The organism is Paraburkholderia franconis (assembly GCF_009362735.1).
GTDB classification, from domain to species: Bacteria; Pseudomonadota; Gammaproteobacteria; order Burkholderiales; family Burkholderiaceae; genus Paraburkholderia; species Paraburkholderia franconis.
Genome location: NZ_WHNP01000001.1, coordinates 228,355 through 282,440, shown reverse-complemented (window position 1 = coordinate 282,440; position 54,086 = coordinate 228,355). Strand labels below are relative to the sequence as shown.

The 54,086-nt window shown below is 64.2% G+C and carries 62 protein-coding genes and 2 pseudogenes (2 of these 64 only partly in view); 25 read left to right on the top strand and 39 right to left on the bottom strand.

Annotated features, from left to right (window positions below; all coding sequences use genetic code 11):
* From GCT13_RS01375 to GCT13_RS01355, 5 genes are all read left to right on the top strand, one after another.
* Positions 1-190: the final stretch of a RidA family protein gene (locus tag GCT13_RS01375; RefSeq protein WP_152754968.1), read on the top strand. The gene continues 209 nt to the left of window position 1, outside the view; only the last 190 of its 399 coding nucleotides appear in the window; its start codon lies off the left edge, out of view; it ends in the stop codon at positions 188-190.
* 78 nt (positions 191-268) lie between these two features.
* On the top strand, positions 269-1,906 hold the full coding sequence (locus GCT13_RS01370; RefSeq protein ID WP_152755069.1) for an AMP-binding protein: 1,638 nt from the start codon (positions 269-271) through the stop codon (positions 1,904-1,906).
* 82 nt (positions 1,907-1,988) lie between these two features.
* Positions 1,989-3,212 (top strand): dienelactone hydrolase family protein, encoded by a 1,224-nt coding sequence (locus GCT13_RS01365; RefSeq protein ID WP_321574134.1) that lies wholly within the window; start codon positions 1,989-1,991, stop codon positions 3,210-3,212.
* Between the two features lie 231 nt (positions 3,213-3,443).
* Positions 3,444-4,898 carry a DHA2 family efflux MFS transporter permease subunit gene (locus GCT13_RS01360; protein ID WP_152754966.1) on the top strand — a complete coding sequence of 485 codons (1,455 nt, stop codon included), beginning with the start codon at positions 3,444-3,446 and terminating at the stop codon, positions 4,896-4,898.
* 76 nt (positions 4,899-4,974) lie between these two features.
* The gene (locus tag GCT13_RS01355) at positions 4,975-5,820 is read left to right on the top strand and encodes an AraC family transcriptional regulator (RefSeq protein WP_152754965.1); all 846 of its coding nucleotides are present in this window, start codon (positions 4,975-4,977) and stop codon (positions 5,818-5,820) included.
* Here GCT13_RS01355 and GCT13_RS01350 read toward each other — a convergent pair.
* From GCT13_RS01350 to GCT13_RS01340, 3 genes and pseudogenes are all read right to left on the bottom strand, one after another.
* Positions 5,810-6,407: pseudogene (locus tag GCT13_RS01350) on the bottom strand (flavin reductase family protein). The gene GCT13_RS01355 and the pseudogene GCT13_RS01350 sit on opposite strands and share 11 nt — an antisense overlap.
* A gap of 139 nt (positions 6,408-6,546) precedes the next feature.
* Positions 6,547-6,876, bottom strand: a complete 330-nt coding sequence (locus GCT13_RS01345) for a hypothetical protein (protein WP_152754964.1) — start codon at positions 6,874-6,876, stop codon at positions 6,547-6,549.
* Positions 6,877-7,234: 358 nt separating this feature from the next.
* On the bottom strand, positions 7,235-8,449 hold the full coding sequence (locus GCT13_RS01340) for a DUF2252 domain-containing protein (protein WP_152755067.1): 1,215 nt from the start codon (positions 8,447-8,449) through the stop codon (positions 7,235-7,237).
* Positions 8,450-8,721: 272 nt separating this feature from the next.
* On the opposite strand from GCT13_RS01340, the gene GCT13_RS01335 reads away from it, so the two are divergent.
* Positions 8,722-9,441 carry a GNAT family N-acetyltransferase gene (locus tag GCT13_RS01335; RefSeq protein WP_321574132.1) on the top strand — a complete coding sequence of 240 codons (720 nt, stop codon included), beginning with the start codon at positions 8,722-8,724 and terminating at the stop codon, positions 9,439-9,441.
* 140 nt (positions 9,442-9,581) lie between these two features.
* On the opposite strand, the gene GCT13_RS01330 is transcribed toward GCT13_RS01335, so the two are convergent.
* The 12 genes and pseudogenes from GCT13_RS01330 to GCT13_RS01275 form a co-directional block, all read right to left on the bottom strand.
* A complete protein-coding gene (locus tag GCT13_RS01330) occupies positions 9,582-9,926 on the bottom strand; it encodes a type II toxin-antitoxin system PemK/MazF family toxin (RefSeq protein WP_152754963.1) in 345 nt (114 codons plus the stop codon).
* A gap of 8 nt (positions 9,927-9,934) precedes the next feature.
* The gene (locus GCT13_RS01325) at positions 9,935-10,240 is read right to left on the bottom strand and encodes an AbrB/MazE/SpoVT family DNA-binding domain-containing protein (RefSeq protein ID WP_321574131.1); all 306 of its coding nucleotides are present in this window, start codon (positions 10,238-10,240) and stop codon (positions 9,935-9,937) included.
* Between the two features lie 218 nt (positions 10,241-10,458).
* Positions 10,459-11,010 carry a GNAT family N-acetyltransferase gene (locus GCT13_RS01320; RefSeq protein ID WP_152754962.1) on the bottom strand — a complete coding sequence of 184 codons (552 nt, stop codon included), beginning with the start codon at positions 11,008-11,010 and terminating at the stop codon, positions 10,459-10,461.
* 221 nt (positions 11,011-11,231) lie between these two features.
* On the bottom strand, positions 11,232-11,708 hold the full coding sequence (locus GCT13_RS01315) for a VOC family protein (protein ID WP_152754961.1): 477 nt from the start codon (positions 11,706-11,708) through the stop codon (positions 11,232-11,234).
* A 230-nt stretch (positions 11,709-11,938) separates the two neighbouring features.
* Positions 11,939-12,424 carry a VOC family protein gene (locus GCT13_RS01310; RefSeq protein ID WP_152754960.1) on the bottom strand — a complete coding sequence of 162 codons (486 nt, stop codon included), beginning with the start codon at positions 12,422-12,424 and terminating at the stop codon, positions 11,939-11,941.
* Between the two features lie 282 nt (positions 12,425-12,706).
* The gene (locus tag GCT13_RS01305) at positions 12,707-12,925 is read right to left on the bottom strand and encodes a YXWGXW repeat-containing protein (protein ID WP_152755064.1); all 219 of its coding nucleotides are present in this window, start codon (positions 12,923-12,925) and stop codon (positions 12,707-12,709) included.
* An 84-nt stretch (positions 12,926-13,009) separates the two neighbouring features.
* Complete coding sequence (locus tag GCT13_RS01300) at positions 13,010-14,182, bottom strand: DUF1501 domain-containing protein (protein WP_152754959.1); 1,173 nt, start codon at positions 14,180-14,182, stop codon at positions 13,010-13,012.
* A gap of 2 nt (positions 14,183-14,184) precedes the next feature.
* Positions 14,185-15,711: a DUF1800 domain-containing protein gene (locus GCT13_RS01295; RefSeq protein WP_152754958.1), complete on the bottom strand. Its 1,527-nt coding sequence runs from the start codon at positions 15,709-15,711 to the stop codon at positions 14,185-14,187.
* A gap of 115 nt (positions 15,712-15,826) precedes the next feature.
* Positions 15,827-16,369 (bottom strand): periplasmic heavy metal sensor, encoded by a 543-nt coding sequence (locus tag GCT13_RS01290; RefSeq protein WP_152754957.1) that lies wholly within the window; start codon positions 16,367-16,369, stop codon positions 15,827-15,829.
* Positions 16,366-16,836, bottom strand: coding sequence for a hypothetical protein (locus GCT13_RS01285; RefSeq protein WP_152754956.1), 471 nt, complete (start codon positions 16,834-16,836; stop codon positions 16,366-16,368). The genes GCT13_RS01290 and GCT13_RS01285 overlap by 4 nt, the downstream gene beginning before the upstream one ends.
* Positions 16,833-17,432: pseudogene (locus tag GCT13_RS01280) on the bottom strand (RNA polymerase sigma factor); the annotation flags it as partial. The gene GCT13_RS01285 and the pseudogene GCT13_RS01280, both read right to left, overlap by 4 nt.
* Positions 17,433-17,723: 291 nt before the next feature.
* Entirely contained in the window at positions 17,724-18,023 is a 300-nt protein-coding gene (locus GCT13_RS01275) for a YXWGXW repeat-containing protein (RefSeq protein WP_152754954.1), read from the bottom strand.
* A gap of 225 nt (positions 18,024-18,248) precedes the next feature.
* Between GCT13_RS01275 and GCT13_RS01270 the strand changes: the two genes are divergently transcribed.
* The 3 genes from GCT13_RS01270 (at position 18,249) to GCT13_RS01260 (ending at position 19,937) form a co-directional block, all read left to right on the top strand.
* Entirely contained in the window at positions 18,249-18,683 is a 435-nt protein-coding gene (locus tag GCT13_RS01270; protein ID WP_152755063.1) for a low affinity iron permease family protein, read from the top strand.
* A gap of 3 nt (positions 18,684-18,686) precedes the next feature.
* Positions 18,687-19,490 carry an AraC family transcriptional regulator gene (locus GCT13_RS01265; RefSeq protein ID WP_152754953.1) on the top strand — a complete coding sequence of 268 codons (804 nt, stop codon included), beginning with the start codon at positions 18,687-18,689 and terminating at the stop codon, positions 19,488-19,490.
* Between the two features lie 153 nt (positions 19,491-19,643).
* A complete protein-coding gene (locus GCT13_RS01260; protein WP_090863878.1) occupies positions 19,644-19,937 on the top strand; it encodes a DUF1330 domain-containing protein in 294 nt (97 codons plus the stop codon).
* A 79-nt stretch (positions 19,938-20,016) separates the two neighbouring features.
* Here the strand turns inward: GCT13_RS01260 and GCT13_RS01255 are convergent, their stop codons facing one another.
* Positions 20,017-20,757, bottom strand: coding sequence for a DUF429 domain-containing protein (locus tag GCT13_RS01255; RefSeq protein ID WP_152754952.1), 741 nt, complete (start codon positions 20,755-20,757; stop codon positions 20,017-20,019).
* A 196-nt stretch (positions 20,758-20,953) separates the two neighbouring features.
* On the opposite strand from GCT13_RS01255, the gene GCT13_RS01250 reads away from it, so the two are divergent.
* Positions 20,954-21,910 carry a quinone oxidoreductase family protein gene (locus tag GCT13_RS01250; protein WP_152754951.1) on the top strand — a complete coding sequence of 319 codons (957 nt, stop codon included), beginning with the start codon at positions 20,954-20,956 and terminating at the stop codon, positions 21,908-21,910.
* 28 nt (positions 21,911-21,938) lie between these two features.
* Positions 21,939-22,115 (top strand): DUF1427 family protein, encoded by a 177-nt coding sequence (locus tag GCT13_RS01245; RefSeq protein ID WP_152754950.1) that lies wholly within the window; start codon positions 21,939-21,941, stop codon positions 22,113-22,115.
* Positions 22,116-22,250: 135 nt separating this feature from the next.
* Here GCT13_RS01245 and GCT13_RS01240 read toward each other — a convergent pair whose 3' ends face one another.
* The 4 genes from GCT13_RS01240 to GCT13_RS01225 all read right to left on the bottom strand — a co-directional run bounded on the left by GCT13_RS01240 (position 22,251) and on the right by GCT13_RS01225 (position 24,954).
* Entirely contained in the window at positions 22,251-23,543 is a 1,293-nt protein-coding gene (locus tag GCT13_RS01240; RefSeq protein WP_321574129.1) for an RNA polymerase sigma factor, read from the bottom strand.
* 8 nt (positions 23,544-23,551) lie between these two features.
* On the bottom strand, positions 23,552-23,971 hold the full coding sequence (locus tag GCT13_RS01235; protein WP_152754949.1) for a VOC family protein: 420 nt from the start codon (positions 23,969-23,971) through the stop codon (positions 23,552-23,554).
* A gap of 71 nt (positions 23,972-24,042) precedes the next feature.
* A complete protein-coding gene (locus GCT13_RS01230) occupies positions 24,043-24,456 on the bottom strand; it encodes a YciI family protein (protein WP_152754948.1) in 414 nt (137 codons plus the stop codon).
* 141 nt (positions 24,457-24,597) lie between these two features.
* On the bottom strand, positions 24,598-24,954 hold the full coding sequence (locus GCT13_RS01225) for a YciI family protein (protein ID WP_087736631.1): 357 nt from the start codon (positions 24,952-24,954) through the stop codon (positions 24,598-24,600).
* Positions 24,955-25,185: 231 nt separating this feature from the next.
* Between GCT13_RS01225 and GCT13_RS01220 the strand changes: the two genes are divergently transcribed.
* Complete coding sequence (locus GCT13_RS01220; RefSeq protein ID WP_152754947.1) at positions 25,186-25,377, top strand: glycine zipper 2TM domain-containing protein; 192 nt, start codon at positions 25,186-25,188, stop codon at positions 25,375-25,377.
* Positions 25,378-26,079: 702 nt separating this feature from the next.
* Positions 26,080-27,228, top strand: coding sequence for a porin (locus GCT13_RS01215; RefSeq protein ID WP_152754946.1), 1,149 nt, complete (start codon positions 26,080-26,082; stop codon positions 27,226-27,228).
* A gap of 195 nt (positions 27,229-27,423) precedes the next feature.
* Here GCT13_RS01215 and GCT13_RS01210 read toward each other — a convergent pair whose 3' ends face one another.
* The 5 genes from GCT13_RS01210 to GCT13_RS01190 form a co-directional block, all read right to left on the bottom strand.
* The gene (locus GCT13_RS01210; protein WP_152754945.1) at positions 27,424-27,888 is read right to left on the bottom strand and encodes an SRPBCC family protein; all 465 of its coding nucleotides are present in this window, start codon (positions 27,886-27,888) and stop codon (positions 27,424-27,426) included.
* 189 nt (positions 27,889-28,077) lie between these two features.
* On the bottom strand, positions 28,078-29,199 hold the full coding sequence (locus GCT13_RS01205; RefSeq protein WP_152754944.1) for an aromatic ring-hydroxylating oxygenase subunit alpha: 1,122 nt from the start codon (positions 29,197-29,199) through the stop codon (positions 28,078-28,080).
* Between the two features lie 297 nt (positions 29,200-29,496).
* Positions 29,497-31,035: a glycosyltransferase family 2 protein gene (locus GCT13_RS01200; RefSeq protein WP_152755061.1), complete on the bottom strand. Its 1,539-nt coding sequence runs from the start codon at positions 31,033-31,035 to the stop codon at positions 29,497-29,499.
* The gene (locus GCT13_RS01195) at positions 31,035-31,655 is read right to left on the bottom strand and encodes a cytochrome b (protein ID WP_152754943.1); all 621 of its coding nucleotides are present in this window, start codon (positions 31,653-31,655) and stop codon (positions 31,035-31,037) included. The genes GCT13_RS01200 and GCT13_RS01195 overlap by 1 nt, the downstream gene beginning before the upstream one ends.
* A 208-nt stretch (positions 31,656-31,863) precedes the next feature.
* Positions 31,864-32,778, bottom strand: a complete 915-nt coding sequence (locus tag GCT13_RS01190; protein ID WP_152754942.1) for a LysR family transcriptional regulator — start codon at positions 32,776-32,778, stop codon at positions 31,864-31,866.
* 179 nt (positions 32,779-32,957) lie between these two features.
* Here GCT13_RS01190 and GCT13_RS01185 point away from each other — a divergent pair, with 179 nt between their 5' ends.
* Positions 32,958-33,938 (top strand): glutathione S-transferase family protein, encoded by a 981-nt coding sequence (locus tag GCT13_RS01185; RefSeq protein WP_152754941.1) that lies wholly within the window; start codon positions 32,958-32,960, stop codon positions 33,936-33,938.
* Between the two features lie 164 nt (positions 33,939-34,102).
* Positions 34,103-34,387 carry a hypothetical protein gene (locus GCT13_RS01180; RefSeq protein ID WP_152754940.1) on the top strand — a complete coding sequence of 95 codons (285 nt, stop codon included), beginning with the start codon at positions 34,103-34,105 and terminating at the stop codon, positions 34,385-34,387.
* A gap of 16 nt (positions 34,388-34,403) precedes the next feature.
* Here GCT13_RS01180 and GCT13_RS01175 read toward each other — a convergent pair whose 3' ends face one another.
* The 6 genes from GCT13_RS01175 to pdxR all read right to left on the bottom strand — a co-directional run bounded on the left by GCT13_RS01175 (position 34,404) and on the right by pdxR (position 38,748).
* Positions 34,404-34,727, bottom strand: a complete 324-nt coding sequence (locus tag GCT13_RS01175; protein WP_152754939.1) for a thioredoxin family protein — start codon at positions 34,725-34,727, stop codon at positions 34,404-34,406.
* Positions 34,728-34,867: 140 nt separating this feature from the next.
* Positions 34,868-35,992 (bottom strand): 3-deoxy-7-phosphoheptulonate synthase, encoded by a 1,125-nt coding sequence (locus GCT13_RS01170; RefSeq protein ID WP_321574128.1) that lies wholly within the window; start codon positions 35,990-35,992, stop codon positions 34,868-34,870.
* Between the two features lie 92 nt (positions 35,993-36,084).
* Positions 36,085-36,225 (bottom strand): hypothetical protein, encoded by a 141-nt coding sequence (locus GCT13_RS01165; protein ID WP_227746690.1) that lies wholly within the window; start codon positions 36,223-36,225, stop codon positions 36,085-36,087.
* 94 nt (positions 36,226-36,319) lie between these two features.
* Positions 36,320-36,856: an SRPBCC family protein gene (locus GCT13_RS01160; RefSeq protein WP_152754938.1), complete on the bottom strand. Its 537-nt coding sequence runs from the start codon at positions 36,854-36,856 to the stop codon at positions 36,320-36,322.
* A 29-nt stretch (positions 36,857-36,885) separates the two neighbouring features.
* The gene (locus GCT13_RS01155) at positions 36,886-37,206 is read right to left on the bottom strand and encodes an ArsR/SmtB family transcription factor (RefSeq protein WP_152754937.1); all 321 of its coding nucleotides are present in this window, start codon (positions 37,204-37,206) and stop codon (positions 36,886-36,888) included.
* 45 nt (positions 37,207-37,251) lie between these two features.
* Positions 37,252-38,748 (bottom strand): MocR-like pyridoxine biosynthesis transcription factor PdxR, encoded by a 1,497-nt coding sequence (gene pdxR, locus GCT13_RS01150; RefSeq protein ID WP_152754936.1) that lies wholly within the window; start codon positions 38,746-38,748, stop codon positions 37,252-37,254.
* A 98-nt stretch (positions 38,749-38,846) separates the two neighbouring features.
* On the opposite strand from pdxR, the gene GCT13_RS01145 reads away from it, so the two are divergent.
* On the top strand, positions 38,847-39,311 hold the full coding sequence (locus tag GCT13_RS01145) for a GNAT family N-acetyltransferase (protein WP_321574127.1): 465 nt from the start codon (positions 38,847-38,849) through the stop codon (positions 39,309-39,311).
* Here the strand turns inward: GCT13_RS01145 and GCT13_RS01140 are convergent.
* The 3 genes from GCT13_RS01140 to GCT13_RS01130 form a co-directional block, all read right to left on the bottom strand.
* Positions 39,308-39,889 (bottom strand): DUF3501 family protein, encoded by a 582-nt coding sequence (locus tag GCT13_RS01140; RefSeq protein WP_152754934.1) that lies wholly within the window; start codon positions 39,887-39,889, stop codon positions 39,308-39,310. The two genes, GCT13_RS01145 and GCT13_RS01140, sit on opposite strands and share 4 nt — an antisense overlap.
* A 22-nt stretch (positions 39,890-39,911) precedes the next feature.
* Positions 39,912-41,249 carry a heterodisulfide reductase-related iron-sulfur binding cluster gene (locus GCT13_RS01135; protein WP_152754933.1) on the bottom strand — a complete coding sequence of 446 codons (1,338 nt, stop codon included), beginning with the start codon at positions 41,247-41,249 and terminating at the stop codon, positions 39,912-39,914.
* Between the two features lie 440 nt (positions 41,250-41,689).
* The gene (locus GCT13_RS01130) at positions 41,690-42,112 is read right to left on the bottom strand and encodes a rubrerythrin family protein (protein WP_090863836.1); all 423 of its coding nucleotides are present in this window, start codon (positions 42,110-42,112) and stop codon (positions 41,690-41,692) included.
* Between the two features lie 219 nt (positions 42,113-42,331).
* On the opposite strand from GCT13_RS01130, the gene GCT13_RS01125 reads away from it, so the two are divergent.
* From GCT13_RS01125 to GCT13_RS01115, 3 genes are all read left to right on the top strand, one after another.
* Positions 42,332-42,691: a DUF3564 domain-containing protein gene (locus GCT13_RS01125; RefSeq protein ID WP_087736615.1), complete on the top strand. Its 360-nt coding sequence runs from the start codon at positions 42,332-42,334 to the stop codon at positions 42,689-42,691.
* Positions 42,692-42,966: 275 nt separating this feature from the next.
* Positions 42,967-43,716: a DNA/RNA non-specific endonuclease gene (locus GCT13_RS01120; protein WP_152754932.1), complete on the top strand. Its 750-nt coding sequence runs from the start codon at positions 42,967-42,969 to the stop codon at positions 43,714-43,716.
* Positions 43,709-43,966, top strand: a complete 258-nt coding sequence (locus tag GCT13_RS01115; RefSeq protein WP_321574126.1) for a hypothetical protein — start codon at positions 43,709-43,711, stop codon at positions 43,964-43,966. The genes GCT13_RS01120 and GCT13_RS01115 overlap by 8 nt, the downstream gene beginning before the upstream one ends.
* A 48-nt stretch (positions 43,967-44,014) precedes the next feature.
* Here GCT13_RS01115 and GCT13_RS01110 read toward each other — a convergent pair whose 3' ends face one another.
* Positions 44,015-44,743: a Crp/Fnr family transcriptional regulator gene (locus tag GCT13_RS01110; RefSeq protein WP_152754931.1), complete on the bottom strand. Its 729-nt coding sequence runs from the start codon at positions 44,741-44,743 to the stop codon at positions 44,015-44,017.
* A gap of 118 nt (positions 44,744-44,861) precedes the next feature.
* Between GCT13_RS01110 and GCT13_RS01105 the strand changes: the two genes are divergently transcribed.
* The gene (locus GCT13_RS01105; protein ID WP_152754930.1) at positions 44,862-45,395 is read left to right on the top strand and encodes an Mpo1 family 2-hydroxy fatty acid dioxygenase; all 534 of its coding nucleotides are present in this window, start codon (positions 44,862-44,864) and stop codon (positions 45,393-45,395) included.
* A 62-nt stretch (positions 45,396-45,457) separates the two neighbouring features.
* On the opposite strand, the gene rarD is transcribed toward GCT13_RS01105, so the two are convergent.
* Entirely contained in the window at positions 45,458-46,348 is an 891-nt protein-coding gene (rarD, locus tag GCT13_RS01100; protein WP_152754929.1) for an EamA family transporter RarD, read from the bottom strand.
* Between the two features lie 519 nt (positions 46,349-46,867).
* Between rarD and egtD the strand changes: the two genes are divergently transcribed.
* Entirely contained in the window at positions 46,868-47,848 is a 981-nt protein-coding gene (egtD, locus tag GCT13_RS01095; protein WP_152754928.1) for an L-histidine N(alpha)-methyltransferase, read from the top strand.
* 82 nt (positions 47,849-47,930) lie between these two features.
* Here the strand turns inward: egtD and GCT13_RS01090 are convergent, their stop codons facing one another.
* Positions 47,931-48,227, bottom strand: a complete 297-nt coding sequence (locus GCT13_RS01090; protein ID WP_152754927.1) for an acylphosphatase — start codon at positions 48,225-48,227, stop codon at positions 47,931-47,933.
* Positions 48,228-48,422: 195 nt separating this feature from the next.
* On the opposite strand from GCT13_RS01090, the gene hpnA reads away from it, so the two are divergent.
* Positions 48,423-49,433, top strand: a complete 1,011-nt coding sequence (gene hpnA / locus GCT13_RS01085; RefSeq protein ID WP_152754926.1) for a hopanoid-associated sugar epimerase — start codon at positions 48,423-48,425, stop codon at positions 49,431-49,433.
* Positions 49,434-49,541: 108 nt separating this feature from the next.
* On the top strand, positions 49,542-50,072 hold the full coding sequence (locus tag GCT13_RS01080; protein WP_152754925.1) for a hypothetical protein: 531 nt from the start codon (positions 49,542-49,544) through the stop codon (positions 50,070-50,072).
* Between the two features lie 48 nt (positions 50,073-50,120).
* On the opposite strand, the gene GCT13_RS01075 is transcribed toward GCT13_RS01080, so the two are convergent.
* A complete protein-coding gene (locus GCT13_RS01075) occupies positions 50,121-50,792 on the bottom strand; it encodes a lytic transglycosylase domain-containing protein (RefSeq protein WP_152754924.1) in 672 nt (223 codons plus the stop codon).
* Entirely contained in the window at positions 50,789-51,967 is a 1,179-nt protein-coding gene (locus GCT13_RS01070; RefSeq protein WP_152754923.1) for a glycosyltransferase, read from the bottom strand. Before GCT13_RS01070 ends, GCT13_RS01075 begins: the two co-directional genes overlap by 4 nt.
* A gap of 457 nt (positions 51,968-52,424) precedes the next feature.
* Between GCT13_RS01070 and ispH the strand changes: the two genes are divergently transcribed.
* Together ispH and hpnH are read left to right on the top strand one after the other, a co-directional pair.
* On the top strand, positions 52,425-53,369 hold the full coding sequence (gene ispH / locus GCT13_RS01065; protein ID WP_152754922.1) for a 4-hydroxy-3-methylbut-2-enyl diphosphate reductase: 945 nt from the start codon (positions 52,425-52,427) through the stop codon (positions 53,367-53,369).
* A gap of 11 nt (positions 53,370-53,380) precedes the next feature.
* Positions 53,381-54,086: the 5' portion of an adenosyl-hopene transferase HpnH gene (gene hpnH, locus GCT13_RS01060; protein WP_152754921.1), read on the top strand. 452 nt of this gene lie beyond the right edge of the window; only the first 706 of its 1,158 coding nucleotides appear in the window; its start codon is at positions 53,381-53,383; its stop codon lies beyond the right edge, outside the window.

The window sequence follows — 54,086 nt, the reverse complement described above, 5'->3', positions numbered from 1 at the left end:
GCATCTCGTGCGGATGACGTGGTACGTCACCGACAAGCGCGAGTATCTGGCATCGCTTAGGCAGATCGGCCAGACGTTTCGCGAGCTGATCGGCGATTACGACATTGCGATGAGCGCGGTGCAGGTCGTCGCGCTGATCGAGGATGAAGCCAAGGTCGAGATCGAAGCGACAGCCGTGATTACCGACTAGGCCCGCTTCGCATCCGCGCAGACCAACCCGTTCAGCACGGCTTGCACCGATTAGCACGTATAGCAGGGGAGTTTCATGATGGAACCGTCAGCTCACGTCGATACCTTCGCGCGCGATCACTTGCCGCCCGAGGATCAATGGCCCGTATTTCTGCTCGACAATCCGGACGTCGCGTATCCGGCGCGCTTCAATTGCGCGACTGAACTGCTCGATCGGGCCGTCGAAAGCGGGCATCGCGACCGGCCTGCCATCTGGTCCGATGTCGACGGCAAACCGCAAGCGACCACGTATGGCGAACTGCTCGCGATGGTCAATCGCAACGCGCACGTGCTCGTCGATGAAATGCGCTTGCAGCCGGGCAATCGCGTGCTGCTGCGCGGCCCGAATACCTTGCAGATGGCCGCTGCGTTTCTCGGCGCATTGAAAGCGGGTCTCGTCGTCGTGCCGACGATGCCGTTGCTGCGCGCGAAAGAACTCAAGCAGATCATCGACAAGGCGCAGATCAACGCGGCGCTGTGCGACACGCGGTTGACGGAAGAACTCGCGCGCTGCACGACGCAAGGCGACGAGTTCTTTTGCGAAGGACTCAAGCAGACGCTCGTCTTTCATGACGACGCGCCCGGTTCGCTCGAAGCGCTGGCTGCGTCGAAGCCCGCGCAATTCAAAGCGTGCGACACGGCCGCCGACGATGTCTGCCTGATCGCCTTCACGAGCGGCACGACGGGCGCGCCCAAGGGCTGCATGCACTTTCATCGCGACGTGCTCGCGATGTGCGACCTGTTCCCGCGCCACGTGCTCAAGCCCACCGCCGACGACGTCTTCTGCGGCACGCCGCCGCTCGCGTTCACGTTCGGTCTCGGCGGCCTGTTGTGCTTTCCGTTGCGCGCGGGCGCATCGACGGTGCTGATCGAAAAGCAGACGCCCGACACGCTGCTGCAAAACGTCGAGCGCTTTCGCGCGACCGTGATGTTCACCGCGCCGACGTTCTATCGGCAGATGGCGCCGCTGATTTCGCGCTTCGACGTTTCGTCGCTGAAGAAGACCGTTTCCGCAGGCGAAGCGTTGCCCGATTCGACGCGCGCGCTATGGCGAGAAGCGAGCGGCATCGAGATGATCGACGGCATCGGCGGCACCGAGCTGATCCATATTTTCATCTCGGCGGCCGGCGGCGACGTGCGGCCGCATGCGATCGGCAAGGCCGTGCCGGGCTACATCGTGCAAGCCGTCGACGACGACATGCGCCCCGTGCCCGCAGGCACGATCGGCAAGCTCGCGGTGCGCGGGCCGACGGGCTGCCGCTATCTCGCCGACGACCGCCAGCGCAAATTCGTGCGCGACGGCTGGAATCTGCCCGGCGACTCGGTGTATATCGACGAAGACGGCTACGTGTTCTATCAGGCCCGCGCCGACGACATGATCGTTTCGGCGGGCTACAACATCTCCGGCCCCGAAGTGGAAAGCGTGCTGATGCAACACAAGGCTGTCGCCGAATGCGGCGTGATCGGCGTGCCCGACGAAACTCGCGGGCAGATCGTGAAGGCGTTTGTCGTGCTCAATCCGGGCTATAGCGGCGACGAAAAACTGATCGCGGAGTTGCAGGAATTCGTGAAGAATACCGTTGCGCCGTACAAATACCCGCGCGTCGTCGCCTTCATCGACGCGCTGCCTCGCACGGAAACCGGCAAGATCAAACGGTTCGCATTGCGTGCGATGTAGCGTGCCCGCACCTCGCCGTTGAGACGAATGGGCGAATGAGGACGCGCGCAGTCCCCGTCGTCCAACAATGGAGGAGCATCCTGTGGCCGGTTCCTTTATCAAAGTCGCCGCTCGCGATGGCGGCCGTTTCAACGCATACGTTGCGCGTCCGGCGCAGGGGTCCGGTCCGGGCCTCGTGCTGCTGCAAGAGATCTTCGGCATCAACGGCTATCTGAAGACGACGGCCGACCGCTACGCGGAAGAAGGCTACGTCGTGCTCGTGCCCGATCTGTTCTGGCGCATCGAACCGAATGTCGTGCTCGGCTACGAAGGCGAGGACATGAAACGCGCACTCGACTTCCACGCGAAGTTCGATGTCGATCGCGCAATCGACGACATCGCCGCCACCATCGACGCGTTGCGCGCGCTGCCCGAGCACGTGGGCAAAGTGGGCACGATCGGCTATTGCCTCGGCGGCAAGCTCGCGATGCTTGCGGCTGCGCGAACGGACGTCGATTGCGCGGTGAGCTATTACGGCGTCGGGCTCGAAGCGTACCTGGATGAAGCGAAGCACATTCGCTGCCCGATGGTCTTTCACTTCCCCGAAAACGATTCGTACTGTCCGCCGCCCGTGCGCGAGCAGATCACAGCCGCGCTTCGCACGCATCCAAACGTCGAGCAGTATGTCTATCCCGGCTGCGATCATGCGTTCGCATCGCCCGCGCGCCCGCAATACGACAAACCCGCCGCGATGATGGCGTACTCGCGCACGCTCGCGCTGCTGCGCAAGGTGCTCGGCCCCGTCTACGATCTGAACACATTGTGGGAACAGCATTGCTACTTCGAGTTCGCGACGCGCGATGTCGAAGCGGTCATGCCGACGATGGTCGCGCAGCCCTACGTCAACCATGTGCCGACGATGACGGGCGGCGTCGGTTATGACAATTTGAAGCGCTTCTACACGAATCACTTCGTCAATTCGAATCCGCCCGACACGAAGCTGATTCCGATTTCGCGGACCATCGGTTCCGATCGTATCGTCGACGAATTCATCTTTGCGTGCACGCATAGCTGCGAGATCGACTGGCTGCTGCCCGGCGTCGCGCCGACGGGCAAATACTTCGAGGTGCCGATGCTCGCCGTCGTCTGCTTTCGCGGCGACAAGCTGTATAACGAGCACATCTATTGGGACCAGGCTTGCGTACTCGTGCAGGTCGGGCTGCTCGATCCGAAGGGCTTGCCCGTCGCGGGTATCGAAAGCGCGCGCAAGCTGCTCGACGAAACGCTGCCTTCCAATGAGCTGATGGGCAGCAAGTGGTCGGCGTGATTCGCGCTCCAGCGTTGTGATGAATAGAGGCCGCCCTCCTGCGCCGCCTCGTATGGCGTTTCCTGCGGCCGGTGGCGGCAAATATGAACTATTGAATTGAGGCGTGTCGATTTCCGCCGCCTTCGATCGTCGTCTGTAGAAGAACGGTGCGCAAACGGGATCTCCAGTTGCAGTCTGAAACGGACCCTGACTAGACTGCAAGCGCATCGACAGACATGGAGGAACGCGCGCATGACGCATAACATCGAAGGTCAAAAACGCTGGCTGGCACTCATCGTGCTTTGCATGGGCGTGCTGATGATCGTGCTCGATACGACCATCGTGAACGTCGCCTTGCCGTCGATCGCGGCCGATCTGGGCTTTTCCGAAACCGCGCTCGTATGGGTCGTCAACGCCTACATGCTGACGTTCGGCGGGTTTCTGCTGCTGGGCGGCCGGCTCGGCGACCTGTACGGCCATCGCAAGCTCTTTCTCGCCGGCATAACGCTGTTCACGCTGGCGTCGCTTGCATGCGGGCTCGGAAATTCGCAAGTCATGCTGGTTTGCGCGCGCGCGATTCAGGGGCTGGGCGGCGCGGTAGTGTCGGCCGTATCGCTGTCGCTGATCATGAATCTCTTCACCGAAGACGGCGAGCGGGCGAAAGCGATGGGCGTATATGGTTTCGTATGCGCGGGCGGCGGCAGCATCGGCGTGCTGCTGGGCGGTCTGCTGACCAATCTGCTGAGCTGGCACTGGATCTTTCTCGTCAATCTGCCGATCGGCATCGCCGTGTACGCGGCTTGCATCGCGCTGCTGCCCGCAGGCCGCGGACACGCACACGGCGGGCGGCTCGACGTCGCGGGCGCCGCGACCGTCACTGCATCGCTGATGCTCGCCGTCTATGCGATCGTCAACGGCAACGAGGCCGGCTGGCTGTCGGCGCAAACAGTCGGACTGCTCGTCGTCGCGCTCGCGCTGCTCGGTGCGTTTCTCGCGATCGAAGCACGCGTCGTGCATCCGCTGATGCCACTCGAGCTCCTCACGTTGCGCAATGTCGCGACGGCCAACATCGTCGGCGTGTTGTGGGCCGCCGCGATGTTCGCGTGGTTCTTCATTTCGGCGCTCTATTTGCAGCGCGTGCTCGGCTATGCGCCGTTCCAGGTCGGCCTCGCGTTCCTGCCCGCGAATCTGATCATGGGCTTCTTCTCGCTCGGCCTGTCGGCGCGCATGGTGATGCGCTTCGGCATCCGGCGTCCATTGGCCATCGGTCTGCTGCTGGCCGCGCTCGGCTTGCTGCTGTTCGCACGCGCGCCCGTCGACGGGCACTTTGTCACGGACGTGCTGCCCGGCATGGTGCTGCTCGGCATCGGCGCGGGCGTCGCGTTCAATCCGCTGCTGCTCGCGGCAATGAGCGATGTCGATCCCGCCGATTCGGGCCTCGCGTCGGGCATCGTCAATACGTCGTTCATGATGGGCGGCGCGTTGGGACTCGCGGTGCTCGCGAGTCTCGCAGCCGCGCAATCGGCGAGCGGCGGCGCGCAGCACGCCGATACGCCCGCCGCGCTCACGAGCGGCTATCACGTCGCGTTTCTCGTCGGCGCGATCTTTGCCGCGACGGCCGCGGCGCTCGGCGGCGCGTTGTTGCGGCAAGGCGCGCAATCCGCCGTGCGACAGCAACGCGGCGCGTTGAAGGAATCGATGGAGTAGCGACGAAGCGCAAGCGCAATCAAATGAACGCTGCCTTCAATCGATATGCTGGGTTCATGCCGAAACGAGAGTCTCTATGAGCCCAGCCGCGAACCCCGCCGGAAGAGCGCTCTGGTTTATCGAAAGCCACTTCGCGGGCGAGCTGTCGCTCGACGATATCGCCAGTCGCGGCTGCGTATCGCGCTTTCATCTGTCGCGTGCATTCGAAGCGGCAACGGGTTATTCGGTGATGCGCTACGTGCGCGCGCGGCGTCTGACGGAAGCGGCGCGGCGTCTTGCGCGGGGCGCGCCGGATATTCTCGCCGTCGCGGTCGATGCGGGTTACGGCTCTCACGAGGCATTCACGCGCGCGTTTCGCGAGCAGTTCGGGCTCACGCCCGAAGCGTTGCGCGCGCAAGGTCATCTCGACAACATCGCACTCGTGGAGCCGATCAAAATGGAAGAATCCCTGTTAGCCCATCTCGAACCGCCGCGCTTCGTCGACGGCACTCCGCTGCTCGTCGCGGGATTGAGCGAACGCTACAACTGCGAGAGCAGTTCCGGCATTCCCGTGCAATGGCAGCGCTTCAACGCGATCAACGGCCAGGTGCCGGGACAGATCGGACAGGTTGCGTACGGCGTCAGCTATAACCCCGACGACTCAGGCAATTTCGACTACATGTGCGGCGTCGAAGTGGCGGATTTCTCGGGCTTGCCCGATGAACTGGGGCGCGTGCGCATCGGCGCGCAGCGCTACGCGGTGTTCACGCATCGCGAGCACATCTCGACGATACGCCGCACGTGCAACACGATCTGGAACAAGTGGCTGCCCGAGTCCGGCCACACACCCGCCGATGCGCCCAACTTCGAGCGCTACAGCGAGCAGTTCAATCCCGCGACGGGGATAGGCGGCGTCGAGATCTGGGTGCCGCTCAAGACGTGAATCCGCTTTTGCCGCTATCGACAGGCGCGGCCTCGACTTCGAACGTGTCGCCGGTTTCGAAGAACGTGCCGCCCGCTACGTAGTGGCACGTGCGCATGTCGTGATCGTCGCCGAAGTGCCAGCGGTTGTTTGAGTAGACGCGGCTGTCCGCATAGCACGCGACCACTTCGGCAAGGATCAGATCGTGGCGCTGGCTGTCGTCGGGAATCACCTTGCACTCGAACCATGCGACGCAGCCTTCCAGCATCGGCACGTCGATCTTTTGCGCGGCGAACGTTTCGAGTTGCAGCGCCGCGAGCTTGTCGATCTCGACGCCCGCATTCGATCCGACCGCGAGCGTATGGCGCGCGAAGCCGCGCGTCGGCAATTGCAGGCCGAACACGCCGCTCGCTTCGGCGAGTTGCCGCGTCAGCGTCTTTGCGTCGATCACGACGACGACTTTCGGCGGAACGAAATCGAGCGGCATCGCCCACGACGCCGCCATCACGTTCGTACGGCCTCCATGCGCGCTGGTGATGAGCGTGACGGGGCCGTGGTTCAGAAGGCGCGTGGCGCGCCAGATCGACGGGTTGGCGGAAATCTTGCATGGAAGGCCTTCGCGATATCGATCGCTGCATTCTAGCGAAGCGGGAAAAAACACGAGGGCCGCGTAACAGAGAGGCGTTTGACGCTGAAACGAGCGGCGGCGCCGACGCGCCGTCCGCAGGTCCGCGTGGATGCGAGAAGTCAGTGCGTGATGGGTGGCGGCTTGCCGTGCGAGACGTCGTGCGGCTTGTGCGCCTCGCCGTTCGCGCCGGGGAAGAATGCATTCCACGCAGCGCGTACGCCTTCTGCTGCCGTGGCTTCCGCGTCGATGGTTCCCGGTTCGTCCACGCGCGCGGGATCTTCGCTCAGCCCGCGCCAGTGTGTGAACACGAGGAGCGGCTTTTCGGTCCACCCGCCTTCAGCGAATTTGGCGAATGCCGTCTCTCCGCTCACAAGCTGGACTTCGTACCACCCGTCCCTTACGGGCGCATAGTCGTCCAGCGGGAACCATGCGGTCGCTTCGATTTCCATAGTGCCGTCTCCTGTTGTGGAAGTGACTCATAGGAAGGCATTGTTCATGCCTCACGGGCAGCACGCCCGTGCGCGGCGTCGGGTAGAGATCTGGTTCGGGAAATGCAGGGCGAACGAGCCCCAAAAACAACGCGCATTCCGCCACGACGCCATCGCCAGATTTACATACTCCCTCGCTGGCGTCCAGCCCGCTAACATATTCGTATTTTTCGAATGCGGCGAAGGGATATGTTCGACGCCGCGGGCGGCTGCGGTTGCAGTTGCGGTCTGCTCTCTCGACCGGTCGCGCAAATAGCGCGCTTCAACACGTAGCGGTTGATTTCCGGGCGCGTTCGCGAGCGGAGGACTCGCCGCGCCCTCAGCTTTTCGCGGTCAGATCAAAAGCCCCGGCATCGAAAGCCGCGCAGTACGCGTGCCAGTCGCTGACGACTTGCGCTTCGCACTGCGTCGCCAGATCGATCAGTGGGAGTTGCCATTTGCTCTTTTCGCCGAACGCGATCAGGTCATCGGCAATGGCGGAAGTCTGCCGTCCGCTACTGCGAAAGTGCGCCCACGCGACCAGTTCCGCCATGTTGCGCACGACGCTTTCCAGCCGTGGCAGCTTGCCGTTCCAGTTCTCCAGCGTGACGCGGTCCTCGGAGGGCTGAAGGCCGCGCAGCACATACGGGCGCTTTTCGAATTCGACGGCATGCAGGAATGCCTGCGACACCACCTGATTGCGCCGCTGTATCTCTACGACGCGTTCCGCCTCGCTCGCCCATCGAGGTTGCGGCGTATTGACGTTCGGCGCGGTCGCGGACGGCAGCGCGAGCTTCATGTCGAGCAGATAGTTGCCGTCGGGCGAACCCTTGCCTTCGACCAGAATCACGTAGCGGTCGACGCCCAGACTGCCCGTGCCCGCGATACGGCGCGCGACATCGATGATCTCGTAGAAAGCCGGATTCGGCTCGCGCTTCGCAAAGTCGTTCATGAACGCCGTGACTTTCTCGCGCGTTTTGTCGGTAACGGGCAACGCCTTCTTGCCGTCGACGCGCAGCGTCCGCTTCTTGCCCTTTAGTTCGGTGCGCCGGTTCAGGTGATCGACGCGCGAGCGCTGATGCAGCGCAGCGAAAAGCTCGGCGACCATCCCTTCGGCCGTTTCCTCTTCGATCCAGCGCGCCTTGCCGAAACGCAGCGCGGCCGCGTACGAATCGACGGCGATGTGGCATAGCGCGAGCGCTTCGGCGCGGCTGAGCTTCAGATCGTCGGCGGCGACGAGCACGCTCGTCAGCAGACGGATCATCTCGAACAGGCACGGCGCGAGGCAGGCCTCGTCGAAATCGTTGATGTCGAAGTAGATGAGCCGGTTGTCGCCCTTGTAGCTGCCGAAATTTTCGAGGTGCATGTCGCCGCAAATCCACGCATGCGGCGAGCTTTGCAGCACGCTGCCGTTGGACAAACGCTGGTAGAACAGATGACAGGTGCCGCGCAGAAACACGAACGGCGACGTGCGCATGCGCGCGTACTTCATCGCAAGGCGTTCGGGGTCGCGCCCGGCATTGAAGCGAGAGATTTCATCGACGACATCGAGCATGCGAGCCTCCCGAGGATAGGGTTCGATCACTTTCATTCTGTATCGACAGCCTTTCAGTTCCAAACGTTCGCGGGCGAGACTCCGGGGCGCCTCGACGCGTACAGCTCGCACGTCGGTATGCGGACGGCCAGCAACCGTCGTTCCGTGCCCGCTTGCCGTGGTCGGCGTTGGCTCCATCGAATCCGGCCAGGCTGGTTCTTACGGACGCACGGTGTTTGCCGTATCTTGCCCGCTTGGCATACTTCAAAACGCACACACGACGGGAGAGCAACGTGGGGCAGCGAGTCAATGAATACGGCCAGCCGATCGGCGAACCGATGCCGAACTGGCGGCCAGCCAAAGCGCCGGGCGATCAGTCGATGACGGGGCGCTATTGCCGGCTCGAACGCGTGAACGTCGAGCGTCATCTCGACGATCTGTACGACGCCTATAGCGCCGCGCCCGACGCCCGCGACTGGACGTACCTTTCCGTCGGCCCCTTCGATACGCGCGAAGCGTACCGCGACTGCCTCACGGCCCTCGCTGCTTCGCATGATCCGTTGCATTACGCCGTCATCGATCTGGCGACGGGCAAGGCCGTCGGCACGCTTTCGCTGATGCGCATCGACAAGACGAACGGCGTGATCGAAGTCGGTTTCGTCGTGTTTTCGCAGCGCCTGCAAAAAACGCGCATGGCGACGGAGGCGATCTTTCTGCTGATGCAGCGCGTGTTCGACGACCTGGGCTACCGGCGCTTCGAGTGGAAATGCGATGCGCTGAACGCGCCTTCGCGCGCAGCGGCGGCCCGCTTCGGCTTCACCTTCGAAGGCATCTTCCGCCAGGCCGTGACGTACAAGGGTCGCAATCGCAACACCGCGTGGTTCTCGATCATCGACAGCGAATGGCCGGCGCTGCGCGCGGGCTTCGCGGAATGGCTCGATGAAGCGAACTTCGACGCGCAAGGCACGCAGCGGCGAACGTTGCAGGCGTGCATGGCGGGCCGGCGCAAGTAGCGAGCGCGCGGCTGCAAGCGACGAATGCCGGCCGCCGGGCTGTTGGCAACGCGTCTTGTCCCGCGTCCCCGGCGGCTCGGGACAAGACGCGCGCCGCTGCACGCCAATTTCCGGCGATATGCGAGGCGGACGTCCTGTCGTCACATCATCAGGAATGCCTTCAGGCTACGGCGAATCGCGTCGAGTTCGCCTTGCGCGACGCGCTCTTCCCGGTACTCGCCACGCCGCGCGACCCAATCGAGCGTAGTGATCTGGTCGATCAACGCGACACATGGCTTCGGCAACGCGGAAACCGGAATCTCCGTCGAAAATCCACGCGCCTTTGTCGTGCAAGGCACAGTCACGACACGGTGGGTGGGACCGTTGTGCGCCTCATGTGACAGCACGACGACGGGCCGCGGATAGCCGCCGCCCCGCTCGTGCCCGATCACGGGTTCGAGCCTGATCCACAACACATCGCCGATCTCAGGAACGCCGTTTTTCATGTTGCTCCTTACCAGTCGTCCTGGTCCGTTGGGTCGGCAAGTTCGGAACCCACCGCAACGCCAGGATCGATGGTCGGATGCACGTCGTTCGGCCTCGCAGCGAGTTGCTCGCGATACTCGTCCCAACTGAACGTCTTGACGGCAGGCGTTGCGACCAGCGCGCCGTCCGCCACCACCATGTCGACTTCCTGATCTTCGCGCAGGTGCAATTCCTCAGCCAGGCTTGCGGGAATTCTCACCGCAAGACTGTTTCCCCACCGCTTGATTGTCTGAATAGTCATAGCACCACCTTCGCCCGAGAAATTCAGATACACGACTTCCTCCTTGACAAGGCCCACGGGGGACCAGAAGCGCCGCGTGTATCTACTATGTCGATACTGCGATGCTACGCGACGCGGGTTAATGTGTCAACATCGTATCTACGTGCGATATCTATATGCGATTGGGTGGTTCGTATGACCGGTGCAGTCGCGTAGTGAATGTCGCATCAATGGCGGCACGGCACCATTCGGCCGGAAGGCATAGGAGCGTCTTAAGAACCGATGGGATGAAGGCGGCCTGACACCCGGCGAAAGATTCCGGTCGCGTGGCCTTTGTACGTTGTCTGTCGCTCTTCGGCGTAGCCGCATTTTTGCGCAAGCCGCCGCGACGCCGCGTTGTCCGGCGCGATGATGCAGACGGTGTCGCCGCCCGGCCACTTCGCATCGGCCCACGCCAGCGCGCCGCGCACCGCTTCCGTCGCATAGCCTTGCCCGTGCGCGGACGGCCTCAGGACCCAGCCGATTTCCGGCGCGCCATCGAGCGGCGGATCGATCTCGCGCCGATAGTCCGCAAAGCCGACCTCGCCGACGAATCGTCCGCTGTGCTTCTCGCGGATCGTCCAGTAGCCGTATCCCAGCGCGGCCCAATGTCCGACGTAACGCAAAAGCCGCGACCACACTTCTTCGCGGTTAAACGGCTTGCCGCCGATAAAGCGCGTGACGATCTCGTCGGACCACAACGTAAAGCTCTCGTCGAAATCCTCGACGACGTGAGGACGCAAGATCAGTCGATCGGTTTCAAGCTCAAGGGAGGATGGGGACATGGCGCGCTTTCGATCCGGCAAACAGGAAAGCGCCGATCATCGCAGAAACGCGCGCTAAAGTGCGTCGGCCGCGGTGGCCCGAGGCCCGCGCCAGAGTTGATGCGCATAAACTCGGACGCTCCGCGCTGGCGTCAGGACGCGCGAAGTAGCGCCGCTCAACCCATGCACAGACGAGCGACGCGCCACGGTTCGCACAAGTGCTCGCCGCGCCTCCAACAATTTCACCGCTGCGCGTATGCCGCTTCGAGCGCGCTCACGTCTAGCTTCACCATTTGCATCATTGCTTGCATCACGCGCCTGGCCTTCACCGGGTCCTTGTCCTTCAGCATCTTGCCAAGCGCGGTCGGCACAATCTGCCATGAGATGCCGTAGCGGTCCGTGAGCCACCCGCATTGCTGTGGCGCGCCGCCGCCTTCGAGCAGCTTGTCCCACAGCGCGTCGACTTCCGCTTGCGATTCGCACTTCACGAACATCGAAATCGCCGGAGAAAACGTGAATTGCGGGCCGCCGTTCAACGCGATGAATTCGCGGCCCTCGAGATGGAACGTCATCGACAGCACGCCGCCGGGCGTGCCCGGTCCCGCGTCGCCATAGTGCATCACATCGTCGATGCTTGAATTGCCGAAGATGCCTGTGTAGAACTGCACGGCTTCCTCCGCCTTGCCGTCGAACCACAGGCACGTCGCTATCTTGTCCATCGGATCTCCTTGATTGCTTTATCGCGCTGTATCGCGCGAGGTCGGGAAGGCGATGCGCGGGCGCCGCCTCGGAGCGCGCCGAGGTCGGCACGTCGCCCGCATCGCCCGCATCGCCATGCCGCCAACATCGCGCGCCCGACGTCGTCGCGCAACGTCAGCCATTGCGCAGCGCGTTTTGAACGCGGCTTTTCGCGGCCGAGCGCTGCGTCCGCCGCTCGGCGACGGCGACGCTACTGACGCCCCTGCGCCATCTGTTCCATCGCCTGCTTCATTTCTTCAGGCGTGACATCGCGCTTGTGCGTCGCGACCGACCACCGATGGCCGAACGGATCCTCGACCTGGCCGTAACGGTCGCCCCAGAACATGTCGGCGGCGGGCATTGTCACCTTTGCGCCTGCCGCTTCCGCTTGCGCGATCGTGGCGTCGGCATCGTCGACGTACAGGTGCAGCACGACAGGCGAGCCCTTCAGCGCCTTCGGCCCTAACGACGCACCGCCGCCGCAATCGGGCATTTCGTCGACGAGCATCAGCGTCGAATCGCCGATCTTCAGCGATGCGTGCATCAGCTTGCCGCCGGGACCCGGCATACGGACCTGTTCGATTGCGTTGAACGCTTTCTTGTAGAACTCGATGGCTTCCGCCGCGCCCGCGACGATGATATGCGGCGTCAACGAGTGCATGCCTTCGGGGATGGGCTTGACAGCTGAGGTGGACATGATCGTGTCTCTCCTTTGTCGACCGGAGTCGGCGCATCGACGGGAGTTGGCGCCTGCCGGCTACTCCCGTCCCATGCCGTGCTCTGGTCGCATGCAAGATGGTTGCTGGATGAAGGGGTGAATGAGTGACGAAGCTTCGCAGGACAGCGAGTCTTCACCACTATGACGAACAAACCACCTTCAGATCGACACGCGCAATCAATTTTTTTCGCGGGCACGCGCGTCATCAAGGCGGCATCAAAACGGCATCAAAGCGTCATCGAGCGTCATCAAAGCGCCGGATCAAGCCGGCCGCCAATGCCCCGGCACCCACTGCCAGTGATTCCCTTCCCACCGATAGTGGCCCTTCACCCAGCGATAACCCGCCGCAGGCGGCGCGGGCATCACTTCCGCGACGGGCGCGGGCTGCGGCGGCCGCGCCGGCTCGACGACGTAGCAGGCCGAAAGCGTCGACGCGCACAGCGCGCCCAACAGCAGCCCGCGCAGCTTCGTAGACTTCAGATTCGATGCGTACTTCAAGATTTTCTCCCTATTGGTTTCCGAGGTTTAGGAAAAGGAACAGCCGATCGCCGCCAGCGACGAAAGCTAGCCGCGAATCAGCCCCGTCATCGGCTGCGTGGTGCGCTCTTGCGCGAACAGCGTGCGCGCGGTCTTGTGCGGATCGAGTCCGAGACTTTCGCTCGCGACACCGGTAATCAGCGCATCCAGCGACGCCGTCGGCTTAAGATCGCGTGCCTCGTACAGATCGCTCTGACGCAGCCCCGGCCAGTCTGCGAGGACGCGCCCGCCCGCCACCGCGCCGCCGATCACCATCGCGACCGATGCCGTTCCGTGATCCGTCCCGCCCGTGCCGTTCGCAGCCGCCATGCGGCCGAATTCGGTGGCGACGAGCACCGTCGTCTTGTTCCACGCCGGTCCGAGCCCATCGCGCAATGCGGCCAGCATCGTGTCGAGCGCCTTCAGTTGCGCGGCGAGTCGCGGCATCTGCGCGCTGTGCGTGTCCCAGCCGCCCGTTTCGATCATCGCGATGCGCGGGCCGTCCTCGCGCGACAGAAAACCGGCCGCGAGCTTGCCGAGACTCGCCGGGTCCTGACGCGCACCGGCATCGCCCGCCAGGCCGCGCGCCGCCATCGCCGATTCCCACAACGGGCGCAACTGCGCATCCTGCTCGTAAAGCTGCGAGACGCGCGCGAGCAGATCGTCGGGCGCCTGCGGCAACGCGGAAGGCGCATACGACGCGACGCTCGCCGAACCGCGCAACGCCATCGGCACGGTCGGCGCGAAGGCGATCGCGTTCTCGTGCGTCGTCGCGCGGTTCGCCGGATTGGCGCCGGGCATCATCCCGACGAGGCGATTGAGCCAGCCGTCCTTCACCTGATACGGCGACGCGCCGCCCGTCTCCAGCACGTTCTGCCCATCGAAATGCGAGCGGTCCCGATACGGCGACGCGACGGCATGCACGAACAGCGCCTCGCGCCCGTCGTACATCTGCCCGATCTGCACCAGTGACGGATGCAGCGCGAACATGCCGTCGAGTTTCGTCGACGACGACGTATCGACGGTCAGCGCGCCGCGCAGCGCCGCATATGCGGGATCGGCATAAGGCACGACGGTGTTAAGGCCATCGGCCGCGCCGCGCTGGATCACGAACACGAAGCGGCGGTCCGTCGCGATGCGCGCCAAGACCATCTGCGGCGCGACGAGCATCGCGCCCGCGCCGGCTGCGGCCACACGGATGAAACTGCGGCGGGTGAGCATGGCTATCTCCGTTGAAAGTCGGGCGACACGAGCAGCAGCGCGAGCGCCGTCGACGCGCTTTCCGCGCGCGACACGGCCAGTTCCGTCGGCTCGCTCAACGAGCCCGCCATCAGCGTCTGTCCCAGCGAGCGCGGGTCGATCCGGTCGCCGACACGCGACGCAAAACGCTGCGCGATCTCGACGCGCCGCACGAGGGCATCGGGCGCGGCCCAGCTCGCGGCGATGTCGTCGTAACCGGCGGGCGAACCGGGGCGCCACACCTGCTGGCCGAGCTGCGTGAGAACAGGCGCCATCTGCACGGTGCCGTTCGCGTTGCTCCCGTTGCCCAAGTCGCGCATGCCGAGCCCGCGCAGCGATGAAACCGTCCATTCCCACGGCGACTTGAACTTGACGGCCACGGGCGACCACGTGGCGTCGCTGTCGATCAACGCGCGATAGACGGTCGGCAGATCGCCGCGGCTGCGCATGAAGGCCGTCGCCAGTTGATCCACGATTTCGGGGGGCGGGTTGTCGGCGACAAAGTGGCGCGCGAGCTTGGTCGCGATATGCGTGGCCGTGGCAGGCGACGTCGAAAGATCGTGCAGCACGGCGAGCGTTTGCCCTTCACCCGGCTGATCGTATCGGCGGCCCATGATGGTCCGCGTGCCCGGCTCGTGCAGTTGCGCACGGAACACGAATGCGCCCGGCGGCGCGTTGTTCGGCTGCGGACCCTGTGCGCCCGCAATACTCCAGCCCGTCATCGCGCGCGCGAACTCGGTGACGTCGTCCTGCGTATAGCCGCTGCGAACGCCGAGCGTGTGCAGCTCCATGATTTCGCGCGCGAGGTTTTCGTTGAGGCCGGGCTTGCGGTTCGGATTGCGCTGCGCGGCGCGCATGGCGGCGGCGCTGTCGGGACCGACCGAGCGCGTCTGATCGAGAAAGAGCTGCATCGCGGGATGGCGCTCAACGGCCACCAGCATGTCTTCGAATCGGCCGAGCACATGCGGGCGGATCGCTTCCGCTTCGAACGCGCCCGCGAACGACGCGACCTGGCCTTTATCGACGGAGACAGCGAAGTGATTCGCCCAGAAGTGCACGAGCCGCTCGATGAAGGGCGCGGGCGTCGTCAGCGCGCTCGCGACGCGCGCGTTCACGGCTGAACGGTAGGTGTCGCGCGCTTCCATGCGCACCGCCTTGTTCGCGGCCTGGCGGGCGGCTTTCCTTGCGTCGTCGGCGTTGACGGCGATAACGGGCGCGCTGCCGACGTTCGTGCCGCTCGCGGATGCGCTGGCCGCGTTCGTCGAACTGGCCGCCGCGTTCGCCATCGCCCGCTGGCGTTGTTGCGCGAGCTCGGCCGCGATCGCCAGCGACGTCGGTTGATCCGCCCATGCCGCTGGCATTGGCTGATACGCGTCGAACTGTGCAAACAGCCACGACTTGGGATTGGCGGGCGGCGCTTCGTCGGCGCGCGCGCCGAGGCCGAACCGGTTCATCGCGATCGCAGCCGCGCTCAACGGCGGGGCCGTCATTGCAGCGGATGAATTGGCCATGCTCTCGCTCCTGTGTCGGCGGTTATTCGCTTTCTCGATGTGCGTTAAACGGTGCGCGCCGCGCTTTTCCGTCGCTACTTTCGTCGATGTTTTCCGCCCGACGGCGTAGCGCAGTTCACTCGCTCGCGGGCTCGTCGGCCTGCTTCTGCTGAAGCTGTTGTTGTGCCTGCTTTCCCTGTTGTGCCTGTTGCTGTGCCTGCGCGATCCGCCACTGGCCGCGCTCCCTCAGCCCTTCGGCGAACTTCGCGCGCTCATCGGGCGACAGCGTCGCGGCGAAATCCGCGACGCTCTGCTCGACACGCGAACGCAACGCGATATCGGCTTCGCGCGTGCGGTTCAGCGCCGTGTCGAGCGCCGCGCGATCCAGTTGCGGCGCGGACAGCAGACGCAGCACCTCGCGCCGCTCTTCGCGGCCTTCGCGTGCATAGGGCCGGGCATCGCGTCGCGCAGCCTTCAGCGCATCGACGAACTGCTGCTGCCGTTGCGCCGACAGCCCTTCCGCCGCGAAGCGCAGCGCGCGCGGCTGCGGCTGCGCGGCGACCGTCGTGCGCCCGTGCGCGATGAACCATTGATACGCGCCGCCCGCCACGCCGCCGATCATGAACACGTTGAGAACCAGCGAGCCGATCAACAGAAATTTCCAGCCGCGTCCGCTCATTCGCCGCTCCAATCGGCGGCGGTGCCGCCAAAACCCGTTGTCAGATACGAAGATTCCGATGCCGGCGACGGCGTGCCCGTCACGAGAAAAAAAGACACGGCGAACGCACCCGCGAACCCGCCGATCAGGCCGACGCCCGCGAACGCCGCGCCCGACCACCACAGCCCGGCGCGCCGCGAGCGCCGGCCGGGCAGCGTCAACCAGCGCGGACGCTTTCGCGCGGATGCCGGTGCCGGTACGGCCGTAGGCGCCGACGCGACAATGCGCTCGGCGAACGCAGCGTCCGGCGCTTCGACGCTATCGCTCGCGAGCCACGCATCGACGCGCGCGGCTTCGGCGAGCAGCGCATTCGCTTCGCTGCGATGCTGGTCGGCCCACGCGCTCGCAGCGGCCCGCTCCGCCTCGGGCCAGCGGCGCGCGTCGGCGCCGTATGCATCGACGATGGCGCGAAATCTCTCTGGTGTCATCGCAAATCCCTCGTTCCGGCGAGATCATCGCCGGCCAGTCGAGCGCGCAGATTGCGGCGTGCGCGGGCGAGCAGGCTTTCGAGCGCGTCGACGGTGATGCCCATCAACGCGGCCGCCTCGATGTTCGACAGTTCCTGGTAGTAGTTGAGCACGAGCGCCTCGCGCTGACGCGCCGGTAAGGCGGCAAGGGCCGCGCGCACGCGTGCGTCGCGCGACTGCGCTTCGAGTTGCGCATCGGGCGCGGCAACGGGGTCGGCCTCGTCGGGCAATGCGTCGACGGGCTCTTCGCGATGCCCGCGCAGGCGGTCGTAGCAGAGGTTCAGCGCAACCCGGTGCAGCCATGTGTCGAAACGCGCCTCGCCCTCGCGCCAGCCCGGCGCCTGCTTCCAGATGCGCACGAATGCTTCCTGCGCGACGTCTTCGGCTTCCATACGGTCTCCCAGCATCCGCATCGCGAGCGCCAGCAGACGCGGCAACTTGCGCGCGACGAGCGCGCGGACGGCGGCCGGCTCTTGCCTGCCGACGCCCGCAACCAGTTCCGCATCCGGATCGTGCCCGCTCAACGCGCGCCGCTCCGCTCGCGCCGCGCACGCCGCGCGGAATCTCTCGCGACAAGACGTTCTGTCACTTGCCGTCGCTCCGTGTCATGGGTGACTTTGCATGGACCGTATGGACGCAGCGAACCCTAGCATGTGCGCCTTTCGCGGCATATACGCGGGACGCCCGCATCCGCTCGACGATCCGATCAATACACGACGACGGCCGGCCGCCACGTATAAGGCCGCGCCGGCACCACCACACAACCCGCCAGCGTCACGGTAAGCAATACCGGCAATAGCCGACTTTTCATGATCTGCTCCCTGCTCGACGCAAGCATTACCGCCTGATCAAAGCGCCCAGTGTCCTGCCACCCATCGCCAGTCGGGACCGCGCGCAATCCAGTGTCCCGGCACCCAGCGATAGCCCACCCGCACGCCCTGCCAATGCCCCGGCACCCAAACGTAGCGGCCATGAGCCCAGCGCCAATGGCCCGGGTCCCACGCGTAGCCTGCGCGCGGCGGCGGCACGATCTCGGCGCGCGGCGGGGGCGGCGCCATCGGCGCGACGATTACCTGCGCGAATGCCGCCGAAGCGCTCAGCGCGAGCACGGCCGCCGTCAGCAGGCACAAGAATTTCTTCGTGTTCATTGCGTTCTCCCTTGATTCGGTTGCCGGTCAGAAAATCGTCCGGCTCAGTGCTTGAACGCGTGGGCGCGGAAAATCCGTCGCGGATTCCGTGCGATTTTTTCGGCGCGGCCGCCTGGTGGCGCGAGCGCCGGGGAATGGGTATCGTCAAGAGTGACCTTCACGCAACAGGAGACGCGAGTGACGAACAACGACTGGTTCTCGAAGTTCTCGACGAGTCTTTCCTCGATGGCGGGAAAGCCCGCGACGTTCGTGATCGCGGTCGCGCTCGTCATCGTCTGGGCCATCAGCGGGCCGATGTTCCATTTCAGCGATACCTGGCAACTGGTGATCAACACGTCGACGACGATCGTCACCTTCCTGATGGTGTTCCTGATCCAGAACACGCAAAACCGCGACACGGCCGCGATGCAGATCAAGCTCGACGAGCTGATCCGCGCGCTCGACGGCGCGCACAATGCGCTGCTCGATCTGGAAGAGCTGAACGAAAAGGAGCTCACGCGTTTTCGCCGGCGCTACGAGCAACTTGCCGAAGACGCGCGCAACGCGCTGCGCTCGGGCGGCGTCGATACTGACTCGCCGTTCATCGACGAAAGCGACGACGATGACGAAGGCAGCCGCCGCAATAACGACAGCGCCCGGCGCCAGACAAAAGAGCCGTGATCGATGCCGCAAGCCCGTCCGCCCGCGTTACACGATGACGCCGAAGGTCACTCGCTCGCGCGGCGCTATCCGCGCGGGCTACACATCGACCCGCATTCGCATACGTGGGCGCAGGTGCTGTATGCCGTCTCGGGCGTGATGTGGGTCGAGGTCGGGCGCGAGGCGCTCGTCGTTCCGCCGCAGCGCGCCGTCTGGCTGCCCGCGGGCACCGAGCACTCGATCCACATGATGAGCGATGTCGAGATGCGCAACCTGTATCTGCAAGAGCGAAGCATCGGCCATCTGAGCGCGCGCAGCGATGTGTTCGAAATCAACGGCCTGTTGCGCGAGCTGATCACGTCGATCGCCGAACACGAACAGGCGCGCGCGCGCGACGACGACTATCTGGGCACCGCGTACCGGCTCGCGATGCTCGAGCTCGCGCATGCGCCGCGTTCGTCGCTGCGCATTCCGCTGCCCGATGCATCGGACCGCAGGCTCGACGCGCTGTGCCGCGCGGTGATCGACAATCCGTCGAATGCGATCAGCTTCGAGCAGCACGCGGCGTCCGTGGGCGCGAGCGTGCGGACGCTCGCGCGGCTGTTCACGCGCGAACTGGGCGTCGGATTCGCGGAATGGCGCAGGCAGGTGCAACTGGCCGTCGCGGTGTCGGGGCGCGCGGAAGGGCGTGCCGTCGGCAGCATCGCGCGCTCGCTCGGCTATCTGCCGAGCAGCTTCAGCGATATGTTCCGCCGCGAACTCGGCGCGCCACCGACCGACTTCGATCCGCACGCGACGCTTGCCGGATCGGCCATGGCGAAGCCCTGACGCTTCGGTGCTTCTTTGCGGTGCGGGGCACAAGCGCGCAGGTTCGGCAAGCGCGCTCGCCGCTGTTGAGCGAGAATTCGGGAGCGTCGGCGGCGCGGGCGGACGGATGCCGGTCGCCGCTACGGCCAAACCTTAAACATGAGGAAACGTGAAATGAGCAAGGGATACTGGGTCACGGTCTACCGCAAGACGAACGACGCATCGGCGCTGGCCGCCTATGCGCAGCTCGCGGCGCCCGCCATTACAGCCGCGGGCGGCAAGTTCATCGTGCGCGGCGCCGCCGATGAAGTGCGCGAACAGGGCTTGAAGGAACGGACCGTCGTCATCGAGTTTCCGACGTACGAGCAGGCAGTCGCAGCCTACGACAGCGAAGCGTACAAAAAAGCGCTGGCTGCGCTCGGCAATGCCGTCGAGCGCGACTTGCGCATCGTGCGCGGCGCGGAGTAACGGCGTTCGTCGCGGCGCTCATGGTGCTGCGCATGCGTCGCGGCGATAGCGCGGGCTTTCGCGCCGGCGCAAGGCGAAGTCAGTAGCGAATGACCATCGGCAGGCCGGCGCTGTCGCGTGGTTCTTCGTCGGGCAGCGTGATCGCGCTGCCCTTCGCGATACGCCGGGCGCTCCACAGCACGGCAAACGCATCGAGCACATCGTCTTTCTGCACGTGCCGCGAAACGCGCTCATCGAGCGCGGCTTGCAGTGCCGTACCGAACACGGGGTCGAGCAACGCCTTTCTTCGAGCATGCCCGTCCGCCGTCGTCTTTCCTTCGATCAATCCACCCTCCTCCCCGCCTTGCTCTGCCTGAAGCTGCATGAAGGCCAGCTCAGGATGAACCTCGAACACACGCGATGCATCGCGCGCGCTTGCCCGCAACGCTTGATCGACGTCGGCGATCTTGGGAAGTATGTTGAAGGCCTGTCGCGAGATGCCTTTTCCCGTGGCCTCGCGATTCAGGTCGCACGCGTGCCGGTACGATTGCGCGTTGAGCGCCTGACGCACGGGCGTCTGGAACACTGACGCGCTGCGCGGCCATTTGAGCCGCTTCCTCGCTTCGGCATCGCACGCGCGATAGCCGGACGACGACAGCCCGATCGGCATATCGACGGCCACGATGGCAGGCGCCATAGCCCACGAGAGGACATCGGCAAACGACGCGCAGATGCGCGCCGAGATCGCACCCGTCCGCGCGTCCTGCATGACGGCATACCAGCCGCCCTTGCAACCGTCCACGCCGACCAGGTCTAACGTTGGCCTGGCATCGTCACGCATGGCGTCCGTTTCCGGTGAATCGTTGTGAGTGAATGAGCGAAGCTCGACGATACCGCCTCCAGCGCCGTCTGTCCGATATTCGAAAGCACTTGTCTGAACGGCGTCGTGCCAGTCACCTACACTGCCGCCATGTGCTGTATCGCCCGTGCGACACAGCAAGCGAATCCCCCGAATCCGACAGCATCCAGGAGCGGCAATGAAAGCAATCCAGTTCAAGTCTTTTGGCGGTCCCGAGGTCCTCGACTATGCCGATGTCCCCACGCCCGCCGTCGACGCCGAAAGCGCCATCGTGCAAGTGAAGGCGGCCTCGGTGAATCCGAGCGACGTGAAGAATCTCTCCGGCCACTTTGCACACACCACGCTGCCACGCATTCCGGGGCGCGACTTCAGCGGCGTCGTGGTCGAAGGCCCGGCCGACTGGGTCGGCGCCGACGTGTGGGGCACGGGCGGCGACATCGGCTTCACGCGCGACGGCACGCACGCGCAGTTCATCAAGATTCCCGCCGCCGCGCTGTCGCGCAAGCCTCACTCGCTGACGCACGAACAGGCGGCGGCGATCGGCGTGAACTTCGTGGTCGCGTGGCTCGGCGTCGTCGATTACGCGCAGCTGGTCGCGGGCGAAACGGTCGCTGTCGTCGGCGCGAGCGGCGGCGTTGGCGGCGCGGTCGTGCAAATCGCGAAGTCGCGCGGCTGCCGGGTGATCGCCGTCGATCGGCGCGAGCCCGATGCGGACTCGCCCGCCGGCCGTCTGATCGACCACTACGTGCCGATCGACGACAACGCCGCGCAGCGCGTCAAGGAACTCGGCGGCGCGGACGTCGTGTACGACGCGGTCGGCGGCGTCGCGTTCGAGACGGCGCTCAAGCTCGCGAAATGGCGCGGCCGCGTCGTCGAGATCAGCGCGACGGGCAAGCGGCGCGTCGACTTCGACCTGATCGACTTCTACCACAACGAAACGCAGCTCTTCGGCGCGGATAGCGCGAAGCTCAGCGTCGCCGACTCCGCGCGGATGATGACGGAACTGGCTTCCGTGTTCGACAGCGGCGCATTGCAGGCGCCTTCGATCGCGCAGACCTTCGCGCTGGAACAGGCGCGCGACGCTTACGCTGCCGTCGCGGGCGGCACGCGCGGGCGCGTGGTCATCGCGATGTGATGCAACGGCACTACTTCCGGAGACCCATATGAAGGCTTGTATCGCGTCGCTGGCGGCGGGCGTTGCCGTGGGGCTGCTGTACAACGTCATCGACGTGAAATCGCCCGCGCCGCCCATCGTCGCGCTGATCGGCTTGCTAGGCATGGTCGCGGGCGAGCACGCGATTCCGTTCGTCCGCACGGTGCTTGCGCACGTGACGAGTTGACGCGCCGGCTAGCCGAAGCGCCGACGCCGACTCGAAGCGCGCTTACGCACGCGATTGCGTTCGTGCGCACGATGCTCGCGCACGTCACGAGCTGACACGCCGGCTAACCGCGCCTCGACGCCAACAAAAGCGCGCTTACTGCATGCGTCCATGCGCACCGCTCATTTCACGCGCGCGTTCAAGCAGCAGTTCACGTTCGCGTGCATTGCGCGTCATCGAAGCGGCGCGTTCGAACTCGGCGCGCGCTTCGTCGTTGCGGCCGAGCTTCGCGAGCAGGTCGCCCCGCACGCTCGGCAGCCAGTGATAGTTTTTCAGCGACGGTTCGCCCACCAGTCCATCGACGATTTCCAGCGCCGCCATCGGCCCATACGCCATGCCGACGGCAACGGCGCGATTCAGCTCGACGACGGGCGACGGCGCGACCTCGGCAAGCGCATCGTAGAGCGCGACGATCTGCGTCCAGTCGGTATCGGCGGCCGTGCGGGCGCGCGCGTGACACGCGGCGAGCGCCGCCTGCAACGTGTACGGACCGCTCATCCCGTCGAGCGCCTCCGAGCGTTCCAGCGCGGCGAGCCCGCGCCGGATCAGCAGCGGGTCCCAGCGGCTGCGGTCCTGATCGAGCAACAGCACGGGCCGCCCTTGGGCATCGACGCGCGCATGCGTGCGCGATGCCTGAATCTCCATCAGCGCGACGAGGCCGTGCACTTCGCTTTCGTCCGGCATCAGCCCGGCCAGCACGCGCCCGAGACGCAGCGCTTCTTCGCATAGCGAAGGACGCATCCAGTCGTCGCCCGCCGTCGCCGAGTAGCCTTCGTTGAAGACCAGATAGATCACTTCGAGCACCGACGCGAGCCGCACCGCGCGATCGTTCACCTGCGGCACTTCGAACGGCACTTTCGCCGCCGCGAGCGTCTTCTTCGCGCGCACGATGCGTTGCGCGATCGTCGGCTCGGGCACGAGAAACGCGCGCGCGATTTCGTCGGTCGTGAGGCCGCCAAGCAGGCGCAGCGTGAGCGCGACGCGCGCGTCCTTCGACAACACCGGGTGACACGCGGTGAACACGAGCCGCAGCAGATCGTCGCCGATGTCGTCGGCGCGCGCGGCGTCGAGTGCATCGACGAAATCCGGCACGACGTGCGCCTCCATCGCGTCCATGTCCGCGCCGAGCTCCTCGTGCTTGCGCGCATGCAGCGCATCCTGCCGCCAGCGGTCGAGCGCGCGGTTCTTCGCGGTCGCCATCAGCCACGCTCCGGGATTGTTGGGCACGCCCGCGTCGGGCCACGTTTCGAGCGCGGCGACCAGCGCGTCCTGCGCCAGTTCCTCGGCCACGCCCACATCCCGCACGATTCGCGCGACATGAGCGATGACCTTCGCGGATTCGATCCGCCAGACTGCCTCGATCGCACGGTGAGTCGCAGCCGTCGTCACGGCCGGCCTCAGGAAGCGTCGGCCGACGGCATCACGGCGTTCGGGTCCATGTACACCAGTTCCCAGATGTGCCCGTCGATGTCCTCGAAGCCGTGTCCGTACATGAAGCCATGGTCCTGCGGCGCGCGCGGCACCAAGCCGCCCGCCGCCCGCGCCTTCGCAACCAGCTCGTCGACGTGTGCGCGGCTGTCGCACGAAATGCAGACGAGCGCCTCCGTGCTCTCCTTCGGATTGCACAGCGTCTTGTTCGTGAAGGTCTGGAAGAAGTCCTTCGCGAGCAGCATCGCGTAGATGTTTTCGCCGATCACCATGCAGGCCGCCTGCTCATTGGTGAATTTCGGTTCGAACGTGAAGCCGAGTTGCGAGAAGAAGGCTTTCGACTTCTCGACGCTGCTCACGGCCAGGTTCACGTAGATTTGCTTGTGCATGATGTTTCGTCCGTATTGTGTGGAATGGGCGGGTGCGGATCGCGCGCAGCTCGCTTCGGCCACGCGCGAATTCAGTGATTTGCGCCTTCGATGTTGCGAAAGCGGTCCATCGCCTGGCTCGGCTCGAAGTCGTCGAGGTCGTACATCTGACGCACTTCGATTTCGCCGTCCGCCTGCTCGCCGAACGGCGCGGGGAAGCGTCGCGCCCATTCCATCGCTTCTTCGCGCGAGCGCACCTGGATCACGGTGTAGCCCGCGAGCAATTCCCTGGTTTCGGCGAACGGGCCGTCGATCACGTTGCGCTTGCCGCCCGAATAGCGCACGCGCCAACCCTTCGAACTGGGCTGCAAGCCGGACGCATCGAGCAGTACGCCCGCCTTCTGCAGTTCTTCGTGGTACGTCGCCATCGACGCAATCAGTTCTTCTTCCGGCATCTTGCCGGCTTCGCTGTCCGCGGTGGCCTTCACCATGATCATGAATCGCATCGCCATCTCTCCTGGGTCGTGACGGAAGCCCTTGGCGGCTTCTTACTTCCACGACGAGCGGCGCGCGGTCCAATCGACATACGCCGACACCAGGGAAAACCCTCGCTGCGGGCTGGGCATGCTTGTCCGGCTAGCGTTCGGCTAGTAGTCGTAGCACGGCGCGACCTTGCGGATCTCGATCGTGCACCACTCGGCAGCCGGGCATTCGTTCGCGAGCGCGAGCGCTTCGTCATAGGTATCGACGTTCAGCAGAAAGAATCCGCCGACCATTTCCTTCGCTTCGGCAAACGGGCCATCGATCAGGCGCGTTTGCCCGTCGCGCTTTTCGAGGCGCACGCCCTTGTTGACGCTGGATAGCGATTCAGCGGCGATCAGCTGGCCGCGCGACTGCAGGTCCGCGCGGTATTTCAGCATGCGGTCGTAAACGGCGCGGCCCGCGACTTCGCCGCGCTCTTCACGTTGTTCCGTTGGTTCGACGATGAGCAGCATGTAAGACATGAGGACTCCGATTTCCGGTTGTCGGGACCGCTGCGTTCGAGGGATGCCGTACTTCGTGGGACGGGTTGGCGCGGCGGACGATGGCGCCAGTGCTGGTTCTGCTGGCGAAGGCAGTCTAGCAAAGTGACGGCGCGCCTGGGAACGTCTGCTGCGTGCGAATGGGCATTCCGCTGACAGAATTGGCACGGCGCTTGCGGCCCTAAGGTACGTTGGATCATGCAGGGGTACGACATGTTGAAGTGCTATACGGTCCTGCTCCGCGTCGCGGCCGCCGCGGCGGCATGCTTGCCGCTCGCGGCGGGGTGCACCCTGGGCGGCGCGGCGGCGGGCGGATATGTGGGCCACGAGACGACGCACAGCACAGCGGGCACTGTCGGCGGTGCGGTCGCAGGCGGGATCATCGGCCATGAACTCGGCAAGTGACATCGATTGGGAAAATGTTTAAATGCCTGAAAAAGGCGGTCATTCTTCGTGAATGCCGCCTTTAATGTTTGTTGAATATTGTCATCGCCGATTTGAATGGCGCATCTGCAAATGTTTGTTCTTTTGCGTTCATCGATTTTTTCTGTCGGATGACGCTTGAATTTCGATATTCATTCCGTGACTTCTGTTTTATTTCGAGATTGAAATTTTTAATTTGCAACCCACTAACTCATCGAAAGTTCATTCGTTATTTTGCTTGATGTCATGCTTTGAGTGAGTTCGTCGCCAACGTGGCGGATCCTTCATACGTGCGCCTCTTCGGCAGAATGGCCAACAGGAAATCAGTGAATTGCAAAACATTGTTTTCGCTGCCTGATCTCGTTTATCCCGAAATAAAACGGCGTTCTATTTTCGTTGTCGCCTTACAACATCCCGAATTAATCTCAATAAAAACAATATCGCATTTGTGAACAGAAAAATAAATCAAATCAATCGACTGCATCCGTGCACGCCTTTTATTTCCGTTTCAGAAATACACCATTTCCGATTACGACATAAGTCGATAGTTAGGGGCCCTTTCTATACTTGCGCTTCCCCAAACAGGGCAAGTGCAGTGGTCTTGCTTCGCACGGGACGTGGCACGCATAGCTTGTCCGTTTCTATTCAAGCCTCGTATTGCCCCTTGAACTGAAGGAAGCACACATGAAGAAGATTCTGATCGCGACGGCAGTTGCTGCATCGTTCGCCTCGGTCGCACACGCACAAAGCAGCGTCACGCTGTATGGCACGCTGGACGCGGGTTTGACGTATACGAGCAATGTCGCGCACCTGAACAGCGCCGGCGACGTCGTGGGTAACGCTCGCTGGGCACTGGGCAGCGGCTCCGTCGATGAAAACCGCTTCGGCCTGCGCGGCGTCGAAGACTTGGGCGGCGGCCTGAAGACAATCTTTACGTTGGAGCAAGGCTTCAACCTGAACAACGGTTCGCAGGCACAGGCGGGCAAGATGTTCTCGCGCCAGGCATTCGTCGGTCTGTCGAGTCAGGCCGGCACGGTTACGCTGGGCCGTCAGTACGACGAGATGCATGACTTCGTCGCACCGCTGGCCGCCACGGGCAGCTGGGGCGGCTCGAACTTTGCGCACTTCGGCAACCTGGACATGCTGGACGACAACAGCGGCGTTGCGACCAACAACTCGATCAAGTTCACGAGCGCAAACTACGCGGGCTTCTCGTTCGGCGGCACGTACGGCTTCTCGAACAGCTCCAAGTTCGCCGCAAACCGTGAATACAGCTTCGGCGCGGGCTACGAGAACGCAGGTCTGCGCATCGGCGCCGGCTACCAGCAGCGCAACAGCCCGAACATCAACGACAAGGGTGCATCGGATCTCGTCGACCTGTCCAGCGTTGGGCTGCCAGATCTGGCGGACGTGACGTTCCGTCAGCGTTCGTTCGGCGCCGGTGCCAGCTACGCATTCGGTCCGGCTGTTGTCGGTCTGGTGTGGACGCAAGCTCGCTTTGACAACTTCACGGGAACCAGCGCGTCGATCCACACGAACAACTACGAAGTCAACGCGAAGTACAACCTGACCCCGGCGCTGGGCCTGGGCGCTGCGTACACGTACACCAACGGTGCCGTCGGCGACTTCCACTTCCACGCCAACCAGGTCGGCCTGCAAGGCGACTACGCTCTGTCGAAGCGCACCGACATCTACGCACAGGGCGTGTACCAGCTGACGAGCACGGCACACGGCGATCTGGTCAACGCCGTCATCGACAACGGCAGCGCAACGGGCGTCTCCTCCTCGCGCCGCCAGGCTGTCGCATCGGTTGGCATGCGTCACCGCTTCTAATCACACACGAAGCGCGGCAGGTTGATGCGTACGATCGGCCTGCCGTAAGCGCTCGGGCCGCGAGGCGACCACAACGCCCCCATGTTCTCCGGAACATGGGGGCGTTGCCTATCGGCCTTTTGAAACGCGCCGAAACGCGCTGAAACCGACAGAAGAACAAAGACTGAAGCGGACGAAAACCAGAAGCACGAAGCGTCAAACCATCCGCTTCAATTCCTTCTGCAGCCTGTCGAAGTTCTCTTCATTCGCCTTGACGGCAAACGTCTTCACCTGCGCGCAGACAGCAGGCGTCTCGAAGAGCATGCGAAACGTGACGCGCGTCTGCCCGTCGCTCACCGCATCGAAAGTTGCGGTGACGCGGAAATACGGCGCCGACATGTGGTCGAACACGATCCGCTCGGGCGCGGCAATCTCGACGAACACGCTGTGATTCTTGTAGTCGACGCCATCGGGTCCGTGCATCACGAAGCGCCAGTTGCCGCCGGAACGCAGATCGAATTCGTGGAATGAGTTGGTGAAGCCCTTCGGTCCCCACCAGTGCGCGAGATGCGCCGGGTCCGTCCAGGCCCTGAACACGAGATCGCGCGGAAAATCGAACACGCGCGTCGATACGATTTCCAGATCCGCGATCGGCGGAGCCAGGTCGCCATCCTCGGACATGAGACAGCCTCCTTCGAACAGTACGCCGCATCCGCCCAAGGTGCGCGGATGAAATCAAGCATAACGCATTGTCGAAGCAGCGAACGTGCAAGCTGCATCACGCACGCGCGGAAAAGCGCGGCGAATGCGAGGCGCCGAACGTTGGAACGCCTAACGTCCGATCAATAGACGGAAAATAGGCCGCAAAAATCAGACGGCAACCGACTCCGCCGACGGCTCGATGGGAATCACGCGCCGCGTCGCAGGCGCGCCGCACTGCCGCAGCAGATCGCGCAGCTCGTTGATCACAGGAAAGACTTCGTGGTTCCAGTCGGCGCCTTGTGCGTCGTGCGCCTCCTGCTCGCGCTCGACGATCCAGCGGTCCTCCGCGAAAATGCGCTCGGTGAACCACACCAGCAGCGGCCACGCGATGTCCAGCAGCACGCCGATCTTCGGCCGCTTGATGGACAGCAGGCCGAACGTGCGATTGGTCCGCTGTTCGCGGTCGAGCGGCACGTAGCAGATCCACAGATCCATCACGAGAGAGCCTTCGGACGTGCGAATCTGCAGCGTCTGATACGGATACTGCGTGCGGACCGTCATCACGTCGTTGCGCTCGATGTTCGAATCGGGACGGCTCTGCCCGAACACGAGCGCCTCGCCGATCGGCTGCTGGCCCGCTTCACGAGAAAACGTGTAATCGACCTCCACCCAGTTCTCGCCGCGCCGCCGGCCGAGCGACCGCGCGCGCATCTTGCCCATCTGCTTGCGATGCAAAAACTGATGGTTCATGTCCATCAGGTTTTCGTGCATGAACGAGTAATGGCACGCGACTTTACGCCCGAAGCGCCGCGTCTTGTAGGCCTTGTCGTCGACTGAGCCGAGCGGCGGCAGCGGTACCGTTTCGGCGAGTTGCGCGTCGCCGGCAAATACGAAAATCAGCCCTTCCGATTCGCGGCACGGATATGCGCGCACGCCGTTCGGCAGGCGTTCGCGGCCCAAGTACGGCACGTCGACGCATTTGCCCGTGCAGTCATACGTCCAGCCGTGGTAACAGCAGCGGATCGCCTCGCCGTCGACCACTCCGCCGTGCAGCGGAACCTGTCGATGCGCGCAGCGGTCCTCGAGCGCGAACACGTTGCCCGACTCCGTGCGCACCAGCACGATCGGCTCGCCGGCAAAGCGGACGCCATGCGCCTTGCCGCGCTTCACTTCGCGCGACCATGCAAGCGGATACCAGTGATCAGGGTGGATATCGACGCGGCGCAGATCGCGCACGGCGGGTTTAGCGTTATCAACGGTATTGCTGTCCAACGGAGCGACGACATGCATGTATGAAGCCTCCTGGCACAACGGTCGACTGGTCGCCAGGACCAGGCCGGTTTGATTGTTGGAAAACGATGTCGCCATTCAGTCTACTAGAAGTCGCCGATGAGCTTTATGAGGGCTAACGTCAGGCAGGCGCGGCCGATCGCGCATCGACGTGCGGCAGCAAGCGCGAACGACCGCAACCGGCGATGCCGCGGCGGCGCCTTCAAGGTCGTTGCAGGTGCAACGCTCATGAGCGCCTCGACGCATTACAGGAGCGCTTCAACGCATTACAGTTCGACAGGCGCGCGCAATCGCCGTTCAATGCCTGCGCCCGGTCGCGCCGACAAGACCCGAGCGATGCTGTTTGCCCCACGACCGGCCGCCGCGTAGAAAATGCAGCCAGCCGAGCACCGCGCCCGTGTGTCGCAGCAACTGGAACGTGAACGGCTCGGCGATGGCGGCGGCCACCGCCATCGGCAGACTCGAGCCGCTCGTCTGCCCCGTCCAGCGCCGGTACAGGTGGATGCACCATACGTAGAACGCGAGGTCGATGGCCGTCTTGAGGCCGATCACGCTGAAGATCGACACGACGATCAACCCGTGTCCGCCGGCGATGAAACCGAGCAACAGCGCGAACGCGGTCAGGCCGTAGACGGGCTGCATCGTGTCGAACGCCTTGATCGGCAGCATCAGGCGGCCGAGCGTGCCGTAACGCGCATTGCCCGTCATGTCGCGGTTCCAGTATTGCGTTTGCAGGAAGCCCGCAAACCAGCGGCGGCGCTGACGCAGGAAAGCGCCGAGCGTCGCGGGCGCTTCCGTCTGTGCGTGCGCATCGCCGACCACGCGCACGTCCCAGCCCAGACCGCGATCGACGGAATAGCGACGCAACCGGTGGATCAGCTCGTAGTCTTCGACGAGACATTGCGCATCGAAGCCGCCGACGGCGACGAGCGCATCGCGCCGGAACGACGCAAACGCGCCCGACACCAGCAACAGGCTGTCGGCGCGCATCCACGCGAAGCGCGCGATGAAGTTGCGCATGTACTCGTAGGTCTGAAACCACTGGAACACGCGCCCGCTCGCCGTGCGGTTGCACACGGGCACGAGGATGCCCGTCGCCGCCGCCAGCTTCGGCGCTTGCGCGAACGCCGCGCGCATCGCGAATGCGGCGTCGTCGGCGAGCAAGGTGTCGGCGTCGACGGTCATCACGGTGTCGGTCGTCATCACGTCGATGGCCGCGTTGAGCGCGAACGCCTTGCCGCCGTGCGGCACACGCAGCCAGTACAGATTCGGATAGCGGCTGCTCGGCGCGCTCAGTTCGCCGAGCGCCGGCTCGGCCAGACCGAAGCGGCCGGTAAGCAGATCTCGCGTGCCGTCCGTCGAGCCATCGTCGGCGATCACGATCTGCGACAGGCCATGCGTTTGCCCCAGCAGCGCGGCGAGCGTCACGGGCAGCACGGCCGCCTCGTTGTGCGCGGCGACGATCACACCCATCGTCGGCAGATGCGCGACGTCGGCGCAACGATGCGCGGGCAACGAGCGGCGGATCAGCGGCCAGGTCTTCACGGTGACGAACGCAAGCAGCAGCGTGTCGTAGACGACGTACGCAATGCCCGTCGACCACGCGAGCGCGCCGTGCAGAAAGAACGCTCGCGCGAACAGCAGCAGCCACAGCGCGGTCACGCTGCCGTGAATCATGACGCTCTGCCAGCTCGCCTTGCGCGGATTGATGCGCGGCGAGGCCGCCTCCAACGCGTCGCGCAGCGATGGCTTCGAACGGCCACGACCCGTGCCGTAAGCGCCCTCGCAAGCGCGGCCGCGCGCGAGCGTGGCCTCTTCGATCACGTCGGCATCCATCACGGCACCATCCGCTTGAACACAGACTTGCGATCGAGCAGCTCATGCTTCAGCGCGCCGCCGATATGCATCGCGAGCAGCGCGTACAGCGCGTAGCCGAGGTACGTATGCAGCGCGCCGAACCTGTCGTGCAACGGCTCCTTGACGGCGGGATCGAGATTCAGGATGAGCCCGATGCGCGGAAACGGCACGACGCCGAACAGATGCATCGGGTGCGTCGCCGCATCCTTCCACGCGGAGTCGTGCATCCATCCCGACAGCGGCAACGCGATCATCAGGAAATACAGCAGGAAGTGCGCGACATGCGCGGCCATCCGTTCCCATGACGGAAACTCGCGCGGCAGCGGCGGCGGCCGGTGCGACACGCGCCACAGCACGCGCAGCAGCGCGAGACCGAGCACCGTGATGCCAATCGACTTGTGCGTATCGATGACGGGACGCACCCAGTCGTCCGGCAGCGAATCGGCGGAAAGGCCGAGCACGACGTTTGCAATGATGAGAACGGCGATGAGCCAGTGCAGGATCATCGCCGTGTGTGTGTAGCGCGCAATCGGCAATGGCGCGTATAGCGCGTCGGCGCCGTCGCGCGTGGCCGTGCGTGATGAAGTGGATGTGTCCATGAGTTGTTTCGTTGGAGATCGGTAGGGGCAGCGAAAGCCGCATGCAAGAACGCAAGACGTCATGCGGGACCGCGCTGCATACGCGCACCGCTGTCGTCTCGTCAGCAGAACGCCCCACTATGCCTGTTTATTCCTTCGACGTGCGCGCCTGGCGCTTCTGTCACATTTCCGTTTGTTTCGCGCGCATCTTGATGGTTCAAGAGTCGGTTCACGCGAACTGGTCGATGCCTTGCACCAGACGTTTGGCGAGGCGCGGCTCGCGCAACTGATCGAGCCACCATTGCAGCGCGCGGCCTTCCTGGTCGCCGCGCCACCCCACATACAGCACGTTCGGCTCGCGCGGATCTGCGGTTTCTTTTTCGACGAGCTCGCCGCGCTTGAGCAGAGAGGCCACGCGATGACGCGGCAGCCAGCCCGTCCCGAGCCCGTCGCGCTGTGCGAGGATTTTCGCGCGCATGCTGGGCACGGCGAGCGACATCTGTCCGCCGAGCAGCCCATACGCGCGCCCGCTCGCGCGCGACGAATCGGCCACGACGATGGCGCGCTGTTTCGCGATCTGGTCGCGCCGCAGCGGCTCCTTGATGCTTGCGAACGGATGACGCGGCGACACCGCGAACGTCCAGTCCACGACGCCCAGTTCGAACCAGCGCAAGCCGGCAATCGCGGGCGGCTCGTTGGTCGCGCCGACGATCAGGTCGGCGCGGCCGTCGCGCAGCGCCTCCCATGTGCCGCTCAGCTCTTCCGTCGTCACGCGCAGCCTGACGCCCGATTGCAGCGCGTCGAACGCATGGATGACGGGCATCAGCGTTTCGAACTCCATCAGCTCGTCGGTGACGATCCACAGCCGGTCTTCCCAGCCGCTCGCGATCTGCCGCACGCGCTGCGTCATCCGCGACACGTCCTGCATCAGGCGCGCGGCTTCTTCGGCGAGCAGCTGGCCTGCGGGCGTGAGTTGCAGCCGATAGCGGCGGCGATCGAACAGCAATGCGTCGAAGCGTGTTTCGAGCTGACGGGCCGCGTGCGACACCGTCGACGGCGCCTTGCCGAGCCGTGCCGCCGCGCGCGACAGGCTGCCGCTTTCGCGGATCGCTTCGAGCAGTGCAAGCTCGTCGTCGGTCAACATGTTCGATCCCGTCGAATGATTTCATCGGGAAAATCGTACGGCAAAACGCGCGCGGGCGCCGAAAATCATACGATCGAGGAAAAGGGCGAAGCACGCGATCGTCCCGTTTTCCAACACGCCCGATACGCCGTCTACAAACGTAGCAGGCATCGAACGCACAGGATTAAAGGAGCAGCGACATGGGACTGTTAGTCAACGGCCAATGGCAGGACAGGTGGTACGACACGTCCTCGACGGGGGGACGCTTCGTGCGCACGGACGCCGTGTTCCGCAACTGGGTCACGCCCGACGGCGAAGCGGGCCCGAGCGGCAGCGACGGCTTCGAGGCGGAAGCGGGACGCTACCATCTGTACGTGAGCCTCGCGTGCCCGTGGGCGCATCGCACGCTGATCATGCGCGCGCTGAAAGGCCTCGAGGACATGATCAGCGTGTCCGTCGTGCACTGGCTGATGCTCGCCGACGGCTGGACCTTCGACGACGGCCCCGGCGTCGTGCCCGACGCGATCAACCACGCGCCGTATCTGCGCGACGTCTATCTCGCCGCCGACCGTCACTACACGGGCCGCGTGACGGTGCCTATCCTGTGGGACAAGCATCAGCGGACGATCGTAAGCAACGAATCGTCGGAGATCATCCGCATGCTGAATTCGGCATTCGACGAAATCGGTGCGGAGCCGGGCGACTTCTATCCGCCGCCGCTGCGCGCCGAGATCGATGCGATCAACGCGCGGGTCTACGACACGGTGAACAACGGCGTGTACAAGTCCGGCTTCGCGACCACGCAGGGCGCCTATGAAGAAGCCGTCGTGCCCCTCTTCGACACGCTCGACTGGCTCGAACAGAAACTGTCGACGCAGCGCTTTCTGACGGGCAACCGGCTGACGGAAGCAGACATCCGGCTGTTCACGACGCTGATCCGCTTCGATGCCGTGTACTTCGGGCATTTCAAGTGCAACCTGCGGCGCATTGCGGACTACCCGAATCTGTCCGCGTACACGCGCGATATCTATCAGCATCCGGGCGTCGCGGGCACGGTGAACTTCGAGCACATCAAGCGGCATTACTACGAGAGCCATCGCTCGGTGAATCCGACGGGCGTCGTGCCGCGCGGTCCCGTGCAGGATCTCGACGCGCCGCATGATCGCGCGCGGTTTGCGTGAACGGGAGCCCGCGCATCGCGCCGCGTGCAAGCGAGCAAGCGATAAGCCCGAAGCCGGGGCCATTGAGCCGCGAGCAAAAGCGCGGTGTGCGTTGCGCTAGACTGTCCGGACGCGTGCTGGCCATCCGTCGGCCGCGCATCGGCCACACCCGCACGGAGATGCTCATGCTACGCAAGACACGCACTGCTTCCCAGCTTCAGGACGAAGTGAGCCGGCGCATTCATCGCGCGCCGGAAGTCGTCGAGGACGGCGTGAAGATCCGCGTGCCGCGCCCGCAATCGCAGGAACCCGATGCCAGCGGCTGCAACTGGACGATGAAGCACTTCGGCAACGCGATCGGCTTCGAGCGCATCGTCGACGATGCGCTGAAGTCGGTGCAGAAGGAATACAACCTGTCGGAAGAAGCGAAGGACCTGAGCAGCCTGTTCGGCGATCCCCCAAACAGCTGACGCGTTGCCTCCTGGCTCAGGCCACGGCGGCGAACGCGTTCTCGATCTGTTGGGCGTCCGTCGGCCGCACGACGCGCGCCACTTCGACGCCATCGCGCATGAAGACCAGCGTCGGCCAGAGCTTGACCTTGAACGAGCGCCCGAGCGGCCGGCCCGGGCCGTCTTCGACCTTCAGATGGCGCGTGCCCGGATGCGGGCCGAACCCCTCCGCGATCACGGGCTGTGCGCCCTGACAATAGCCGCACCAGTCGGTGCCGAATTCGACGACGGTCACGCCCGCGAGGGCGTCAACATCCGCGCGGCTCGGCGCGGTCTTCGAGTATTGGTTCGCGGTAGTCATAAGCCTCCATGCGACGGACGACCCGGCGTGCCGGCCTTGCATGCCGCAAAGGCCGCGCCACATGCGATCTTGCCCGTTATCGGCCAAACGTGCCGGCAGGCTGACCGGGCTGGCCGGTCCGGAAATGTCGACGCCCGGCGTCAGCTCACGTGCGAGCGCCGCGCGCGCACGGCTTGCGCCAGCGTCTGCAGCACCGGCTCGGTCTGCGCCCAGCTGATGCACGCATCGGTGATCGACACGCCGTGGGCAAGCGGCACGCCCGGCTTCAGATCCTGACGGCCGGCTTCCAGATGGCTCTCGATCATCACGCCGATGATCCGCTTCTCGCCGCCCGACAACTGGTTCGCGAGATCCTGCGCGACTTCGATCTGGCGCTCGTGCGACTTGTTGGAGTTCGCGTGCGAACAGTCGACCATCACCTGTTCGCGCAAGCCGACCTTGCGCAGCGCGGCGCACGCTTCCTCGACGCCCGCCGCGTCGTAGTTCGGCCCTTTCTTGCCGCCGCGCAGGATCACGTGCGCGTCGTCGTTGCCGCGCGTCTCGAAGATCGCGGCCATGCCCATCTTCGTCATGCCCATGAACGCGTGGCTCGCGCGCGCGGCGACGATCGCATCGGCGGCGATCTGCACACCGCCGTCGGTGCCGTTCTTGAATCCGATCGGGCACGACAGCCCCGACGCCAGCTGCCGATGGCTCTGGCTCTCCGTCGTGCGCGCGCCGATTGCGCCCCACGCGATCAGGTCAGCGATGTACTGCGGGCTCAGCAGGTCGAGAAACTCGGTGCCCGTCGGCAGGCCGAGCCCGCTGATTTCGAGCAGCAGCTCGCGCGCGCGACGCAGCCCTTCGTTGATGCGGAAACTGCCGTCCAGACGCGGATCGTTGATATAGCCCTTCCAGCCGACCGTCGTGCGCGGCTTCTCGAAGTAGACGCGCATGACGATCAGCAGATCGTCGCGCAGCGCGTCGGCGGCCGTTTTCAGCTTGTGCGCGTATTCCATCGCCTGGCCGTGGTCATGGATCGAACACGGCCCGACGACGACCACGAGTCGGTCATCGCGGCCATGCAGCACATCGGCGATTTCGACGCGGCTCTTTTCGACGAGCGTCTGCACGCCCGGCGGACACGGCAGTTCGTCGAGCAGCAGCGCGGGCGAAATCAGCGGACGCACTGCGCCGATGCGGGTATCGTCGATGCGCGTGATGTCCTGGGTGGAATCGGCGACGCCGGCTTCCTGGTCATGTGTGGGGTTGTCGATGCGGCTCACAATGTTCTCCGGCTCTGCATTTTGGGGCGACGTCGATTATCGCACTCGCAGCGTCCCGGTCCGCGCGCGCCCGGACCGGACCGGCATGGAGATCACGCACCGTTCATCAACTGGATCAGATAGGGCTTCCACACTTCCGGGTGCGCGAGCGTCTGATGTCCGTACGACTGCGCCGTCTCCGGCATTTCGACGTAGCGCCCCTGCGGCACCTTGCCGATCAGCCGCTGCATCACGCCGAGATCGGTGGCGTTGATCAGGTCGTCGGCGAAATTGACCGCGAAAAGGCGCCCGCGAATCGCCGCCAGATGTGTCGGGGTGCTTCAGGCTTCAGAGCGCGTCGTAACGCGCCTTGATCTGCTCGAACATCTTCCAGAACGACGCGGGCGCGGTGCCGTTGAGCCGCTCGCGCAGCACGTCGAGATGGCTGTGCCAGCCCGGGCCGACATCGAGTTGCTCTTTGCGGCTGGACAGGTTCCGATGCGTGAGCACGAGCTTCACCTGATCGCCCGCCTCCGACAGCTCGAAGATCACTTCGGACAGGTTGTCGTGAATGCTGCCCCACGTGAACGCGAGCACATGAGGCGGCTCGAAGCGCAGCAGCCGGTGATACGAATCGTGCCCGCCCGCGTACTGGCGATACGGTTCGGGCGGCAGTTCCGGCGTCGCGGCCAATAGCGAGTGATCGAAGCGCATCACGAAGTCGCCGCCGGGCTGCGCCGGCATGGCGCCCGACGCGAGCCACTGGCTGCGCTTGTCGGACTCGGTCAGATACGCCCAAACGCGTTCGATCGGTCCGGGCAGCAGCCGTTCGAAGCGCACGACCTGCGTGCCGTCGAAAGCGCCGAGTGGTTCATTCAGATTCATCGCCGCTTGTCCCCCTGTCGACAAGATGCTTACGGTGGATTGCGCAGCAGGTCTTCGAGCACGTCGAGCCGGCTGCTCCAGAAGCGTTCATAGAAGCGCAGCCACGCATCGGCGGCGGCGAGCGGCGCCGGTTCGATCCGGCAGATATGCGAGCGCCCTTCCACGCGGCGCTGGACCAGCCCTGCGCCTTCCAGCACCTTCACATGCTTCGATGCCGCCGCGAACGACATCGCGAACGGCGCGGCCAGCTCGCCGATATTGCGTTCGCCAACGGCAAGCTGCGCGAGCATCGCGCGCCGGGTGGGATCGGACAGCGCGTGGAACACGCTGTCAAGTGCGGACTCGTTCATGAGCCCGAGTATAGACACGGCTTCGGCATTATTCAACCATTTGGTTTAATATCGTTTGCCGACAGTCAACGAGCGGATCGCCGCGCCGAGTTCGGCAACGAGCCGGTCCGCCTTGTCCGGATGCACGCCTGCATAGCCGAGCATGAAGCCGTTGTATCGCGCGGCGTCTTCGCCCTGATGGCAGTACGCGCTCAGCGGCGACACGGCGATGCCCTTCTCGCGCAACGCGATGCTCACGTCGCGGTCCTGCAACGGCGCATCGAGCCGCATCGTCAGATGCATGCCGCTGCCATCGGACGAAACCGTCACGAGATCGCGCATGTGCTGATGAATCGCGCTGACCATCGCCTCGCGCCGCTGCTGGTAGATGCGCCGCATCCTTCGCAGATGGCGCGCGTACTTGCCGCTTTCGATGAAGTCCGCGAGCGCGATCTGATCGGCGATGCGTCCCTGGCGCGACATCTCGCCGATCACGCTGCCGATTTCCGGTGCGAGATTGGCCGGCACGATCATGAAGCCGATACGCAGCGCCGGGAACATCGTCTTGCTGAACGTGCCGAGATAGACGACGGGCGTCGCGGGCCGCAGGCCTTGCACCGACGGCAGCGGCGGGCCGCTGTGGCGCAGCTCGCTGTCGTAGTCGTCCTCGATGATCCAGGCGCCGCGTTCGACGACGTTGTCGATGATCGACCAGCGCCGCTCCAGGCCCAGCACGCTGCCAAGCGGATATTGATGCGATGGCGTGATGTAGACGAGGCGCGGCGGCGTGCGCTGCCAGTGCTCGTCGGTGGGTGCGATGCCGGCGGCGTCGACGGGAATCGGCACGACGTTCAGGCCCGCCGACTGAAACGCGATTCGCGCGCCGTGATAGCCGGGGTTTTCGAGCCACGCGGAATCGCCCGGATCGGCGAGCATGCGCGCGCACAAGTCGAGACTCGTGTGCGTGCCCGACGTGATGAACACCTGATCGGCCGCGCAGCGCACGCTGCGCGACACGCGCACGTATTCGGCAACGGCGCGCCTGAGCGACGGATGACCCGCGTAGTAGCCATAGCCGAGATCGCGCGCATCGACCGAGCGCCACGCGCGTTCCATCGATGCGCGCCATTGCGCGACGGGAAACTCGTCGAGCGCGGGCACGCCCGCCTGAAACGGCGCATGCATGCCCGTCGCGCCGCCCGTGCCACGCGTGCTGCCGCGATCGGGCGGCAGTCCTGCGACGCGCCGCGACAGCCGGCTGACGGGCGCGGCGATGGACGCCTCCGCATTGGCACCAGGAAGCGCGACACAACTGACGATCGACCCGTGGCGGCTCGCGGCGATAAAGCCCTCTTCGGCGAGCCGTTCGTAGGCGTACAGTACCGAGTTGCGCGCGATGCCGAGCTGCTCGGCAAGCGCGCGCGTCGGCACGAGCTGAGTGCCGTGGCGGATGTCGCCATTCAGGATCGCATGACGCAGGCTTTCGTAAAGCAGCATCTGCTGCGTGAGCTTGCGCCCGGCCGCCTCGCTCGCGAAGCTCGACATCAACAGCCCGTAGTCCAATTGCGTGGCTCCAGATTTTGAGTTCGACGTGGAGCTAACAATGGTGCCACAGAAACCCTATGCTTCGACGATACCTGCCGATACAAGGAGCGCTGCCCGTGACGCAAGCTGTGAACATCCGCCCTGTCGTTCCCGCCGATTACGAAGCGTGGCTGCCGTTGTGGGACGGCTATAACCGCTTCTACGGACGCTTCGACGTAACGGCGCTGCCGCTCGACATTACTCGGCTCACGTGGGCGCGCTTTTTCGACGGACTCGAACCGATGCACGCAATGGTCGCCGAGCGCGGCGACGGCACGCTGGTCGGTCTCGTGCATTACCTGTATCACCGCAGCACGTTGATGGCGGGACCGACGTGCTATCTGCACGACCTGTTCACGCTCGATTCGGAGCGCGGCAAAGGCGTGGGGCGCGCGCTGATCGAAGCCGTCTACGCCGCCGCGAAGGCCGCGCACGCCGAGCGCGTGTACTGGCTCACGCACGAGACGAACCGCGCCGCGATGCAGCTCTACGACAAGGTCGCGGACCGGTCGGGCTTCGTCGTCTATCGCAAGCCGCTTTAGGCGAGATCGCTGACGAGCGACGCTCGCACTTCGTCGGGGACCGCCTGCACGTCCACCGGATAGTTCGGATGATCGCAACCGATGTGCAAGCCCGCGCCGTCGCGAAGGCGCGCCTTCATCGACGGCGTCAGCTCGAAGCGCACGAAATGGACGGCTGAAGTCTTTTCGTTGGTCTCGCGTTCGAGGTCTTCATCGGCGATCGCATAGACGGGCTCTTCGCCGTCCACCTTCATGAACACGCGGTCCTCGATGCCGATCAGCCGGGACAGCGCCGCGCGCCGTTCGACTTCGTTCGCATACTCGATCTGCATCGTCGCCTTGAAGTTGCTGCCGTCGGGCACGAGCGGCAGATACACTTCGAGTTCGCCCTGAATGCCGTCCTCGTCGAAGATCTTCTCGATGTGCAGCATCTCCTGGATCTGATAGCGGATCGTCAGTTCGTCTTCGAACAGGAACGTCACGTGATTGCCCAGCCTGACAAGGCGAAGCTTTTTGTGCTCGATGATCTGCTCGCGCATCGTCTTGCGCGCCTTCGCATAGTTTTCGAGCGACAACAGGGAGTTCCTTGCGATGCTCATCGGTATCCTCGCTGATTGAAGATCAAAGGCCGTACGCTTTGCGCAGCAGCGTCAACGGGTGCGCGAGCTGCGTCTTCGGCAAGCCGTTTTCGTCGAAGCCCTGTTCGATGTGATGGCCCGCAAGCTGGCAATCGGACGAGATGAAATCGGGCTGCGCCTGCGCCATCGCCTTGAAGACGGGCGTGCCGATCTTCATCGCCATCGCGTGAAATTCCTTCTTCACGCCGAACGTGCCCGCATGGCCCGAGCAGCGCTCGACGACCGTCACCTGCGTACCCGGCACGAGCGCGAAAGTCTCCGAGGTCTTGCGTCCGATGTTCTGCACACGCGCGTGACACGGCACGTGATACGACACCTTGCCGAGCGGCGTGTTGAAGTCGGTCTTCAGCAGCCCGTCGCGATAACGCGACACGAAGTATTCGAACGGGTCCCAGAACGCCTCGCTGACGGCGCGCACGTCGGGATCGTCGGGGAACATCAGCGGCAGTTCGTGCTTGTACATCAGCACGCAGCTCGGAATTGCGCCGATGATCGCGTAGCCGTCGCGTGCATAACGCGCGAGCACGGGCATGTTCTTCTCTTTCTTCGCCGCGACGCCAGCGAGATTGCCCTGCTCGAGCAACGGCATGCCGCAGCACGCTTCACTCGATACGAGTTCGTACGGAATGTCGTTGTGCGCGAGCACGGCCAGCAGGTCGTGACCGATGCCGGGCTCGTTGAAATTCACATAACAGGTCGAGTAGATCGCCACTTTGCCGGGCGTGCGCTCGCCGTCCTTCACCTGCACCTGCGGCGATTTCCTTGCCCCACTGCGAAATTTGCGCGACGCGAAATCGGGCAGCCAGGCCTTCTTGTCGACGCCGAGCGCCTTTTCCATCAGGCCGCGCGCCGCGCCCGTGTGATTCACCGCGTTGACCGTCTGCGTGACGATGGGAATGCCCGCGAACGTGCCGAGCGCATCCGTGTTCGACAGAAACCTGTCGCGCAACTCAACCTCGCCGCGCTTGTATCTCGCCGCCTTCGCACGCAGCATCAGATGCGGAAAATCGACGTTCCAGCTATGCGGTGGCACATACGGGCATTTCGTCATGTAGCACAGGTCGCACAGATAACACTGGTCGACGACGGCGCCGAATTTCTTCTTGTCGACCTCGTGCGCTTCGCCCATCTCTGTTTCATCGACGAGATCGAACAGCGTCGGGAACGTGCCGCACAACGACACGCAACGGCGGCATCCCGCGCAGATGTCGAACACGCGCGTCAGTTCCTGATCGATCGCATCCTGATCGTAGAAAGCATCCGATTGCCATTCGAGCGGATAGCGGATCGGCGCTTCGAGACTGCCTTCCTTGTGAGGCATCGCGTGCGTCTCCTTTGTCGACGGGAGTTGGCTCTTTAGAGCCTTACGCCCGTCCCATGCAACGCGGTCGACGGGAGTTGGCTCTTCAGAGCCTTACGCCCGTCCCATGCAGCGCGGTCGACGGGAGTTGGCTCTTTAGCGCACTACTCCCGTCCCATGCAGCGCGGTCGACGGGAGTGGCTCTTTAGCGCACTACTCCCGTCCCATGCGTTCGTTCTTCCGCGCGCAATCGATGGATGCGCAACCGCACGCGCGAGATCGCGATCGTCTCGCTTTCTCTTGCTTCATCTCGCGTCGGTTTTGTTGCGCCGCTTCGTGTTGCGCTTCGGCCCGCTATCCTGCCGTCGGATTACGTTAAGCCTGCCGTCCGCCAGCAAGGCGTTAGCACACAGACTGACTGCAATGGAGCGCGCCGGCCACGGATGCCGGCGCCTGCGGCATCAGTCGACCAGTGCGTCCAGTGCCTTCGTATAGCGATTCGCGTGACTGCGCTCGGCTTTGGCGAGCGTTTCGAACCAGTTCGCGATTTCGTCGAAGCCTTCCTCGCGCGCGGTCTTCGCCATGCCCGGATACATGTCGGTGTATTCGTGCGTTTCACCCGCAATCGCCGATTGCAGGTTCTGGCGCGACGAACCGAACGGCAGTCCCGTTGCCGGATCGCCGACGACTTCGAGGTATTCGAGGTGGCCATGCGCGTGGCCTGTTTCGCCTTCGGCTGTCGAGCGGAATAGTGCGGCGACGTCGTTCTGTCCCTCGACGTCCGCCTTCGCTGCAAAGTACAGATAGCGGCGATTAGCCTGCGACTCGCCGGCAAATGCGGCCTTCAGATTCTCTTCAGTTTTCGAACCCTTGAGTTGCGACATCTGAGCCTCCATCCAAAGCCTGTATTGTGGGAGCGCACGTGCTTTTCATGGTCGACCACCGGCCAGACGCGCGCACCTGTGCCGTTCATTTAATCTAGGTGTTCAGCGATGCGTTCCCAATTGGGTTTTTCAATCTTCGCGATAGCTGTTTGTCTTGCATAACGTCCGGCCCGGCATAGACTGAGAAGCGCACCACCTTTTTCACCGGGGGACTGTCTAATGCGGCTGACGATATTGATCAACGGTTCGGACCCCACCGTCAATCACGATTACGCCGTGCTATGGCTCGACACCGACGAGCGTCGCTGGTCGAGAGAGGCACACGATGGGATCGACCTGCCCCCTTGGGGCGAACTTCATGACGAGGACGGCGTCACCAAGCTTTGCGCGCCCAGCGCAGACGCACCCTTATGCACGTTGAACGGCCTGCACGTGGACCGGCGGCAGCAGGTCAGTTCAGCACAAGGCAGCGCGGCGTGGTCGTCCGACCGCACGCGTTCGCCGATGAACGGCTTCTGGCGTCTGCAGGCCGTCGACCGGCTGCCTGTTCACGCCGAGCACAGCGTGTTCGGACGCTGAGTCCGGTTCGGACCGCTTCGCTTTCGACTGATTCCTTTCGCTTCCATTAGTTGAGCCCCGCCCCGCCGTCCCTCGGCGGGCGCGGATTTTCATTCGCTCTGCATTCTTACTCCACTCCTTTCGTCCAAGCGAAATCAGCATAAATTGCCGCTCACTGACGCTGTCGTTACGCTTTTGCCGATTGCGGCGGCGATGCGGTGCAAATCGCATGTAGTCCTTGCCTCGCACATAGCACGCGCGGCTATACTTGCGGCCCCTCATTCGCTTTCACATCCATGAAGAAGTGGTTAGCCAGTCTGCTGATCGTGGCCGCGAGCCATGTATCGGCGGCACCGTCCTGCACGGATTTCACGCCCGACGCCCAATGGCCCGTGCTGACGAACGCAAAGATGACGCCGAAGACGCACATGCTGTGCTATTCGGATTTCGCCGTCCTGCATTCCGGCATCACGCACGGCCCGTTGTGGTCCGCCGAGCATCTGACGCGCGACCATATCGAGGCCGCGAAGGACATGGTCCGCACGAACAGATTCTTCGAGGACTCGCGCCTGCCCGATGGCGAAGGCGCAACGCTCGCCGACTACAAGCGCAGCGGCTTCGATCGCGGCCACATGAGTCCCGCGGGCAACCGCTGGAACGAGGAAGCGATGGCACAATCGTTTTCGCTCGCGAACGTCGTGCCGCAGAATCGTGTCAACAACCAGCACCTGTGGTCGCACATCGAGACGGCCGTGCGCGCGCTGTCGAAGAAGTACGACGACACGTATGTCGTCACGGGGCCGCTTTTCACGGGCTCGCAGTTGCAGACCATCGGGCCGACGCGCGTATTCGTGCCGACGCAACTGTTCAAGGTCGTCTACGTGCCGTCGAAGAAGCTCGCGTTCGCGATCGTCGCGGACAACGTGGCGACCGACCGCTACGACGTGAAGACCGTGCACGAGCTCGAAGCGATGAGCGGAATTCGCTTTCCGGGCATTCCGGAAAAACTCAAGGACCAGCGTCCGGGAGGGCTGAAAGGTGTTTAAAGCGTATTCGAACGACGACGATGTGCTCAACATCCAGGGCGACGCGCTGACGGTGTCGAACGGCACCACGCGCGTCGTCGTGAGCGGCACGCTCGACATCACAAAGGACAAGCGCGGGCTGAAGGCGGCGCTGGCGCTCAAGGAGGCGCTCGACAGCGTCGTTGCCGCGTTGCAGGCGGACGCGCATCTGCCGGAGCAGGTCAAGGAGGAGCCCGACGCGAAGCCGGGCGTGATCGACAACCCGTTCTAGTGCTCGGCGCGGGGCGGTCGGCGCCCGTCAACGCGGCGCGGCAACCGCTCAGCTACGCGCCGCCCCGCTATCCGCCGACGCAGCAAACGCGCTCAGCTTCTGCGCATCGACGATCTCGATCTCCGCATAGCGCAGCGCGAGCGCGCCTTGCGTTTCGAACTGCCGCAAGATCTGATTCGTGGTTTGACGCGACAACGCGAGCATCATCGCGAGATCTTCCTGCGGCAATTTCAGCACGCGCCGCAGCGTGCCCGCGTCGCCATATCCGCCCGCCATCAGCAACAGCCGCCGCGCGACGCGTTGCGCGGCGGGCAGCAGCGCGGCCTCTTCGATCGCGTCGAATGCGAGGCGCAGCTTGTGCGTCAGCAGCAGGCCGAACGGATGCCAGAACGCGGGATTGCGTTCGAGCATCAACGAAAGCGCCGCACGCGGCACATGGAACAGCAGCGTATCGCGCTCCGCATAGGCGTCGTGCGTGCGCGGCTGGCCGTCGAACAGCGCGATCTCGCCGAACCAGTTCACGGGCTCGATCACGGCGAGCAGCGCTTCCTTGCCGGCCGCGTTTGCCGCGCCAATCCGCATCAGGCCGTCGAGCACGCAATAGAAGCCGTCGTCGGCATCGCCGCGACTGAAGAGCCGCTGGCCCGCCGGCGCCCGCCGCGTGCGGCCGAGTTCGAGCAGTTGCATACGCAGCGCATCGGGCGCGCCGCGAAACCACGCGCTGCGTTCGAGCAACGCGACAAACTCGGGCGGGTTCGATGGAGTGTCTGGCGTCATCGGTTCGAAGCGCGGTCCGTCGGTTGGGTCGGTTTGAACAGGCCGGATTGTCGGCTAGCCGAATGTGTCGTGGCCCGCCGACCGCGATTATGATGACTTTCAACGAGGACGGGCATCCATGAGAACGCTCACTGACCAGCTTGTGCAATACGCGGCCTATCACCGTGACCGCCGCAACATCGCGACGCACTTCGTCGGCATTCCGATGATCGTGCTGGCGCTCGCGGTGCTGTTGAGCCGGCCCGCGTGGACGTTTGCAGCGCTGCCGTTCCCGGTGTCGCCGGCGTTGCTGCTGGTCGTGCTGAGCGTGGCCTACTACCTCGCGCTCGACGTGCCGCTCGGCCTGATGATGGCCGTCCTTTACGCGCTGTGCATCGCGTGCGGCACCTGGCTCGCCGCGCAGTCGACGCTTTCATGGCTCGCGTTGGGCGCCGGTCTGTTCGTCGTGGGCTGGATCATTCAGTTCGTGGGACACGCCGCGTATGAGCACCGCAAGCCCGCATTCGTCGATGACCTGATCGGTCTCGTGATCGGGCCGCTGTTCGTGCTCGCCGAAGCGCTTTTTGCGTTCGGATGGCGTCCGGCATTGCGCGACGCAATCGAAGCGAAAGCCGGTCCGACGCGCATCAACGCCGCGCGTGGCCACGCATAAGACCCCAGCGCGGCGACATCGCACGGCCACGGGCGTGGCGCGAACGGTGTAGGTGCAGCGATTCAACCCGGCGCCAGCAGACGCACGCCGTGCAGCCCCGTCAATCCGACGGCGATCCAGATCGGCACATAGGTGCCAAGCTGTTGAGCCGTCATCGTCTCGCCGAGCAGCGTCACCGACACGATCACGAGCAACACGGGCTCCACATAGCCGAGGATGCCGAAGAGCGCCATCGGCAACAGACGGCTCGCCTTCAGATACGACGCGAGCGCGACCGTGCTCAGCGCGCCGAGTCCGGGCAGCAGCAACAGCCACATGTCGATGCGCCCCGATAGCAATGCGAGCGAGCCGCCGTTGAGCGCCATCGCGAGCGCGAACGGCAGCATCAACGACACTTCGAGCGCGAATGCCGTCAGCGAATCGGCGTTGATCTTGCGACGCAGCACGAAATACGGCGGATAACCGAGCGCGACGAGCAGCGTGGGCCACGAGAACGCGCGCGTCACCCATAGCTCGTGCAGCACGCCGAGCGCCGCGCAAGCGACAGCGAGCCACTGCAACGGCTCCAGCCGCTCGTGATAGTAAAAGCGGCCGACGAGGACCATCGTCAACGGCAACAGAAAATAGCCGAGCGACACTTCGAGCATCCGTCCGTGCAGCGGCGCCCACAGAAACACCCACAGCTGCACGCCCAGCAACGCGGCGCTGACGGCCAGCGCGAGCGCCGTGCGCGGCTCGCTGATCGCGCGCTGCACGAGCGCGCGCAGCTGCGGCAGCCGCGAGCGCACAGCGATCAATGCGAAAGCGCCGGGCACGGTCCAGATCACGCGCCACGCGAAGATATCGAGCCCTGTTAGCGGCGTCAGCAGCTTCGCGTACACGGACATCAGCGCAAACAGCATCGATGCCGTCACGGACAACGCGATGCCGCGCCCCGGTTGATATGCGCTCATCGGCCCGTCCACTTCGAAAGGTAACGCTTGCAAAACACGAGGCGGGGCACGATAGCGCGAGTGATGTCGTCCATTGTTTAAGTCTTGTTTTAACTGCGCAGCGCGCGTCTCCGAATGTGGAGCGCGGCCATCGCGTGAAGCGCGCATTCTAGACGGGTTGCACGCGCCACGTCGCGTTTTCTGGCCGAAACGCGTGCGTGCATATTCACGCACGATGGACTATAAAATCTAACTCCATCTCTGCGCTGCGTGACGTCGGCGAATCTTCGGTGGAATGACGGACGCGCTCCTGTTTAGCTCTCACGCCGTTCGTGCGCGGTTCTTGCTTGACTGTACCGTTCAACGCCGCACGCGCGCGGCTTTCAATCTGCTTCACAGGATGTGTGAACGCAGACACGCCCCGGTCATCGAACGCGCTCACGCTACCTCGCATGAACGCAGGCCGGTTCACTCACTCCAACGTATTTGCTTCCCGCAGTCCTCAAGTCATCACTGGAAACGAGCCAACACGGAGCCAACATGACTCAGCCAGCCGTATCGCATCATCTGTCGCACGACGTATCGCCGGAGTTTGCCGCCGCCGTCCGCGCTGGCCTCAGCAAGCAGCCTCAGAAGGAATTGCCGTCGAAGTATCTGTACGATGAAGTGGGATCGGCGCTCTTCGAAGTGATCACCGCGCTGCCCGAATACGGCGTCACGCGCGCCGAAGAATGCCTGCTCGCGCAGCACGCGACCGATATCGTCGCGCAGTTGCCGCACGATGCGATCGTCGCGGAACTGGGCAGCGGCAGCGGCCGCAAGACGCGCCGCATCCTCGAAGCGCTGTGCAAGAAGCGCCCCACCTCTTACTGCCCGATTGAAATTTCGCGCACCGCTTTGCAATTATGTCGCCGCGAACTCGGTGACATCGAACGCATTTCGATCGTCGGCTATGAGCGTGACTATCTCGCGGGGCTTGCCGAAGTGAGCAAGCGCCGCGCCAAGGACGAGCCGCTGCTCGTGCTGTTTCTCGGCAGCACGATCGGCAATTTCGGCCGGCTTGCCGCCACGCGTTTTCTGCGCGACATCCGCAACATGCTCGCGCCCGGCGATGCGCTGCTGCTCGGCACCGACCTCGAAAAGCCGGTGCCCGTGCTGATCGCGGCGTACGACGATCCCATCGGCGTGACGGCCGCATTCAACCTGAATCTGCTTGCGCGGATCAATCGCGAACTGGATGGCAACTTTCCGCTCGACGCGTTCGAGCACGTCGCGCGCTTCAACCCCGACGTGCGCAGCGTCGAAATGCATCTGCGCGCGAAACGGCGCGTGAGCGCGCAGGTGCGCGCGGCGAAGCTGTCGGTCGAACTGGAAGAAGGCGAGACAATCTGGACGGAAAGCAGCCACAAGTACCGTCCGGAAGAACTGCACGCGATCGCCGACGACGCGGGCTTCGAGTGCAGTCATCAATGGATCGAGCGCGACTGGGGATTTGCGGAAAGCCTGCTGGTAGCGCGCTGATTCGTCAGCATGGAAAAAGCGCGCGGTGCCGCGCGCTTTTTTCTGCTTCATTCATTCAAGTGATTCGCGTGCTTCGTACGCGTCAGTGCTGCTCGAAGCGTTCGAAACGCTTGTCGCTGGCGCGCTCTTCGCCTGTCACTTCGGTGACTCGCGCCGCCGGCGGCCCGTGACGCAGCCACGACAGCATCCGGTCGACCTGATTCGCCGGCCCTTGCAGCATCGCTTCGACGGAACCGTCGTCCATGTTCGCCACCCATCCGCGGATACCCAGCGCATGCGCCTGGCGCACGGTCGCGTGACGAAAACCGACGCCCTGCACCATGCCGCGCACGCGCACGTAATACGTTTCGAGCCGCGAATCGAGATCCGTGCCGGACATGCTCTCACCTCCTTATGCGTTTCCATGCGTTCACGCGGGCATTCTAGTCGCGCCGCGTGGGCTTTGCTTACTGACGGGCACGCGAGCACGACGCGCGCCATCGACAGTCCTTCAAGCGCAACACGTACAATCCGACCTCTGCGATACGCCATTTGGGCAGCAGTAGAAAAAACGGCAAAAGGGAAACGGCAGGCAATGACCGATCAGACTCGCGATCTCGTACTCGTCACCGGCGCATCCGGTTTCGTCGGCTCGGCAGTTGCGCGCATCGCGCAGCAAAAGGGCTTCGCGGTGCGCGTGCTCGTGCGTCCGACGAGTCCGCGCCGCAACGTCGAATCGCTCGACGCGGAGATCGCCATCGGCGACATGCGCGACGAGGCGTCGATGCGCGCGGCGCTGCGCGGCGCGCGCTATCTGCTGCACGTCGCGGCAGATTATCGGCTGTGGGCGCCGGACCCGAACGAAATCGAGCGCTCGAATCTGGAAGGCACGGAAGCGACGATGCGCGCCGCGCTGAAGGAAGGCGTCGAGCGCATCGTGTACACGAGCAGCGTCGCGACACTGAAGGTGACGAGCTCGGGCCAGTCGGTCGACGAAACATCGCCGATGACGCCGCAGCAGGCGATCGGCGTGTACAAACGAAGCAAAGTGCTCGCGGAGCGCGCGGTCGAACGGATGATCGCGAACGACGGCCTGCCCGCCGTCATCGTCAATCCGTCGACGCCCATCGGTCCGCGCGACGTGAAGCCAACGCCGACGGGCCGCATCATCGTCGAAGCGGCGCTCGGCAAGATTCCCGCTTTCGTCGATACGGGGCTGAACCTCGTGCACGTCGATGACGTCGCGATGGGCCATTTCCTCGCGCTGGAACGCGGCAAGATCGGCGAGCGCTATATCCTCGGCGGCGAGAATCTGCCGCTGCAACAGATGCTCGCCGATATCGCGGGCATCGTCGGACGCAAGCCGCCGACCATCGCGTTGCCGCGCTGGCCGCTGTATCCGCTCGCGATGGGCGCGGAAGCCGTCGCGAAGTTCACGAAGCGCGAGCCGTTCGTGACCGTCGACGGCCTGAAGATGTCGAAGAACAAGATGTACTTCACGTCCGCGAAAGCGGAGCGCGAGCTCGGCTATCGCGCGCGGCCCTATCGCGAGGGACTGCGCGATGCGCTCGACTGGTTCCGCGATGCGGGTTATCTGAAGACGTGAGGCAGGCGCGGCGATCTGCACGTACGCTTTGTTACAACTCGATGCCGACACGAAGTTTAACGTCGGCGCGCAGAAGGTAAAATCGCCGGTCTTACAAGAGAACTACGCATGAACCTTCACGAACAGATTGGCGCGCTCGAAACGGGCGTCGATCAGCTGATTCAAGCTTTCACCACGTCCCGGCAACAGGTCGAGGCGGCCTCTTCCGCCGTCGAAGCAGCGGCCGCCGCCGTCGAAGCGCCCATCGAAACTGCGGAAACTACGGCGGAAGCACGAGCCGAGCCGCAGGAAGCCGATGATGCGGCGGCTGACGAAAAGCCGACGCTGCATATCGAACGCCCGAGCCAGAACGAAATCACGATGACGATCGGCGGCAAGTCGGTCACGCTGCATCCGTCGCAGGTCGGTCAGCTGGTCGAGGAACTGTCGAACGCGCGCGCGTCGATGGAGCCCGAAGTCCCGCCGAACCTGCCCGCCGGCTGGCGTTTCGTCTCGACGAAGAACCCGGTGATGGCTGTGCAGAAGCAATCGAACGGCGACCGTCTGCTGGTGCTGCGTCATACGGGACATGGCTGGGTGCCGTTCCAGTTCTCGCCGGACATGGTCATCCAGATGTACATGATGCTCACGCAAAAGTGATGCGCATGGCGGCTCGTCGATCCGCGCCCTTCGTTTCGTCGCGCCTGTTCAGTGCGAATGCGGGATCAGTGAATTGAGCAGGCTGGCCGCGCGCTGCGAGACGCTGGGCGTGTCGGCGGCGTCGTCCACAGGGCTCACGTAGACAACGGGCCCGATACACAGCGAGGTCCAGCGCGCATCACAGCCGCCGTCTCGCGACGGCAGCGGCTGGTCCGCGCCCGATGCCGCGGCCGCCTCGGCCTCCAGCACTTCCGCGAACGATTTCACCCGGCCGTTGACCTTCTCCGCATACGCCTGCGACCCGCCGTAGCTCTTCAGCGCGGCATTCAGATCGCCGCCCGCCGATTTCACGTAGCCATACAGAATCGCCGAACCGACTTCGATGTTCGTGTCCGGATCGGTCAGATCCTTCACGTCTTTCAACATCCGCTTGTGCGCGCCGGGCACGACCTGCATCAGCCCCGTCGCGCCGTTGCCGCCCCTGGCCTTTTCCTTGAAGCGCGATTCGATCGAGATGACCGCCAGAATCAGCGCGGGCGGCAGCGCGTACTTTTCAGACGCGGTGCGCACTGCATTCGAGATCTGTTCGGCCTTCTCCTTTGCGAGGCCGAACTTCTGACGCAGATAAGCGGACATGTGGTCGTGACTGGTCTGATCGTCTGCCAGTGCGGCCTGCATCAGGCCCAGCGACAGCACGATCAGGCAGACGCGCCGTCTCATTGATTCGACCCGGCGGGCGCCTGCACGCGCGCCTTCCACTGGCCGCCCTTGCCGCGCCAGTAGCGCACGGCCGAGCCGAACGTCGCGCTGACGTAGAACAGCGCGACGAGCGGCAGGAACGGCGCCCACAGCGGCGAGCGGTTGTAATAGCGCAGCATCGGCGCATACGCGCAGCACATCGCCGCCCACGCGAGCCACGCGGGCCAGCCCTTCGGCCCGAGCACGATGGCGACCACGGGCGGCACGAGATAGATGATCGTCATGCCGAGCAGCGTGCCCGCGAGCAGCCACGCCGAATAGCGCAGCTGCGTGAACGCGGTGCGCGCGATCATGTTCCAGATCTCGCGCCAGCTGTCGTAAGGACGCAGCGACACGCTGCGCGCCGCCACGTCCAGCCGGATCGGGTGACGCCCTTCGCCGCGATGCTTGATGCGCGCAGCAAGGCTGCAATCGTCGATCAGTTCCGCGCGAATCGACTCGATGCCGCCCGCTTCTTCCAGCGCCGTGCGGCGCACCAGCATGCAGCCGCCCGCCGCCCCGGCCGTACGATTGCGCGGATTGTTGACCCACGAGAACGGGTAGAGCTTCGCGAAGAAGAACACGAAGGCGGGAATCAGCGCCTTTTCCCAGAACGAATCGCAGCGCAGGCGGACCATCAGCGAGACGAGATCGCGCTTTTCCGCGTCAGCGCGCAATACGAGTTGCGTGAGCGCGTCGTCGGGATGGCCGATGTCGGCGTCGGTCAGCAGCAGATACTCGGGCACGTAGCCGAGCGCGCGCACGGCCTCGATGCCCTGCGACTGCGCCCATACCTTGCCCGACCAGCCCGCAGGCAGCGGCTTCGCGCCGATCACCGTCAGCCGGTCCGGGCACTTCAGCGCGAGCGCGGCGGCACGGGCGGCGTCGGCGGTGCCGTCGGTGCTGTGGTCGTCGACGACGATCACGTGAAACTCGCCCGGATAGTCCTGCGCGAGCAGCGACGTGACAGCCCGCGCGATCACGTCCGCCTCGTTGCGCGCCGGCACCACGGCGGCGACGCCGGGCCACGTATCGCGCGTGCCGGGCGCGAGCGGCGCAGCGGGATGCGCGCGCCAGAAGCCGCCGCGCGCGAACAGCAGCACACACCAGATCAGGAGCGACAGACACGCTAACAGAAACAGAACCGCCGCAATCATGCATTGCCCTCTTTGGAAGCCGCGCTGCGATGCGCGGTTGCGGACGCGCGCGGCAACACCCGCCGCGACGACGCGCCAATCGTGGAAAACGACCGCTGTCCGATCATCGAATATGTGATAGACGGCCGTCTCGATGCGTTCAAGAATGCGCCATCCGTGAAAAACCTCGCAGAAAATTCAACGCCCGCGCCCAAATGTTGCGCAGCGTGCGGACGCGCGACGAGGCCCGATATTTTAAGGGTTCCCGTCACCGGGCGCAGCGAGTCATTTTTGCCGCGCGAAACACTACAGCCCAAAGCATCAAAAAAGCAAACAGACGGCGATAGCGTTAGAATGCGCGTTTGGTCTCGAGTATCGACTTTCGTCGGATTTAAGACAATCAACTATATAGACGCGGCGAACAGGTCCTTTTTACCGATCTGGCCGGAAACCCGCGTCAGTCGGAGTTCGCCAGCCTATGCGAGTCATCCTTGCCCAACCCCGCGGCTTTTGTGCGGGAGTCGTGAGGGCGATCGAGATTGTCGATCGCGCTTTGCAGCAACATGGCGCACCTGTTTATGTGCGTCACGAGATCGTCCACAACAGGCACGTGGTCGATAATCTTCGCCGCAAAGGCGCGCGTTTCGTCGAAGAACTCGATGAAGTGCCACAGGGCGCAGTTGCGATTTTCAGTGCCCACGGTGTAGCTCAAAGCGTCGAACGCGACGCGGAACGGCGCGGTCTGGATGTGCTCGACGCGACTTGCCCGCTCGTGACCAAGGTGCATGTGCAAGGACGGCAGTACGTCGCTGCGGGCCGCACGCTGATCCTGATCGGCCACGCAGGCCACCCCGAAGTGGAAGGCACGATCGGTCAGATTCCTGGGCCCGTGCTGCTGGTACAAAGCGAAGCCGACGTCGCAAAGCTGGAACTGTCCGTTGATACACCGCTTGCGTACGTCACGCAGACCACGCTGTCGGTGGACGACACGCGCGGCATCATCGATGCGTTGAAGCGCCGTTTCCCGGATATCGTCGGCCCCGATACGCGCGATATCTGCTACGCGACGCAAAACCGCCAGGCCGCCGTGCGCGAGCTCAGTTCGCAGGTGGACGTTCTGCTGGTGGTAGGCGCAACGAACAGCTCGAATTCGAATCGCCTGCGTGAAATCGGCAGCGAATCGGGCGTGCCGAGCTACCTCGTCGCCGACGGCTCCGAACTCAAGCTGGAATGGTTCGCAGGCGTCGGGACGGTCGGCCTTACGGCGGGCGCCTCGGCACCTGAAGAAATGGTCGAGAACGTCATTGATGCGCTTCGCGCACTGGGCCCCGTCGACGTTACGACGATGGCGGGACGTGAAGAAAAAGTTGAATTCAAGTTGCCGTCGAAACTGACGCAACCACTCGCTGCACGCGAAGTTTAAAGGAGGACGATTTGTCTATTCCGATGCTACAAAAAGTCCGGGTTGGCGCGTACATCATGCGTCAGCACCTGAAGGGCAACAAGCGCTATCCGCTCGCGCTGATGCTCGAGCCGCTGTTCCGCTGCAACCTCGCGTGCAACGGCTGCGGCAAGATCGACTATCCGGACCCCATCCTCAACCAGCGTCTGTCGCTGGCCGAATGCCTCGAAGCCGTCGACGAATGCGGCGCACCCGTCGTTTCGATCGCGGGCGGCGAGCCGCTCCTGCACAAGGAAATGCCGCAGATCGTCAAGGGCATCATGGCGCGCAAGAAGTTCGTGTACCTGTGCACGAACGCGCTGCTGATGGAAAAGAAGATGGACGACTACGAGCCGAATCCGTACTTCGTCTGGTCTGTGCACCTGGATGGCGACCGCGAAATGCACGACCACTCGGTGTCGCAGGACGGCACGTACGACAAGGCCGTCGCGGCAATCAGGGAAGCCAAGCGCCGCGGCTTCCGCGTGAACATCAACTGCACGCTGTTCAACGATGCCGTGCCGGAACGCGTCGCCGCGTTCTTCGACACGGTCGGCCCGATGGGTGTCGACGGCATCACGGTGTCGCCGGGCTATGCGTATGAGCGCGCGCCCGACCAGCAGCACTTCCTGAACCGTGAAAAGACCAAGCAGCTGTTCCGCGAAATCTTCAAGCGCGGCGACAACGGCAAGAAGTGGT

Coding starts and splice junctions, on each gene's coding strand:
- GCT13_RS01370 (WP_152755069.1), top strand. CDS start 269: ATGGAACCGTCAGCTCACGTCGATACCTTCGCGCGCGATCACTTGCCG.
- GCT13_RS01360 (WP_152754966.1), top strand. CDS start 3,444: ATGACGCATAACATCGAAGGTCAAAAACGCTGGCTGGCACTCATCGTG.
- GCT13_RS01355 (WP_152754965.1), top strand. CDS start 4,975: ATGAGCCCAGCCGCGAACCCCGCCGGAAGAGCGCTCTGGTTTATCGAA.
- GCT13_RS01345 (WP_152754964.1), bottom strand. CDS start 6,876: ATGGAAATCGAAGCGACCGCATGGTTCCCGCTGGACGACTATGCGCCC.
- GCT13_RS01340 (WP_152755067.1), bottom strand. CDS start 8,449: ATGCTCGATGTCGTCGATGAAATCTCTCGCTTCAATGCCGGGCGCGAC.
- GCT13_RS01330 (WP_152754963.1), bottom strand. CDS start 9,926: ATGAAAAACGGCGTTCCTGAGATCGGCGATGTGTTGTGGATCAGGCTC.
- GCT13_RS01320 (WP_152754962.1), bottom strand. CDS start 11,010: ATGTCCCCATCCTCCCTTGAGCTTGAAACCGATCGACTGATCTTGCGT.
- GCT13_RS01315 (WP_152754961.1), bottom strand. CDS start 11,708: ATGGACAAGATAGCGACGTGCCTGTGGTTCGACGGCAAGGCGGAGGAA.
- GCT13_RS01310 (WP_152754960.1), bottom strand. CDS start 12,424: ATGTCCACCTCAGCTGTCAAGCCCATCCCCGAAGGCATGCACTCGTTG.
- GCT13_RS01300 (WP_152754959.1), bottom strand. CDS start 14,182: ATGCTCACCCGCCGCAGTTTCATCCGTGTGGCCGCAGCCGGCGCGGGC.
- GCT13_RS01295 (WP_152754958.1), bottom strand. CDS start 15,711: ATGGCCAATTCATCCGCTGCAATGACGGCCCCGCCGTTGAGCGCGGCT.
- GCT13_RS01290 (WP_152754957.1), bottom strand. CDS start 16,369: ATGAGCGGACGCGGCTGGAAATTTCTGTTGATCGGCTCGCTGGTTCTC.
- GCT13_RS01285 (WP_152754956.1), bottom strand. CDS start 16,836: ATGACACCAGAGAGATTTCGCGCCATCGTCGATGCATACGGCGCCGAC.
- GCT13_RS01275 (WP_152754954.1), bottom strand. CDS start 18,023: ATGAACACGAAGAAATTCTTGTGCCTGCTGACGGCGGCCGTGCTCGCG.
- GCT13_RS01270 (WP_152755063.1), top strand. CDS start 18,249: ATGGCGGGAAAGCCCGCGACGTTCGTGATCGCGGTCGCGCTCGTCATC.
- GCT13_RS01265 (WP_152754953.1), top strand. CDS start 18,687: ATGCCGCAAGCCCGTCCGCCCGCGTTACACGATGACGCCGAAGGTCAC.
- GCT13_RS01260 (WP_090863878.1), top strand. CDS start 19,644: ATGAGCAAGGGATACTGGGTCACGGTCTACCGCAAGACGAACGACGCA.
- GCT13_RS01255 (WP_152754952.1), bottom strand. CDS start 20,757: ATGCGTGACGATGCCAGGCCAACGTTAGACCTGGTCGGCGTGGACGGT.
- GCT13_RS01250 (WP_152754951.1), top strand. CDS start 20,954: ATGAAAGCAATCCAGTTCAAGTCTTTTGGCGGTCCCGAGGTCCTCGAC.
- GCT13_RS01245 (WP_152754950.1), top strand. CDS start 21,939: ATGAAGGCTTGTATCGCGTCGCTGGCGGCGGGCGTTGCCGTGGGGCTG.
- GCT13_RS01235 (WP_152754949.1), bottom strand. CDS start 23,971: ATGCACAAGCAAATCTACGTGAACCTGGCCGTGAGCAGCGTCGAGAAG.
- GCT13_RS01230 (WP_152754948.1), bottom strand. CDS start 24,456: ATGCGATTCATGATCATGGTGAAGGCCACCGCGGACAGCGAAGCCGGC.
- GCT13_RS01225 (WP_087736631.1), bottom strand. CDS start 24,954: ATGTCTTACATGCTGCTCATCGTCGAACCAACGGAACAACGTGAAGAG.
- GCT13_RS01220 (WP_152754947.1), top strand. CDS start 25,186: ATGTTGAAGTGCTATACGGTCCTGCTCCGCGTCGCGGCCGCCGCGGCG.
- GCT13_RS01215 (WP_152754946.1), top strand. CDS start 26,080: ATGAAGAAGATTCTGATCGCGACGGCAGTTGCTGCATCGTTCGCCTCG.
- GCT13_RS01210 (WP_152754945.1), bottom strand. CDS start 27,888: ATGTCCGAGGATGGCGACCTGGCTCCGCCGATCGCGGATCTGGAAATC.
- GCT13_RS01205 (WP_152754944.1), bottom strand. CDS start 29,199: ATGCATGTCGTCGCTCCGTTGGACAGCAATACCGTTGATAACGCTAAA.
- GCT13_RS01200 (WP_152755061.1), bottom strand. CDS start 31,035: ATGGATGCCGACGTGATCGAAGAGGCCACGCTCGCGCGCGGCCGCGCT.
- GCT13_RS01195 (WP_152754943.1), bottom strand. CDS start 31,655: ATGGACACATCCACTTCATCACGCACGGCCACGCGCGACGGCGCCGAC.
- GCT13_RS01190 (WP_152754942.1), bottom strand. CDS start 32,778: ATGTTGACCGACGACGAGCTTGCACTGCTCGAAGCGATCCGCGAAAGC.
- GCT13_RS01185 (WP_152754941.1), top strand. CDS start 32,958: ATGGGACTGTTAGTCAACGGCCAATGGCAGGACAGGTGGTACGACACG.
- GCT13_RS01180 (WP_152754940.1), top strand. CDS start 34,103: ATGCTACGCAAGACACGCACTGCTTCCCAGCTTCAGGACGAAGTGAGC.
- GCT13_RS01175 (WP_152754939.1), bottom strand. CDS start 34,727: ATGACTACCGCGAACCAATACTCGAAGACCGCGCCGAGCCGCGCGGAT.
- GCT13_RS01160 (WP_152754938.1), bottom strand. CDS start 36,856: ATGAATCTGAATGAACCACTCGGCGCTTTCGACGGCACGCAGGTCGTG.
- GCT13_RS01155 (WP_152754937.1), bottom strand. CDS start 37,206: ATGAACGAGTCCGCACTTGACAGCGTGTTCCACGCGCTGTCCGATCCC.
- GCT13_RS01140 (WP_152754934.1), bottom strand. CDS start 39,889: ATGAGCATCGCAAGGAACTCCCTGTTGTCGCTCGAAAACTATGCGAAG.
- GCT13_RS01135 (WP_152754933.1), bottom strand. CDS start 41,249: ATGCCTCACAAGGAAGGCAGTCTCGAAGCGCCGATCCGCTATCCGCTC.
- GCT13_RS01130 (WP_090863836.1), bottom strand. CDS start 42,112: ATGTCGCAACTCAAGGGTTCGAAAACTGAAGAGAATCTGAAGGCCGCA.
- GCT13_RS01125 (WP_087736615.1), top strand. CDS start 42,332: ATGCGGCTGACGATATTGATCAACGGTTCGGACCCCACCGTCAATCAC.
- GCT13_RS01120 (WP_152754932.1), top strand. CDS start 42,967: ATGAAGAAGTGGTTAGCCAGTCTGCTGATCGTGGCCGCGAGCCATGTA.
- GCT13_RS01110 (WP_152754931.1), bottom strand. CDS start 44,743: ATGACGCCAGACACTCCATCGAACCCGCCCGAGTTTGTCGCGTTGCTC.
- GCT13_RS01105 (WP_152754930.1), top strand. CDS start 44,862: ATGAGAACGCTCACTGACCAGCTTGTGCAATACGCGGCCTATCACCGT.
- rarD (WP_152754929.1), bottom strand. CDS start 46,348: ATGAGCGCATATCAACCGGGGCGCGGCATCGCGTTGTCCGTGACGGCA.
- egtD (WP_152754928.1), top strand. CDS start 46,868: ATGACTCAGCCAGCCGTATCGCATCATCTGTCGCACGACGTATCGCCG.
- GCT13_RS01090 (WP_152754927.1), bottom strand. CDS start 48,227: ATGTCCGGCACGGATCTCGATTCGCGGCTCGAAACGTATTACGTGCGC.
- hpnA (WP_152754926.1), top strand. CDS start 48,423: ATGACCGATCAGACTCGCGATCTCGTACTCGTCACCGGCGCATCCGGT.
- GCT13_RS01080 (WP_152754925.1), top strand. CDS start 49,542: ATGAACCTTCACGAACAGATTGGCGCGCTCGAAACGGGCGTCGATCAG.
- GCT13_RS01075 (WP_152754924.1), bottom strand. CDS start 50,792: ATGAGACGGCGCGTCTGCCTGATCGTGCTGTCGCTGGGCCTGATGCAG.
- GCT13_RS01070 (WP_152754923.1), bottom strand. CDS start 51,967: ATGATTGCGGCGGTTCTGTTTCTGTTAGCGTGTCTGTCGCTCCTGATC.
- ispH (WP_152754922.1), top strand. CDS start 52,425: ATGCGAGTCATCCTTGCCCAACCCCGCGGCTTTTGTGCGGGAGTCGTG.